Annotated in this window: 44 protein-coding genes, 1 tRNA gene and 2 rRNA genes (2 of these 47 only partly in view); 15 read left to right on the top strand and 32 right to left on the bottom strand. The window is 70.5% G+C overall.

Annotation, left to right across the window (positions count from 1 at the left end):
- Window positions 1-1,829, bottom strand: partial view of a TonB-dependent receptor gene (locus DJ021_RS00510; protein ID WP_111455667.1) — the 5' portion only. The gene continues 172 nt to the left of window position 1, outside the view; 1,829 of the gene's 2,001 nt are visible here — the first part of the coding sequence; the start codon lies at window positions 1,827-1,829; the stop codon falls past the left edge of the window.
- A gap of 180 nt (window positions 1,830-2,009) precedes the next feature.
- On the opposite strand from DJ021_RS00510, the gene DJ021_RS00515 reads away from it, so the two are divergent.
- Window positions 2,010-2,771 carry an SDR family oxidoreductase gene (locus tag DJ021_RS00515; protein WP_111455668.1) on the top strand — a complete coding sequence of 254 codons (762 nt, stop codon included), beginning with the start codon at window positions 2,010-2,012 and terminating at the stop codon, window positions 2,769-2,771.
- Between the two features lie 241 nt (window positions 2,772-3,012).
- A complete protein-coding gene (locus tag DJ021_RS00520; RefSeq protein WP_133254910.1) occupies window positions 3,013-3,273 on the top strand; it encodes a hypothetical protein in 261 nt (86 codons plus the stop codon).
- A gap of 11 nt (window positions 3,274-3,284) precedes the next feature.
- On the opposite strand, the gene DJ021_RS00525 is transcribed toward DJ021_RS00520, so the two are convergent.
- From DJ021_RS00525 to DJ021_RS00545, 6 genes are all read right to left on the bottom strand, one after another.
- On the bottom strand, window positions 3,285-4,103 hold the full coding sequence (locus DJ021_RS00525; protein WP_111455670.1) for a crotonase/enoyl-CoA hydratase family protein: 819 nt from the start codon (window positions 4,101-4,103) through the stop codon (window positions 3,285-3,287).
- A 12-nt stretch (window positions 4,104-4,115) separates the two neighbouring features.
- Window positions 4,116-5,033: a glutathione S-transferase family protein gene (locus tag DJ021_RS00530; RefSeq protein ID WP_111455671.1), complete on the bottom strand. Its 918-nt coding sequence runs from the start codon at window positions 5,031-5,033 to the stop codon at window positions 4,116-4,118.
- A gap of 28 nt (window positions 5,034-5,061) precedes the next feature.
- Window positions 5,062-6,033, bottom strand: a complete 972-nt coding sequence (locus tag DJ021_RS00535; RefSeq protein ID WP_111455672.1) for an alpha/beta fold hydrolase — start codon at window positions 6,031-6,033, stop codon at window positions 5,062-5,064.
- Window positions 6,034-6,120: 87 nt separating this feature from the next.
- Window positions 6,121-6,255: a hypothetical protein gene (locus DJ021_RS19245; protein ID WP_279386478.1), complete on the bottom strand. Its 135-nt coding sequence runs from the start codon at window positions 6,253-6,255 to the stop codon at window positions 6,121-6,123.
- Window positions 6,256-6,305: 50 nt separating this feature from the next.
- Entirely contained in the window at window positions 6,306-6,782 is a 477-nt protein-coding gene (locus DJ021_RS00540) for a hypothetical protein (RefSeq protein WP_133254911.1), read from the bottom strand.
- 94 nt (window positions 6,783-6,876) lie between these two features.
- A complete protein-coding gene (locus DJ021_RS00545) occupies window positions 6,877-8,148 on the bottom strand; it encodes a dicarboxylate/amino acid:cation symporter (protein ID WP_111455674.1) in 1,272 nt (423 codons plus the stop codon).
- A gap of 460 nt (window positions 8,149-8,608) precedes the next feature.
- Here DJ021_RS00545 and DJ021_RS00550 point away from each other — a divergent pair, with 460 nt between their 5' ends.
- The 3 genes from DJ021_RS00550 to DJ021_RS00560 all read left to right on the top strand — a co-directional run bounded on the left by DJ021_RS00550 (window position 8,609) and on the right by DJ021_RS00560 (window position 11,533).
- Window positions 8,609-9,823, top strand: coding sequence for an FAD-dependent oxidoreductase (locus DJ021_RS00550; RefSeq protein ID WP_207801738.1), 1,215 nt, complete (start codon window positions 8,609-8,611; stop codon window positions 9,821-9,823).
- 19 nt (window positions 9,824-9,842) lie between these two features.
- The gene (locus DJ021_RS00555; RefSeq protein ID WP_111455676.1) at window positions 9,843-10,205 is read left to right on the top strand and encodes a RidA family protein; all 363 of its coding nucleotides are present in this window, start codon (window positions 9,843-9,845) and stop codon (window positions 10,203-10,205) included.
- Window positions 10,206-10,639: 434 nt separating this feature from the next.
- On the top strand, window positions 10,640-11,533 hold the full coding sequence (locus tag DJ021_RS00560; RefSeq protein WP_111455677.1) for a LysR family transcriptional regulator: 894 nt from the start codon (window positions 10,640-10,642) through the stop codon (window positions 11,531-11,533).
- A 28-nt stretch (window positions 11,534-11,561) separates the two neighbouring features.
- On the opposite strand, the gene DJ021_RS00565 is transcribed toward DJ021_RS00560, so the two are convergent.
- Both DJ021_RS00565 and DJ021_RS00575 read right to left on the bottom strand, forming a co-directional pair.
- A complete protein-coding gene (locus tag DJ021_RS00565; RefSeq protein WP_243625870.1) occupies window positions 11,562-13,169 on the bottom strand; it encodes an amidohydrolase in 1,608 nt (535 codons plus the stop codon).
- A gap of 71 nt (window positions 13,170-13,240) precedes the next feature.
- Window positions 13,241-14,860, bottom strand: a complete 1,620-nt coding sequence (locus tag DJ021_RS00575) for an N-acyl-D-amino-acid deacylase family protein (protein ID WP_111458917.1) — start codon at window positions 14,858-14,860, stop codon at window positions 13,241-13,243.
- Window positions 14,861-15,644: 784 nt separating this feature from the next.
- On the opposite strand from DJ021_RS00575, the gene DJ021_RS00580 reads away from it, so the two are divergent.
- Window positions 15,645-18,341 carry a TonB-dependent receptor domain-containing protein gene (locus DJ021_RS00580; protein WP_243626098.1) on the top strand — a complete coding sequence of 899 codons (2,697 nt, stop codon included), beginning with the start codon at window positions 15,645-15,647 and terminating at the stop codon, window positions 18,339-18,341.
- A 66-nt stretch (window positions 18,342-18,407) separates the two neighbouring features.
- A complete protein-coding gene (locus tag DJ021_RS00585; RefSeq protein ID WP_111455679.1) occupies window positions 18,408-19,448 on the top strand; it encodes a serine hydrolase in 1,041 nt (346 codons plus the stop codon).
- Here DJ021_RS00585 and DJ021_RS00590 read toward each other — a convergent pair.
- The 8 genes from DJ021_RS00590 to DJ021_RS00625 form a co-directional block, all read right to left on the bottom strand.
- Window positions 19,427-21,394, bottom strand: a complete 1,968-nt coding sequence (locus tag DJ021_RS00590; protein WP_111455680.1) for an amidase — start codon at window positions 21,392-21,394, stop codon at window positions 19,427-19,429. The genes DJ021_RS00585 and DJ021_RS00590 overlap by 22 nt on opposite strands.
- 89 nt (window positions 21,395-21,483) lie before the next feature.
- Entirely contained in the window at window positions 21,484-24,567 is a 3,084-nt protein-coding gene (locus tag DJ021_RS00595; protein ID WP_111455681.1) for an efflux RND transporter permease subunit, read from the bottom strand.
- Window positions 24,564-25,622 carry an efflux RND transporter periplasmic adaptor subunit gene (locus DJ021_RS00600; protein ID WP_111455682.1) on the bottom strand — a complete coding sequence of 353 codons (1,059 nt, stop codon included), beginning with the start codon at window positions 25,620-25,622 and terminating at the stop codon, window positions 24,564-24,566. Before DJ021_RS00600 ends, DJ021_RS00595 begins: the two co-directional genes overlap by 4 nt.
- Window positions 25,619-27,001 (bottom strand): TolC family protein, encoded by a 1,383-nt coding sequence (locus DJ021_RS00605; protein WP_165837067.1) that lies wholly within the window; start codon window positions 26,999-27,001, stop codon window positions 25,619-25,621. Before DJ021_RS00605 ends, DJ021_RS00600 begins: the two co-directional genes overlap by 4 nt.
- A gap of 172 nt (window positions 27,002-27,173) precedes the next feature.
- Window positions 27,174-28,487: a sensor histidine kinase gene (locus tag DJ021_RS00610; protein WP_111455684.1), complete on the bottom strand. Its 1,314-nt coding sequence runs from the start codon at window positions 28,485-28,487 to the stop codon at window positions 27,174-27,176.
- Window positions 28,488-29,165, bottom strand: coding sequence for a response regulator (locus DJ021_RS00615; protein WP_111455685.1), 678 nt, complete (start codon window positions 29,163-29,165; stop codon window positions 28,488-28,490).
- A gap of 55 nt (window positions 29,166-29,220) precedes the next feature.
- A complete protein-coding gene (locus DJ021_RS00620; RefSeq protein ID WP_207801739.1) occupies window positions 29,221-29,571 on the bottom strand; it encodes a PepSY domain-containing protein in 351 nt (116 codons plus the stop codon).
- Between the two features lie 105 nt (window positions 29,572-29,676).
- Window positions 29,677-31,029 (bottom strand): 2-hydroxycarboxylate transporter family protein, encoded by a 1,353-nt coding sequence (locus DJ021_RS00625; RefSeq protein WP_207801740.1) that lies wholly within the window; start codon window positions 31,027-31,029, stop codon window positions 29,677-29,679.
- Window positions 31,030-31,173: 144 nt separating this feature from the next.
- On the opposite strand from DJ021_RS00625, the gene DJ021_RS00630 reads away from it, so the two are divergent.
- Genes DJ021_RS00630 through DJ021_RS00640 form a run of 3 tightly spaced genes read left to right on the top strand, consistent with a single transcriptional unit; the run spans window position 31,174 to window position 33,812 of the window.
- Window positions 31,174-31,884, top strand: a complete 711-nt coding sequence (locus DJ021_RS00630) for a hypothetical protein (RefSeq protein WP_207801741.1) — start codon at window positions 31,174-31,176, stop codon at window positions 31,882-31,884.
- Window positions 31,885-31,890: 6 nt separating this feature from the next.
- Complete coding sequence (locus tag DJ021_RS00635; RefSeq protein WP_111455686.1) at window positions 31,891-33,126, top strand: ATP-grasp domain-containing protein; 1,236 nt, start codon at window positions 31,891-31,893, stop codon at window positions 33,124-33,126.
- Window positions 33,127-33,176: 50 nt separating this feature from the next.
- A complete protein-coding gene (locus DJ021_RS00640; protein WP_165837068.1) occupies window positions 33,177-33,812 on the top strand; it encodes an exopolysaccharide biosynthesis protein in 636 nt (211 codons plus the stop codon).
- A 16-nt stretch (window positions 33,813-33,828) separates the two neighbouring features.
- Here the strand turns inward: DJ021_RS00640 and DJ021_RS00645 are convergent, their stop codons facing one another.
- Entirely contained in the window at window positions 33,829-34,071 is a 243-nt protein-coding gene (locus tag DJ021_RS00645; protein ID WP_111455688.1) for a hypothetical protein, read from the bottom strand.
- Window positions 34,072-34,579: 508 nt separating this feature from the next.
- Between DJ021_RS00645 and DJ021_RS00655 the strand changes: the two genes are divergently transcribed.
- Window positions 34,580-35,401, top strand: a complete 822-nt coding sequence (locus tag DJ021_RS00655; protein WP_111455690.1) for an MlaA family lipoprotein — start codon at window positions 34,580-34,582, stop codon at window positions 35,399-35,401.
- Window positions 35,398-38,010 carry an MMPL family transporter gene (locus tag DJ021_RS00660; protein ID WP_111455691.1) on the top strand — a complete coding sequence of 871 codons (2,613 nt, stop codon included), beginning with the start codon at window positions 35,398-35,400 and terminating at the stop codon, window positions 38,008-38,010. Before DJ021_RS00655 ends, DJ021_RS00660 begins: the two co-directional genes overlap by 4 nt.
- On the opposite strand, the gene DJ021_RS00665 is transcribed toward DJ021_RS00660, so the two are convergent.
- Window positions 38,007-38,600: an ABC transporter substrate-binding protein gene (locus DJ021_RS00665; protein WP_165837069.1), complete on the bottom strand. Its 594-nt coding sequence runs from the start codon at window positions 38,598-38,600 to the stop codon at window positions 38,007-38,009. The genes DJ021_RS00660 and DJ021_RS00665 overlap by 4 nt on opposite strands.
- A gap of 188 nt (window positions 38,601-38,788) precedes the next feature.
- Here DJ021_RS00665 and DJ021_RS00670 point away from each other — a divergent pair, with 188 nt between their 5' ends.
- Entirely contained in the window at window positions 38,789-39,313 is a 525-nt protein-coding gene (locus tag DJ021_RS00670) for an RNA polymerase sigma factor (protein WP_243625871.1), read from the top strand.
- Window positions 39,314-39,407: 94 nt separating this feature from the next.
- A complete protein-coding gene (locus tag DJ021_RS00675; protein WP_111455693.1) occupies window positions 39,408-40,403 on the top strand; it encodes a FecR family protein in 996 nt (331 codons plus the stop codon).
- A 20-nt stretch (window positions 40,404-40,423) separates the two neighbouring features.
- Here DJ021_RS00675 and DJ021_RS00680 read toward each other — a convergent pair whose 3' ends face one another.
- From DJ021_RS00680 to DJ021_RS00725, 10 genes are all read right to left on the bottom strand, one after another.
- Entirely contained in the window at window positions 40,424-41,338 is a 915-nt protein-coding gene (locus DJ021_RS00680) for a fatty acid desaturase family protein (protein ID WP_207801742.1), read from the bottom strand.
- A 14-nt stretch (window positions 41,339-41,352) separates the two neighbouring features.
- The gene (locus DJ021_RS00685; RefSeq protein ID WP_111455694.1) at window positions 41,353-42,588 is read right to left on the bottom strand and encodes a beta-ketoacyl-[acyl-carrier-protein] synthase family protein; all 1,236 of its coding nucleotides are present in this window, start codon (window positions 42,586-42,588) and stop codon (window positions 41,353-41,355) included.
- Entirely contained in the window at window positions 42,585-42,836 is a 252-nt protein-coding gene (locus DJ021_RS00690; protein WP_165837070.1) for an acyl carrier protein, read from the bottom strand. The genes DJ021_RS00685 and DJ021_RS00690 overlap by 4 nt, the downstream gene beginning before the upstream one ends.
- 94 nt (window positions 42,837-42,930) lie before the next feature.
- A complete protein-coding gene (locus DJ021_RS00695) occupies window positions 42,931-43,338 on the bottom strand; it encodes a DMT family transporter (protein ID WP_111455696.1) in 408 nt (135 codons plus the stop codon).
- Window positions 43,335-44,447 carry a GNAT family N-acetyltransferase gene (locus tag DJ021_RS00700; RefSeq protein WP_111455697.1) on the bottom strand — a complete coding sequence of 371 codons (1,113 nt, stop codon included), beginning with the start codon at window positions 44,445-44,447 and terminating at the stop codon, window positions 43,335-43,337. Before DJ021_RS00700 ends, DJ021_RS00695 begins: the two co-directional genes overlap by 4 nt.
- Window positions 44,440-45,309: an alpha/beta hydrolase gene (locus DJ021_RS00705; RefSeq protein WP_111455698.1), complete on the bottom strand. Its 870-nt coding sequence runs from the start codon at window positions 45,307-45,309 to the stop codon at window positions 44,440-44,442. The genes DJ021_RS00700 and DJ021_RS00705 overlap by 8 nt, the downstream gene beginning before the upstream one ends.
- On the bottom strand, window positions 45,306-45,677 hold the full coding sequence (locus tag DJ021_RS00710; protein WP_111455699.1) for a DMT family transporter: 372 nt from the start codon (window positions 45,675-45,677) through the stop codon (window positions 45,306-45,308). Before DJ021_RS00710 ends, DJ021_RS00705 begins: the two co-directional genes overlap by 4 nt.
- Window positions 45,677-46,591, bottom strand: coding sequence for an arginase family protein (locus tag DJ021_RS00715; RefSeq protein ID WP_111455700.1), 915 nt, complete (start codon window positions 46,589-46,591; stop codon window positions 45,677-45,679). Before DJ021_RS00715 ends, DJ021_RS00710 begins: the two co-directional genes overlap by 1 nt.
- A 4-nt stretch (window positions 46,592-46,595) precedes the next feature.
- Window positions 46,596-47,990, bottom strand: coding sequence for an aspartate aminotransferase family protein (locus DJ021_RS00720; RefSeq protein WP_111455701.1), 1,395 nt, complete (start codon window positions 47,988-47,990; stop codon window positions 46,596-46,598).
- Window positions 47,991-48,010: 20 nt separating this feature from the next.
- Window positions 48,011-48,688, bottom strand: coding sequence for an MtnX-like HAD-IB family phosphatase (locus DJ021_RS00725; protein WP_111458922.1), 678 nt, complete (start codon window positions 48,686-48,688; stop codon window positions 48,011-48,013).
- 346 nt (window positions 48,689-49,034) lie between these two features.
- On the opposite strand from DJ021_RS00725, the gene DJ021_RS00730 reads away from it, so the two are divergent.
- Complete coding sequence (locus tag DJ021_RS00730; RefSeq protein WP_165837071.1) at window positions 49,035-51,374, top strand: TonB-dependent receptor; 2,340 nt, start codon at window positions 49,035-49,037, stop codon at window positions 51,372-51,374.
- Window positions 51,375-51,785: 411 nt separating this feature from the next.
- On the opposite strand, the gene DJ021_RS00735 is transcribed toward DJ021_RS00730, so the two are convergent.
- The 3 genes from DJ021_RS00735 to DJ021_RS00745 form a co-directional block, all read right to left on the bottom strand.
- A tRNA-Met gene (locus tag DJ021_RS00735) sits at window positions 51,786-51,862 on the bottom strand.
- 61 nt (window positions 51,863-51,923) lie between these two features.
- Window positions 51,924-52,038 (bottom strand): 5S ribosomal RNA (gene rrf / locus DJ021_RS00740).
- A 74-nt stretch (window positions 52,039-52,112) separates the two neighbouring features.
- Window positions 52,113-53,296, bottom strand: a 23S ribosomal RNA gene (locus DJ021_RS00745); it runs 1,604 nt beyond the window's last position.

The following is a 53,296-nucleotide window of genomic DNA, read 5'->3' on the forward strand; positions in this document are numbered from 1 at the left end:
GGCGCGAGCCGCCGGGTGTTCTGGTCGTCGTCGTAGCGCACGCTCTCGTAGCGCGCGTCGGCCGACAGGGTCAGCCGCTCCAGCGGCCGCCAGTCGAGGCCGCCGGTGACGGTCAGGTCGGGCGCCTGCGCGGGCCGCAGGCCGGTGAGCTGCGGGGCGGTCGAACCGCCGTCGACCCGCGCGTGGGTCGCGGAGAAGGCCGCGCGCCAGGCCAGCGTCGCCGCGAACTCGCCGCTCGCCTCGCCCTCGAGGCCGTAGGCGTTGATCTTGCCGGCGTTCTGGCGCTGGCGCAGGGTGCCGCCGGCCGGGATGAAGCCGGCGGTCGGGAAGGTCGCCGGCCCGACGCCCACGGTCACGTTGGTGATCGGATCCTCGACGCGGTTGTAGAACAGGGTCGCGCTCCAGCGCACCGGGCCGTCGCCGCCGGCGCCCGCCTCGATCCCCTGCAGGGTCTCGGGCCGCAGCGTCGGGTTGGCCTCGGTGACGTCGTTGCCGACCCGGAACGGCCGGTACAGCTCGTTCAGCGTCGGCGGCCGGAAGCCGGCGTAGGCCGCGCCGCGCAGCCAGAGGTCGGGCGTGAAGGTGTAGCGGATGCCCGCCCGCGCCGTCGGCGTCGTGCCGGAGGCGTCGGGCGTCGACTGGTTCAGCGTCGTGGCGCCGGTCGCCAGCGTGTACTCGTGGCGGTTGGCGTTGCTGTTGCCCCAGGCGTCGACGCGCGCGCCGGCCGTCAGCAGCCACGGCCCCTGATCCAGCGAGGTGTCCAGGTAGACGCCGGCCACGGTGGTCTGGCCGCCGGCGTCCCGGCCCATGGTGTAGGCGCCGTTGATATACCGGAACCGCTCGTGCTCGACGCCGGTGGTCAGCCGCCCGTCAACGCCGGCTTCCCACTCGACCAGGCCCAGAACCCCTTGCAGGGCGGCGTTGACGCCATAGCCCTGGGCCGGCGTCGCGTACTGGTCGTTGGCGGGCGTGGTGGTGGCGCGGCCGGCGGCCACCGCGACGGAGCTGTTGGCCAGGTCGCTGGCCCGCGCCCAGGCCTGCAGGCGCCAGCCGCCGACGCCTTCGGCCGCCGGCTTCGCCAGGGTGAAGGTGGCCGACGCGCCGCTCGCGATGGAGCGCGCGCCGATCAGGCCGGCGCCGCGGCGCTCCTCATAGGCGCCCAGCCGCGCGGCGGCCTGGATGCCGTTGATCTCGTGCTGGACGCGGAAGGCGAAGGACTCGTCCTGGAGCGTGAGCGGCTGGTCGGCCGCGCCACGCTGGGCGCCGCGCACCGGCGTGTATCCGTCGGAAGTCTCGGCGCTGGCGGTGAGCAGCACACCCGGCCCGCCGCCGGAGACCGCGGCGCGATAGCTCCCGCGCTCGCCGGCCGAGACGTCCAGCGCCGCCAGGCCATCCACCGCGCCGCGCTCCTGCAGGGCCACGACCCCGGTCAGCGCCCCCGCGCCATACGGCCCCGCGCCGGCGCCGCGGACGATGGTGGCGCCGTCGAGGCCCTCGGCCGGCAGCGCGGTCCAGATCACCCAGCCGCCGAACGGATCGTTCACCGGCGCCCCGTCGAGCGTCACCAGGGCGCGGCCCGCGCCGGAGCCGGCGATGGAGCGCAGGGACAGGCCCTGGGTGGTCGGGTTGGCCGCGCCGCTGCCCGTGCGGCGGAACAGCGAAAGCCCGGGCGACTGCTTCAGCGCCTCGTCCAGCCGGGGATTGATCTTCAGGATCTCCGGCCCGATCTGCACCGCGTCGAACGCCGCCTCGCCGGCCAGCGGGGCCAGGCGCGGGGCGTAGACCACCACAGCTTCGACGTCGTGCGGAGGGGGCAGATCGACGGGCATCAGTATCTCCGGTCAGGCGTCGGGGGAGTCGGTACGCCTCATGGGGCGGTCCAATAGGCGGCTGACGACCGTTGCGCCATGGCAGAAGCAATCATCTTCGATCACCCCTCAGAGACCGACTGCGGAGCACCCCAGCCCTGGACGCTGGCTCGCCGTCCGCTTCACGGCTAGGAAGGCGGCATGGCCAAGGGTTCAGGCAAGGTCGCCATCGTCACCGGCGCCGGCAGCGGCATCGGCCGGGCCGTGGCGCTCGCGCTGCTCGACGCGGGCTGGTCGGTGGCCCTGGCCGGCCGCCGGCTCGAGGCGCTGGAGGAGACCGCCGCCCTGTCCGGCGAGGCGGCGGACTGGGCGCTGCCGGTCGCCGCCGACGTCAGCGATCCGGCTTCGGTCGAAAACCTCTTCCAGTCGACCCGCGCCCGCTTCGGCCGCCTCGACCTGCTGTTCAACAACGCCGGCAGCGGCGCGCCGCCCGTGCCGCTGGAGGACCTGCCGCTGGAAGCCTGGAAGCGCGTGGTCGACGTCAACCTGACCGGCGCCTTCCTCTGCACCCAGGCCGCCTTCCGGCTGATGAAGGCGCAGGACCCGCGCGGCGGGCGGATCATCAACAACGGCTCGATCTCGGCGCACGTCCCGCGCCCGCGCTCCGTGGCCTACACCGCCACCAAGCACGCGATCACCGGCCTGACGCGCTCCACCTCGCTGGACGGCCGCGTCTACGACATCGCCTGCGGCCAGATCGACATCGGCAACGCCGGCACCGAGATGACCCGGGCGATGAGCCGCGGCGTGCCGCAGGCGGACGGTTCGCTGGCGCCGGAGCCGGTAATGGACGTCTCCGCCGTGGCCGACGCCATCCTCTACATGGCCGGCCTGCCGTTGGAGGCCAATGTGCAGTTCATGACCGTGATGGCCACCAAGATGCCGTTCATCGGCCGCGGCTGATCAGGCCGCGCGGACAGGTTCCGACGGCGCCAGCCCAGGCGCCCAAAACGTGACCGTCGCGCCTAGTTCTGCCGCACCGCAGCAGGCGATTGTTGCAGAGCAGCATTTCGCGTTGCGGTGCAGCTTAAATCGTGAGATTTCCCGACTCGTCAGGCGCAAGGCCACGGTTAGTTACGGCCACCGCCCGACGGGGAACGCCGCGAAAGGGGTTGGCAGCAACCTCAATCCGGAACCGAACAACATGATCCGTATCGCAACTCTGGCGGCTGTGGCCGCCGCGCTCATCGCCGCTCCCGCCAGCGCCGAATCCATCCGCATTCCCCTCGCCGGCAAGACGCCGCACCAGGTGAACGTGGAAGTCTACAAGGCGGCCAACAAGCTGTGCCGCGAGATGAATGCCGGCGCGAGCTTCCCCATCGACGCCCAGCACGTCTGCGTCATGAACACGGTCCACGCGACCATGGCCCAGCTGAAGGCGCCGATGAAGGTCGCCGAGCGCTGAGGTCCGCGGGCTCAGTCGGCGAACGCCGGCGCCCGCTTCTCCAGGTTGGCCATGACGGCCTCCACCTGATGGGTTGAGCCGATCAGCGCCCCTTGCTCCTGGCTCTCGTGGAGCAGGATCTGGCGCTGGTCGGCCTCGGCCGCCAGGTTGAACAGCCGCTTGCCGGCGCGGATCGCGGTGGGGCTCTTGCCGGCGATCTCGCGGGCCAGCGCCAGCGCCTCGTCGCGCGGGTCAGCGCAGACCCGGGTCGCCAGGCCCATCGACAGCGCCTCCTCGCCGGAGAAGATCCGGCCGGTCCAGGTGAGCTCGCGGGCCACGTCGTCGCGGACCAGGCCGCGCATCAGCACCATGCCGCCCATGTCCGGCACCAGGCCCCACTTGATCTCCATCACCGCCATCCGCGCGTCGGCGGTGACGAAGCGCAGGTCGCAGCCCAGCGCGAGCTGGAAGCCCCCGCCGAACGCCACCCCGTGCACCGCCGCGATCACCGGCACAGGGACCTCGCGCCAGACCATCACCGCATGCTGCGCGCGGTTGGAGCCGCCCTCGGTGCGCTTGGGCGTGAGCAGCTCGCCGGCCGTTCCGCCGTCCGCGCCGCGCCGTTCCCCGGAGGCCATCGACTGGAAGCTGCCCATGTCGAGCCCCGCGCAGAACGCCCGCCCGTCGCCGGACAGCACCGCCGCGCGCACCCCAGGCTCGGCCTTCAGCCGCTCGCCGGCCTCGATCAGGGCGTCGAACATCGCGCCGTCCAGCGCATTCATCTTGTCCGCCCGCACCAGCCGCACGTCGGCGACGCCGTCCTGGATGTCCATGGTCACGCGATCGTTCATGGCGGATCTCCCTTAATCGCCGGCAGGCGTCAGGCTGTAGCCGACGCGCGGAAAATGGACGTGCAGCAGGTCGAGCTCGCCGCACTCGCGGGCAATGATCACCCGGTCGGGCGTGACGGTCACCAGCCGCCCCTCCACCGGATCGCGGCCGTAGTCGTCGGCCCGCACCACCACGGCGTCGCCGGGCCGCAGGCCCGAGGGGTCGGCCGGATCCCACTCCGGAACCGGCCCGGCGGCCGAGGTCATCGCCGCCTTGAGGGCGTCGGCGCCGCTCATCTCGCTGCGCTGGCCGTGGCCGAACCCGGCCATCCGCTCGCGCCAGCCGAGGGTGCGCGTCAGCCCTGAGAGCAGCCGCTCGGCCACCTCGGGCGCGGCCTTCGTCAGCCACCAGACGTTCATATAGGCCGCCACGTCGCCGAGGGCCGGCGTCGGTCCGCCCATGAAGTCGCCGGCCGCCGCGAGGCCCTGTTCGATCCAGGCCGCCTGGCCTCGCCATTGAGCCCGCATCGGCCCGGCGGCGGCCTTCATGGCGGCCATGTCGAAGGGCCGGCCCGATAGTTTCTCGCGGTCCTCGATGAACTCGCGCGGGACCTTGTCGCCGATCTCGCCGAACACCACCGCCACGGTGACCTGGAAGAACAGCCGGTCGGCCCAGAAGTTGACCGCCCAGCCGGGCCCCCGCAGCACCGGCGGCTGCGGCGCCCTGGCCTCGATCTCGGCCAGGATCACCTGGGTGTCGCAATAGATGTCCGCGCCGATCTGCATCACCGGGGCGCGGCGATAGCCCCCCGTCAGGCGGGTGAGATCAGGCTTGGGCATGATGGTCGGCTGGATGACCGAGCGCCACGCGAGCCCCTTCAGCCCCAGCATGACCCGCACCTTCTCCGAGAAGGGCGAGGCGTCGTAGTGGTGCAGGATGATCTCGGCCATGTCCTAGCCTACCACTCCCGGCGCCGGGTCACGGCTTCAACGCCTTCAGCCAGGGGATCAGGATGGCGTTGACCTCGTCCGGCCGCTCCTGCTGGGTCCAGTGGCCGCAGCCTTCCAGCATGTGGCCGGCCTGCAGCCCCGGCGCGTGCTGGCGCATCATGGCGATGGGGTCGGCGATCCGCCCGAAGCCGGTGCTCGCCGGGTCCTTGGTCCCGCCGATGAACAGCGACGGCTGCTCGATCAGCCGGCCCTTCAAGCCCTGCAGCCAGTCGAAATCCCGCTCGTGGTTGCGGTAGCGGTTGATCGGCCCGCGGAAGCCGCTCTCGCGGAACTCGCCGACGTAATAGTCCAGCTCCTGCTCGGTCAGCCAGGCCGGGAACGGCTGCGGATCGATGAGGCCGTCCAGCAGCTTCGCCCCCACCGGCTTCTGGGGCCAGCTGCCCTCCGGCGCATCCCCCGAGATCGCGTAGTAGAACTTCCGCAGGAAGCCGCGCACGTCGGCCTCGGCCTCCGCCTCGGGCGGCCCGACGTCCTGGAAATAGGCCTGGTAGAAGAACCGGCCCTTGCGGGTGAAGGCCGCGTCGAAGATCTCGGTGAACGGCCGGTTCGGCACGCCGGAATAGGGCACCGACAGCCCCGCCACCGCGGAGAACCGCTCCGGCCGGGTCAGCGCCGAGTTCCAGACGATCGGCGCGCCCCAGTCGTGGCCGACCAGGATCGCCGGGGCGTCGGGCTGCAGGGCGTCGGCCACCCCGGCCACGTCGCCGGTCAGCTGTTCCATGGAATAGGCTTCGACCGGGTGCGGCTTGTCCGATCCGCCGTAGCCGCGGACGTCGATGGCCGCGGCGGTGTAGCCGGCGTCGGCGATCGGCCCCAGCTGGTGGCGCCAGGAGAACCAGCTCTCCGGGAAGCCGTGCACCAGGATCACCAGCGGACCCTGACCCTCGACGGCGACGCGCAGCCGCGCCTGGCCGGCGTCGATGGTGCGGAACTCGGGCATCGCTCGCCTCCCCTTTTCCGCCATGCTTCGCCTTGTCGGCGCGGCTTTCAAGGGTGACCCGGCGTCAGCGGTCGCCGACGGCGGGCGTCAGTGGACGAAGGTCGCGACGATGTAGGCCAGCACCAGCACGCCGAAGCCGATCAGCATCACCCGCGTCCACAGCCGGTTGCGGGGATTGTCCTGGGGCGGCGGCGCGGGCGGCGGAGGGTTCGGTTCGGTCATCGGCGGGTTCTAACGCCTTGCCGGCGCAAACGGAAACGTCCGGCGCCAGCCTAGCCCAGCGGCGGCCGCTGCAGGCCGACGTCCCGATCGCAGCGCTCGTCGCGGTCCTTGGCCTCCAGGACGGTGGCGAGCAGGGTCGGGCCCTTGGCGCCGGGCTTGGCCGTGCTCACCAGCACGTTCAGGTTCCGCCGCCCGGGGGCGTTGCAGAAGGTCTCCTGCGACGCGTAGTCGACCGGGTCCCAGTGCGTCAGGGCCGGCGCGAACCGCTCCGGGCGCTTGGCGATCGCGGCCACGACCGAGTCGCGCACCTCGGAGGGAACCCCGGCGCTCGCCTCGACCGTACAGGCGTTGGGATTGGTCTCCCGGTGTATCGCCACGTCGTGGCCCTTGACGTCGACCACCGGCGCCCGGTCGATCACCGCGGCCAGGCAGGCGCCCATGGCCGACCCCGCCTCGTAAGCCGGCTCGGCGCGCGCCGCCACTCCGGCCGCCAGGGCGATCACTAGTCCGAGGGCTGCCGCGCGCATGGGATCCTTCCGCTGAAAGCTGAAGCCTCTTAGCCCGGCATGAAGGCGGCCTTGAGGCGCCCGCCGCGGATTGCCGACCGGCGGCGGCCCGCCCTCAGCCTTCGACCTCCAGGATCGGTTCGGCCGCCCGCTCCGCCGCCGGGATCGCCGCGACCCCTTCCCACTTGGCCACCGAGGCGGCGGCGATCGAGTTGCCGACTGTGTTGGTCGCCGTGCGGCCCATGTCGAGGAAGTGGTCGACGGCGAGGATCAGCAGCACGCCCGCGTCGGGGATCTTGAAGTAGGGCAGGCTCGAGGCCACCACCAGCAGCGAGGCGCGCGGCACGCTGGCGATCCCCTTGCTGGTCACGAACAGCAGCAGCATCAGCTGCGCGATCTGCGCCCCGCTCAGCTGGATGTCGTAGGCCTGCGCCACGAACAGGGCCGCGAAGGTGCAGTAGCACATCGACCCCACCAGGTTGAACGAGTAGCCGAGCGGCAGGACGAAGCTGGCGATCCGGTTGGGCACGCCGAACGCCTCCAGCTTCTCCAGCAGGACCGGATAGGCGGCTTCCGAGCTGGTGGTGGACAGCGCGATCAGCGCCGGCTGGCGGATCGTCTTGATGAGCTCCCACTGCCGCCGCGGCCCCAGCACCGCCGCGCCGGCGGCCATCATCACCGCCCAGAGCAGCGCCAGCGCCAGGTAGAAGCCGCCGACGTAGGAGGCGTAGGTGGCCACCACCTCCAGCCCCTGTTCGGCGAGCGCCCGCGCCACCGCCGCGAACACGGCGATGGGCGCCAGGTACATGACGTAGGTGGTCATCTTGAGCATGGCCGTGGACAGCGACTCGGCCATCCGCACGAGGTCGCGCCCGGCCGGCCCGATGTTGCCGATCGCCACCCCCGCCACCACGGCGAAGACGACGATCTGGAGCACCTCGTTGCGCGCCATGGCGTCGACGATCGAGGTCGGGATCAGGTGCTCGACGAAGCTGACGGCGGTCAGCGGCGGCGCCTTCAGGTCGGCCACGGCGCCGCTGGCGGCCTGCAGATGCAGTCCCGTCCCGGGATGCAGCAGCTCGACCGTCACCAGGCCGATGCCGAGCGAGACGAGCGAGGCGGCCAGGAACCACAGCATTGCGCGACCCGCCACCCGGCCGACCGCGCCGGAGTCGCCCATCCGCGCGACCCCCGTCACCAAGGTGGCGAACACCAGCGGCGAAATGATCATCTTGATCGTGCGCAGGAAGATCGTGGTGGCCAGTTCGAGGCCGCCGGTGATCACCTTCAGCGTCCCCGCGTCGTGGACGAACGCGTGGCAGGCGACCCCGAACACCAGGCCCAGGACCATCCCAAGCACCACAAGGCCGGTCAGTCCGTGCCGCATGAAGTTCCCCCAAGATCAGCCAGCGTCCGGCCGGCGCCGGCCGAGCGGGCACTCTGCGGGCGGCGTCACCCACAGCAAAGGCCTAGGGCCATTGCAAGATGTGGGTAGGTCATAACCGCCGCTAATGGCGCAGGGGCCGGAAGCGCCCGGCCCACGCTCCGTTCCGTTCTGCGGCGAGGCCCGGGCGGCGGCCTCATAGCCCCGATCTATAGCCTGCAAAAGCCTCCGCGCTTATGCGCGCGGGGGCCGCGGGCTAGGTCTCGCACATGATCTCGAACGCCCCCGATCCGAGGCTCGCAGACGGCCGTTTCCCGGCTCGTTGCGGCCGCGCGGCGCGGCGCGAGGACCATATCGGCGCACGCGCCTAGGCGACGGCGGCGCGCGAAGGCGGGCAAACAGTATGAATGGCGTGATCCAGGCTGAATCAAGCGCGGCTGCGCGGAGCCGGAGCGGCGGCGACGTGGTCGACGTGGTCGTGGCGGGCGCGGGCGTCGTCGGCGTCGCGACCGCCTACGCCATGGCGCGGCGGGGCTTGTCGGTGGCCCTGGTGGACCGCAATCGCGGCCCGGCGCTCGGCGCCTCCTACGCCAACGGCGCCCAGCTCAGCTATGCCTATTCCGACGCCCTCGGCAGCCCGTCGCTGATCAAGAAGTTGCCCTCGCTGGCGATGGGGGCCGATCCGCTCTTCCACCTGAAGGGCGCGCTCGACCCCGGCCTCATCGATTGGGGCCTCCGGTTCCTGGCCGCTTCGACCACTGCGGCGCACAACGCCAGCACCCTCGCCACCCTCAAGCTCGGGCTGGAATCCCAGCGCGCCATGCACGCCCTGCTGGAGCGCCATCCGATCGCCTTCGCCCACGCGGTGGCGGGCAAGATGCACCTGTACTTCGATCCGGAGTCGCTGGCCTCCGCCGCCAAGACAGTGGCGTTGAAGCGCCGCCACGGCGCGGTGCAGCAGGTGCTCACCGCCGCGGAGGCGATCGTCATCGAGCCCGCCCTCGGCGCCGCGAAGGGCCTGGTCGGCGTGGTCTATTCCCCCGAGGACGAGGTCGGCGATCCGCACCGGTTCAGCGAACAGCTCATCGAGGTCCTCAGGCGCGACTACGGCGTGCGCACGCTGTTCAACGTCGACGTGCAGGACGCCGAGTTCGCCGCCGACGCCGTGACCCTGGTCGGGACGGCCGGCGCCCGCGTCACGGGGCGCACCCTGGTGGTCGCGCTCGGAATCGAGGCCAAGGGCTTCCTCGCGCGGCAGGGCGTCCGTGTCCCGCTGCTTCCGATGAAGGGCTACTCCTTCACGGCCTCGGCGGGGCCGAGGGCGCCGCGGGTGAGCATCACCGACACGGCGCGCAAGCTGGTGTTCTGCCAGCTCGGCGGAAAGATCCGCGTGGCCGGCGTGGCGGAGCTCGGCTCCCGCGACCTGCGCGTCGACCCGCAGCGGCTGGCCGCCCTCGTCGCCACCGCCCGCGAGTCGCTGCCCGGCGCGGCGGACTATTCCGGTATCGCCGGCGGCTGGGCCGGGCTTCGTCCGATGACCCCCTCGTCCGTCCCCATTATCGCCCGTCCGCGCGAGCGGCTGATCGTCAACGTCGGCCACGGCATGCTCGGCTGGACCCTCGCCATGGGCTCGGCCGAGCGCGCAGCCGACCTGCTGCTCGGCGCGGGCCAATTCTGACCCAACCGAAGGACCCGCCATGTCGACACCTCCCGTCCAAGCCCCGCCGCTGAGCAAGTCCCGCCGCGCCGGCGACCTGCTGTTCCTCTCCGGCCAGTTGCCCCGCGGCGCCGACGGCCAGATCGTCGAAGGCGACGTGGCCGTGCAGACCCGCCAGGCGCTGTCCAACCTGGTGGCGGTCCTGGAGGCCAACGGCGGCACGACCGCCGACGTCGTCAAGGTCACCGCCTGGCTGACCGACCGGCGTCACTACAAGGCGTTCAACGACGTCTATTGCGAGATCTTCTCCGCGCCGTTCCCGGCCCGCTCGGTGGTGGTCTGCGACCTGGTCGCTGACGCCGACGTCGAGATCGAGGCCACGGCGTACATCGCCCGTTCCTAGGCCCCAGATGGCCGGCCCGGCGCCGGCTCCTCGCTAACGGAGAGAGAGCGGCCTGCGCCACTGGCGCAGGCCGCCTTTTGGTGGGCGTCCAACAAGGGGGGAGGAGCGGAGGCCACACCAAACCCGAGGCTATAGAAACGCGACCCCGCCCGCCGATCGGCGGGCGCACCCGGCGCCCATGCTTTGAGCACCGCACCTGAACGTGTTCGATCCCCTCGCCACGCGGGCTTGCGGATCGAATGTCGCTTTGCCTGTTGACCTGGAGCTTAGACCCGGCGAGTCAGCACGCGCATCTATCGTTCGTTGCCGAGCCCATAGCCTTTGGGCAATCGGCCCGCCCCGGCGGATGGGCGACCGATCTCAGATGACCGCCTCGCCGGACGTGAGAGCTCCGGTTGCGCCGTCGCAGCGGCGTTGTTTTGAGGCGGTAAGGAATGAATCTCCGACACATCGAGGTTTTCCGCGAAGTCTATCTGGCGGGCTCCGTCAGCGGCGCGGCGCGGGCGCTCTACGTCTCGCAGCCCTCGGTCAGCAAGGTCCTGCGGCACGCCGAAAGCCGGCTCGGCTTCGCCCTCTTCCGGCGCCTGAAAGGCCGCCTGGCGCCCACCGACGAGGCGCATGCGCTGTTCCGCGAGGTCGACGAGCTGTACGGCCGGATCGGCTCGCTCCGTCAAACCGCGCTCAACCTGAAGCGCATCGGCGAAGGCCACATCCGCCTGGCGGTGCTGCCGTCCCTGGGGCTCGGCATCGCGCCCCAGGCGATCGCGCAGTTCCGGCGCAAGTTCCCGCGCGTCAGCTTCGACGTCCGCACCCTGCACCACTCGGAGATCCTGCGGGCCCTCTACGAGCGGGAGAGCGACCTCGCCGTGGGCTTTGAGGTGCCCTCGCACCCGCGGCTGAGTTCGGTGGACCTGGCCACCAGCCAGGTCGGCCTGCTCTACCGCGAGGCGGACATGCCCGATGCGCCGGCCTCCCTCGACCTCGACGTGCTCAAGGACCGCACGGTGATCGGGATGGTCGGCAGCGGCCCGGTCGGCAGCCTTCTCGCCGCCGAGCTGGAGGGCCGCGGGATGCAGCTGACGGAGTCGATCTCGGTCCACACCTACTACGTGGCCGCGGCCCTGGTGCGGTTCGGGGCCGGCATCGCCGCGGTCGACGAGTACACCGCGCGCGAAGCCGTGAGCGACACGCTGAGCTTCCGGCCGCTGAGCCCGGCGGTGCGGTTCAGGGTCCAGTACGTCTTCCTCAACGACCGGCCGCCGTCAGGCATCACCAAGGCCTTCGTCCAGACCCTGACCGAGACCTTCCGGCAGAACGGCCACCAGTAGCCCGATCAGCCGGTAGCAGCTCACCCGATCAGAAGGTCGGCCACTTCACGCCCAGCTGGTCCAGGTAGGTCTTATATTTCTTGGGGTCGTAGTAGTATTTGCGCATCTCCGGCCGGTACTTGGCCATGATGTCGGCGTTCAGCTGGATCTGCGGCTTGTCGTCCGGGCCGATCATCGGGACGTAGTGTTCGTCCTTGGTCTGCACGTCGCGGAAGAAGCTCTTGGCGGCGTCCAGCGCCGCCGGGTTGGTCAGCATGTCCAGCACCGTCATCGCCACCACCTTGCCGCCGGCGACCACGCCGTCGTGGGCGATCGGGGTGGCCATCGACATGGCGTTGACCCAGTTGTGGCCCGGCAGGTTGGGGATGTTGGACGGGTAGACCAGCATCACCGTCGGCAGCGTCCAGGAGATGTCGCCGACGTCGTCGGAGCCGCCGCCGCCGGCGGGATCGACGTTCGGCCCGGCCAGCGGCGGCATCTGCGTGGCCAGCCCGTCCTCCTTGGCGTGGATGGTCCGCTGCACCGCCTTGGCGAACGCCTGCTCGTCGGCGGTCCAGGTGGGCAGCCCCACCTGGCGGATGTTGGCGTCCATCAACTCGGCCAGCGGCTTGTTGAAGTAGCGCGGCGCGGCCGAGCCGATCACCTGCCGGGTGACGGTGGTGTTGCTCATCTTCGCCGCGGCCTCGGCGATGGTGTTGGCGGTCGCGTAGTTCTGGGCGATGTGGCTGAAGTCGGTCTCGCGCACGAAGAACCAGATGGTGGCCTCGGGCGGCACCACGTTGGGCTGGTCGCCGCCGTCGGTGATCACGTAGTGCGAGCGCTGTTGCGGCCGCAGGTGCTCGCGCCGCATGTCCCAGCCCATGCCCATCAGCATCGCCCCATCGAGCGCGCTGCGGCCGAGCCAGGGCGCGCCGGCCGCATGCGCGGACTCGCCGTGGAAGGAGTATTTCACCGACACCAGGCCGCTGCCCTTATAGGGGCCCCAGGCGGTCTCCAGGTTGTCGCCCACATGGGTGAAGACCACCGCGTCGACGCCCTTGAAGACGCCGTCGCGGATCATGAACGCCTTGCCGGCGACCAGTTCCTCGGCGACCCCCGGCCACAGCACCAGGGTGCCGGGGATATGCTCCTTCTGCATCAGGTCCTTGAGGGCCAGCGCAGCCAGGATGTTCACCGCCTGGCCGGAGTTGTGACCCTCGCCGTGCCCGGGCGCGCCCGGCACCAGCGGCTCGCGATGCGCGACGCCCGGCTTCTGGGAGGCCTTCGGCAGGCCGTCGATGTCGCTGCCGAGCGCGATCACCGGCCCGCCGGATCCCCAGGTCGCGGTCCAGCCGGTGGGCAGGCCGCCGACCCCGCGCTTCACGGTGAAGCCGTTCTTCTCGAGCACGCCGGTCAGGTACTTGGAGGTCTCGACCTCCTGGAACCCGAGCTCGCCGAAGCTGAACACCGAGTCGACGATCTCCTGCCCCAGCTTGCGGCGCTGGTCGACGCTGGCGGCAAGCTCGGCCTTCATCGCCGGCAGGCGCTCGGCGGTCGCAGCGGGCGGCGCGGCCGGGGCGGCCGGCGCAGCCAGGGCGGCGGCGGGCAGCAGGGCCCCGGTCAGGGCGGCGGCGGCCAGTAGGGCAAGTCGGGACACGGAGAATCTCCTGGTCGGCGCGGGCCGAGCTGGCGGCAAGTCGATGTGGGCGGTGAAGGCGTTGGGCGGCGCTAGGCGCAGGTTCCGGCGGGCGGCTTGTGCAGCAGCACCCGGCCCGGCGCCTGGCCGGTCAGCTTGCCGCCGTCGAGGACGAGGCTGCCGTTGACCACCAGCTCGTCCACCCCCTCGGTCAGCACCCGCGGGTGGACGTAGTCCGCCTTCGGCGCATAGCGGTCGGGGTCGAACACCACGACATCGGCGAAATAGCCCGGCTTCAGATAACCGCGCGCCTGCAGCTTGAACATGTCGGCGGTGCGGCCGGTCGAGCTGCGGATGAATTCGCCGAGCGTGATGGTCTTCTCCGCCTTGACGTACTTCGCATACTTCATCGGGAAGGTGGCGTACTGGCGCGGGTGGCCGTTGGAGCCGTCGGAGCTGGTCACCACCCACGGCTGGACCATGAACAGCTTGATGTCGGGCTCGATCATGTTGAACGAGGCGACCGAGGTCGCGTGGCCGTCCTCGCGGATGATGCGCAGCGCGGCGTCGCGCGGGTCGAGGTTCCAGGTCTTGCCCATCTGCGCAAGCGTCTTGCCCGTCCAGGGCTTGTCGGCCGCGGTCAGCAGCAGCGAGTCCGGCCCGCCGCGGCGGCGCATGTTCTCCGCCATCTCCGTGCGGATCTTCTCCAGGGTCGCCGGATCGTCCAGGCGCTTCAGCAAGGCCGGGCGGCCGCCGTCGACCGACCAGCGCGGCAGCAGGGCGGCGTCGACGCTCGTGCCGGACGCTTCCCAGGGATATTCATCGGCGGTGACCACCTGGCCGGCGGCGCGGGCCTGGTTGATCAGCGCGATCACCTGCGGCGCCTCGCCCTGCACGTCCACGCCCAGGGCCTTGATGTGGGCGAAGTGGACCGGCAGGCCCGCCTCGCGCCCGATCTGGATCACCTCCTTCACCGATCCCAGCAGGCCGATGGTGTAGGAGGCCTCGTCACGCTGGTGGGTGTCGTAGAGCCCACCGCGCTTGGCCGCCTCCTTGGCCAGCTCGATCACCTCGTCGGTCTTGGCGAAGCTCTGCGGGGCGTAGAACAGGCCGGTGGAGAGGCCGATCGCGCCCTCGCACATGCCCTTGGCGACCAGCGCCCGCTCCTGGTCCAGCTCCGCCGGCGTCGGCGCCCGGGCGTCCTGGTTCAGCACCCGCGAGCGCACGGCCCCGAAGCCAACGTAGGGCACGAGGTTGGTGCCCACGCGCTTCTCGGTGAACCAGGCCGCGTCCTTGCCGACGTCCGGCGTGCCGTAGCCGTCGACGCCGATCAGGATGGTGGACACGCCCTGGAACACCCACGGGGCGTTCAGGCGCTCCTTGGGATCGGCCGAGCGGATGTAGGTGTCCGGATGGCTGTGGGCGTCGATCAGGCCGGGCGCGACGATCTTGCCCTTGGCCTGGATGACCCGCTTGGCGGCGTAACGCTTGGCGCCGCCCGGGCCCACGTAGGCGATCTTGTCGCCGACCACGACCACGTCGGCCACGGTCGCGGGCGTCTCGGCGCCGGTGTAGACCGTGCCGCCCTGGATCAGGAGGTCGGCCGGCGCGGCGGCGGGCGCCGCCGACGGCAGGGCGACCAGGGCAAGAGCGCTGACGCCAGCCAGCAGGCCGGCGGCCGCGACGGGCCGGTATTTCGATGACCACGCCATCAGGGACCCCACCACATGCAGTATTTGAAACGGCCCCACAGCAGAGCCGTCGTCACTGTTGGCGCCGCTATCACAAACGCCAAGCCCCCGCCGAGCGGACAGCCTGAACGACTGTTGCCTGGGGCATAACCCGGAGACATGGGTGTTCCTTCAGGCCTCGCGATGAGGTCCTGTCGAGCCCGGGCGGCGGACCCGGCGCGGCGCCATCAGCGAACCGCGGCCAGCCATTCGGTGCGAGTCCAATGGGTTGGCCGAGAGGGCCTCATTTCCAGGATGACACATCCGCCTCACATTTGGGCAGGGGCGCCACTCAAAACGGCGAATGCCGGCGGATTTTGGGCGGCCGTGGCGCCGCCGCCTCAGGCTTGGCAGCGGGCGTTTATGCCGCGGCGGTGGCCTTCCCGCCCCGCCGTCCGCCGACGGATGATGTCGCCCGCCGCGGGCCGATCAATACATTTATCCTTGTTTATCAATCGGTTCGTTGAGCTTCGAGCGGCCCGAAGGCGATTTTCGGCCCCGATCCGCCACCCCGCGCGGCCCTGCGTCCCCGACCGCCGCCGCCTGCAGCCAATTCCCTGAGGCTATAGGCTCGGCAACGATCGGAAGGCGTTGCCCCGGCGACCCCGTGCCTAGCTCCGGCGTCCGGCGTTCAGCGACGCCCTAGCCGCCGCAAGCCCCGGACGCTCACGTTATGGGGATCAGCCAGATGCAATCGTTCAACCGGCGGAGTGGCGCGAGCGCCCGGGTCCGTCTCCTCCAGACCACAAGCGCCGCCGTGGCGCTGATGTTGGCCCAGGGGGCCTTCGCCACCGCCCACGCCGCGGACGCTGCAGACGCTGCGGCGACGCAGCTCGACGAGGTCGTCGTCACCGCCACCCGGGTCGCACGGACGGGATTCACGGCCCCGACGCCCACCACCCAGGTCGGCTCCGAGGACCTGCAGAAGGCGGCGGTCACCAACGTCGCCGACCAACTCAACAAGGTCCCCGCGTTCCGCGGCAGCTCGACGCCGGCGAGCACCTCGCACATTACCCAGAACGCGGGCGGCAACTTCCTCGACCTGCGCGGCCTGGGCGCCACCCGCACCCTGGTGCTGGTCGACGGCCACCGCTACGTGCCCACCACCGCGAGCGGCCTGGTGGACATCAACGTGATCCCCACCGGCCTCATCGACCGCGTTGACGTGGTCACCGGGGGCGCCTCGGCGGCCTGGGGCTCCGACGCCGTGGCCGGCGTGGTCAACCTGATCCTCAAGCGTAACCTCACCGGCCTGCAGGGCGAGATCTCGACCGGCGCCACCGAGCGCGGCGACGGACAGGAATACCGGGTCAGCCTGGCGGGCGGGACCGGCTTCGCCGACGGCCGCGGGCACTTCGAGGCCGCCGCCGAATACGCCAGCAGCGCCGGCGTCGGCAGCAACCGCGACTGGTTCAAGGAGCACTGGGCGAACATCGCCAATCCCGCCTATGTCAAAGGCAACGGCCAGCCGCAGAACCTGATCCTGCCGAACGTCGGCGTGTCGGTGGCCACGCTCGGCGGCCTGATCACGTCGGGCCCGCTGAAGGGCCTGCAGTTCCTGCCCGGCGGCGCGACCTCGCAATTCCAGTACGGGACCAACGTCGGCGCCCAGTACATGACCGGCGGCCAGGGCATCTATCCGGGCGACCTGATCAGCCTGGTCACCCCGCTGGAACGGGCCAGCCTGTTCACCCGCGCCACCTTCGATTTCGACGACAAGACCCAAGGATTCTTCGAGGCGTCGACGGCCTATTCGCGCACCGACTTCAACCTCAGCGCCTCCTACGATCTCGGCTCGATCACCATCCGGAAGGACAACGCTTTCCTGCCCGCCAGCGTGCAGTCGCTGATGACGGCCAACAACATCAACAGCTTCCAGATGGGTCGGATCAATCCCGACATCGCCTATAACGTGGTCGACGACGTCAACCAGACGACCCGCCTGGCCACCGGGCTGAAGGGCGCGATCGGCGACTGGACCTGGGACGCCAGCGCCGAGTTCGGCGAGACCCGCTACAGCGCCCGCGTCTACAACAACCGGATCAACACCAACTTCAACCAGGCGGTGGATGCGGTCATCGGCCCGAACGGCCAGGCGATGTGCCGCTCGACCCTCACCAACCCCACCAACGGCTGCGTGCCGATCAACCTGTTCGGCGCCGGATCGCCGTCGGCGGCGGCCGACGCCTACGTCGTCGGCACCCAGAGCCTGCTCTCCCACATCAAGGAGCTGTCGGCGGCCGCCAACATCCAGGGCAAGCCGTTCTCCACCTGGGCCGGACCGGTGTCGATCGCCGCCGGCATCGAAGGCCGCCGCGAGTCGGTGAACCAGATCGTCGACCCGGGCTCCCAGGCCGGGATCTTCGCCATCGGCAACCCGAAGGCGATGCGGGGCAGCTACGACGTGAAGGAAGCCTACGGCGAGGCGGTCGTCCCGCTGGCCGCCGGCCTGCCGCTCGTCAAGAACCTCGACCTGGACGTCGCCGCACGCGTCACCAACTACAGCACCAGCGGCACCGTCTGGACCTGGAAGGCCGGGCTCAGCTACGCGATCAACGACGAATGGCGGGTGCGCGCCACCCGGTCGCGCGACATCCGCGCGCCCAACCTCAACGACCTCTATTCGCCCTACACCCTGACCTTCGCCACGGTCACCGACCCGCGCAACGGCACCCAGCTCACGGTTTCGCAGCCGCAGCTCGGCAATCCCAACCTGCAGCCGGAGAAGGGCGACACGATCACGGCCGGGGTGGTCTATGAGCCGGCGTGGCTCAGCGGCCTGCACATGTCGCTCGACTACTACGACATCAAGCTTCAGGGGGCGATCGCCACGCTCACCGCCCAGAACATGATCAACCGCTGCGAAAGCGGCAACACCGCCATGTGCCAGTACATCATCCGCGACTCCTCGGGGATGCTGACCACGGTCCTGCGGACCAACATCAACCTCAGCGAGCTGCACACCAGCGGGGTCGACGGCGAGATCAGCTACAACACCCCGCTCGACCGCTACTTCGAGAACCTGCCGGGCTCCATCGACCTGCGGCTGCTGACGTCCTACGTCGACAAGTTCATCACCAACGACGGCACGACCTCGATCAACACCGGCGGCGTGACCGGCGTCGGCGGTCCGCACTGGCGCGCCATGGCCAGCGCCAGCTACACCAACGGCCCGCTGTCGGTCTATACCGAGGTCCGCTACATCGGCCCCGGCCTCTACGACGTGAACCTGAGCTACAACAACAACCACGTCGACAGCCAGACGCTGGTCAACACCTCGGTCCAGTACACCCTGCTGGACCACGACAACCGGCAGCTGCAGGTGTTCGGGGCGATCAACAACCTGCTCGACTCCAACCCGCCGGTGGCGCCCTACAACTTCATCTTCGGCAGCCCGTCCTCGGCCAGCGTCTTCGACGTGATGGGTCGCCGCTATACGGTCGGCGTCCGCTTCAAGTATTGAACCTGACACCCCGTCCCGGTCGCCTGGCGGCCGGGACGGGCTTTCTCTTCCAGCTGGAGTTCGGACATGGGCCTGCGCGCTTTCGTCTTGGCCGTGGCGCTCCTGCTGGGGGCCGCACCGGCCCAGGCGGAGCCGCAGGGCCTCCCCTCGCCCGGACTCACCCGCCTGCTACAGGCCGAGCTCGCCCGGTTCCCCTCGAAGTCGGGGATCTACGTCAAGGACCTCGCCACCGGCGAGGAGGCCGCGGTGCGCGGCGACGAGCACTTCGAAAGCGCCAGCACCATCAAGATCGCGGTCATGGTCCTGGCCTTCCGGCTGGCCGACGCCGGCAAGCTCGACCTCAACGCCCGCTACACCCTGCGCCCAGAGGATTACCGGGGCGGCTCGGGCGTCCTGCGCTATGGCGATTTCGGCGCCACGCCGACCGTGCGCGACCTGATCACCCAGATGATCATCACCAGCGACAACACCGCCACCGACATCATGATCCGCAAGGTCGGCGGCCCTGCGGCGGTCAACGATTTCCTCCGCGGGTCCGGCTACGTGGCGCTGAAGCTGAACAAGACCCTGCTGGACCACTTCCGCTGGCGTTACGAGGTGCTCGACCCGAAGTATCGCGCCTTGTCGCCGCAGGACGTCTACGCCCTGCAGAGCAACGCCCCCTATTTCACCGCGCCCCGCGCCGCTCTCATCGCCGAGGTGCGCCGCGAGTCCGCCGCGCGTGATCTCGACACCCTGGTGGCGCGCCAGAACGACGTGGAGGACACCTGGCTCGGCGTCGTGACGCCGGTCGAGCTCGGCCGCATGCTGGAAGGGATCGAGCGGGAGACCGTCGCCTCGCCGGCCGCCTGCGAGGAGATGAAGCGGATGCTGCGCGCCCAGCAGTCGGGCGCCCGCAAGATCCCGCACTTCCTCACCGTCCCCGTCGCCCACAAGACCGGCGAGAACACCGGCGTCACCCACGACATGGGGATGATCTATGCCCGGTCGGGGACGATCGTCATGGTGTCGCTGAACACCGGCGCGACCGGTCTGATCGCCGACGCCGACGACCGCATCGGCGAGCTCGCCCGCCTGGTGGTCGACTACTTCGACGGCGCCCGGTAGGCGCCCGGAACGAGGTCGGCGCGGCCGACCCCGAGCGGGGCCGCGCGCGTATAGAGCTGGACGAACAGGCGCCCCGCCAGGAAATCCGCCCGGTCGCGGGCCCGCAGCGTCAGGCTCGACGCCGTCGCCGTCCGGCCGGTGGCCACCAGCTGGGCGATGACCGGTCCGGACCCCTCGCCTTCGCGGCGTTGCAGGGTCACCGCGGTCACCCGGTCGGCGCCCAGGCGCACCACCTTGGCGTCGAAGCCGAGCACGCCGGTGGTCTGATCGTAGCTGAACCTGACCTCGGCCGCCGGCCCGCGGCCATCGGGAGCCGTGGCGACCACGGTCGATCCGAGCGGGCCGGGCGCGTGGCCCTCGACCAGGCGCGGCGTGCTGAACGGCGCCCGCCGCGGCCGGGCCGTCTGCTCCCAGCCGTAGGCCAGCCGCAGCAGGGTCGGCTCCGCAAAGTCGCCGCCCAGCAGCTCGAGCCCGATCGGCAGCGCGCTGGCGGTGAAGCCGGCGGGGATGGCGATGGCCGGCAGACCGGTGGTGGCGCTCAGCTGGCAGCTCGCCCCGCCGCCCACGTCGTCGCCCCCGATCAGCGGCGGCTTGCGCAGGCTGGTGGGATAGGCGACGGCGTCCAGCCGTTGCTCGGCCATCACTTTGATCATCAGGTCGTGCAGCGCCCGCCGCTTGGCCAGGGCCGCCCGATAGCCGTCCGACTCCTTGCGCTCCACGGCGTCGCGCTGCCGCAGGCGTCCGTCGACCTCGTCGTGGTCGAGGCCGCCGGCGATGATCGCCGCCAGCGACTTCACCGGCGTCCCGGGGTGTCGGGCCAGGTAGTCGGCCAGCTCGAACTTGAACTCGTAGTTGATGACGCTGCTGTCCTTCAGCAGGTCGTCCATGCCCGGGACCTGGACCTCGACCACCTCGGCGCCCTGGGCCCGCATGGCGTCCAGCGCCCGATCGACGATCTGCAGGCCTTCCTTGTCCTCCGGCGCCGCGCCGAACATCGCCCGCAGCACGCCGATGCGGGCGCCCTTCAGCCCCTGCGGCCTGAGCGCCGCCAGATAGGACTTCGGGACATGGGCGCCGGCGCCCAGGGTCGACGGGTCGGCGGGATCGGGGCCGACGGTGGCGTCGAGCAGGACGGCCAGGTCGGTGACCGAGCGCGCCAGCGGCCCGCCGATGTCCTGGCTGGAGGACAGCGGGATCATGCCGGCGCGGCTGGAGAGCCCCTGGGTCTCGCGGATCCCGAACAGGTTCTGGTAGGCGGCCGGGATGCGGATCGAGCCGCAGGTGTCGCTGCCCATGCCGGCGACCGCGAAGTTCGCCGCCACCGCGGCGGCGGTCCCGCCGCTGGAGCCCCCCGGCGAGCGGGCCGGGTCATAGGGATTGCGCGTGATCCCGGTCAGCGAGGAGACGGTGGTCACGCCCGAGGCCAGCTCGTGCATGGCGGTCTTGCCGAGGATGATCGCGCCGGCCGCTCGAAGCCGCTGGATGGCGAAGGCGTCGTCGGACGGCTGCGAGTTCGCCAGCGCCAGGGTCCCGCCCGCCGTCGGCATCTCGGCGGTGTCGTAGTTGTCCTTCACCAGCAGCGGCACACCGTGCAGCGGACCGCGCGGGCCCTTGGTCCGGCGCTCCCGGTCCAGCGCGTCGGCCTCGGCCAGGGCGTGCGGGTTCAGGGTGACGATGGCGTTGAGCCTGGGCCCGGCCTGGTCATAGGCGGCGATGCGCGCCAGGTAGGCCTCCACCAGCTGGCGCGAGGTGACCTTGCCGGACGACAGCGCCGCCTGGAGGTCGGGGATCGAGGTCTCGAAGACGTCGAACGTTCCGGCGCTCGGCGCACCCGGTGTGTGGGCGGGGGCCAGCTGCGCCGGCGTGGCCGAGAGCGCCAGGCACAATGGCGCCAGGCAGATCGACCGCTTTAGCGCGCGCTTGAAACTGCCTGGACCGTAGCTCATCGACGATGGCTAGCGCGCCGCGCCCGCGACGTTAACCGCCGATGTTTCGCCAGGGCATAGTCACGGGCTATGGCGTCGCGTCCGCTGCGTCAGCTGGGGGCGCCGGCCGGCGCCGGACCCTCGATCGCCGCCGGACGTCGCCGCGTGCCGCCCAGCAGGCGGTAGATCGCCGGCATGGCCAGCAGCACCAGCGGTCCCTGGGCGATCAGCCCCGAGATGATGGCGATCGCCAGCGGCCGCTCCATCGACGAGCCGCCGCCCAGCGCCAGGGCCAGGGGCGCGAGCGCCAGGATGGCCGCCAGCGTGGTCATGGCGATCGGCCGCAGCCGGTTGACGCCGGCCTGCACCAGCGCGGCCTCCGGCTCCAGGCCTTCCGCCAGCAGCGCCTCGTACTCGGTGAAGTAGAAGATCGCCACCTCGGTGGCGATGCCGAGGATCATGGTGGTGCCCATCAGGGCCATGATGTTCAGCTCGACCCCGGTCACCCACAGGCCGATGGCCACGGCGGAGGCCGCCGTCAGCGGCATCAGCAGGATGCTGATCGCCACCCGGAAGCTCTCGTAGATCAGCAGCAGCAGCACGAACACCGCCGCCACAGCGGCCGCGAACACCAGCGCCATGCCCTGGAAGGCGGCCTGCTGCTCGGCGAACAATCCGCCCATCTCGAAGGTGACGCCGGCCGGCAGCACGCCGGAGGTGGCGACCACCTTCTGCACCTCCTTGGCCGCCGAGCCGGTGTCGCGGCCGACCACCCGGGCGGTGACCGCGTCCATGCGGCGCATGTCCTCGCGGGCGATCTCGGCCTGGCCGGTGACGACGTGGATCTCGGCGATGCGCGACACCGGGAAGATGTGGTTGTCGGCCGGTGACTTCAGCATCAGCGCGCCGATCTGGCTCACCCGCGCGCGGGTCTGGTCCGGCGTCCACACCCGCACGTCGGCGAGGTAGGCGCCCGACTGGATCTGGGTGGCGATCACCCCGGTGAGCAGGCCCTGGATCTGGTTGCTGGCCTCGCCGGCGTCGATGCCTTCGAGCTCGGCGCGCGCCGGATCGACCTGGATCTGCAGGCCGTCGCCGGCGATCACCACGCCGCTCTTCTGCTCGGTGACGCCGCGCACCTTGGAGATGGTCTCGGCCACGGCGACGCCGGTCTTCTGCAGCAAGGCGATGTTGTCGCTGTAGAGCTTGACCTCGATCGGCTGCGGCACGGCGGTGAGGTCGCCGATCAGGTCCTCCATGAGCTGGGCGGTTTCGATCTCGACGCCCGGGACGCTGGCCTGGACCTTGCCGGCCACCTCGGCCATCACCTCTTCGATCGGGCGCCGCCCCTTGGTCTTCAAGCGGATGAAGTAGTCGCCGGTGTTGGGCTCGGTCAGGCCGCCGCCGAGCTGCACCCCGGTGCGCCGCGAATAGGTGTCCACGTCGGGCGTGGCGCGGATGATGGTTTCGATCTGGCGCATGAGCCGATCGGTCTCGGTGAGCGACATCCCAGGCGGCGCGACGTAGTCGAGGATGAAGCCGCCCTCATCGATCTTCGGGATGAAGCCGGTGCCGACGCTGCGGAAGCAGAGCACGCCCAGGGCCGCCAGCGCCGCCACGCCGACGACCGCCAGGACCGGTCGGCCGACGGTGGTTTCCAGCGCCTGCCGGTAGCCGCGCATCATGCGGCCGTTGGGATCCAGCTCGGCGACCCTGCTGCGGGTCTTGACCAGCTGTTCCACCAGCACCGGCACCAGCCACCAGGCCACCAGGAACGAGAGCACCAGCGCCACGGCCATGGTGATGGAGAGGGCCTTGAAGAAGGCTCCGGTGACGCCGGTCAGGAAGGCCAGCGGGATGAAGATGACGATGGTGGCCGCCGACGAGGTGAACAGCGGCCGCAGGAACTCCGACACGGCCCGGGTGATCACGACGACGCCGTTGTCGCGGGCCTCGCTCAGGCGCCGCTCGATGTGTTCGATCATCACGATGGCGTCGTCGATGATCAGCCCGATCGCCGCGGCCATGCCGCCCAGGGTCATGATGTTGAAGCTCTGGCCGACGATCTTGAGGACCAGGGCCGTGGCCGCCAGCACCACCGGCACGGCGATCACCGCCGCCAGCGTAACCTTCCAGTCCCGCAGGAAGACCAGCAGGACCAGCGCGGCCAGGATCACGCCGATGATGATCGCGTTGCGCAGCGACGAGGCGGATTCCAGGATCAGGTCGCTCTGGTCGTACCAGGCCTTCACCTGCATGTCGGCGGGACCCTGGGCGCGCGCCTTCTGGAACACCCCCTGCACGCTCTTGGCGATCTGGACGGTGTTGCCGCCGGGCTGCTGGTAGACCAGCACCAGGACGGCGTCGCGGCCGTCGGCGGTCACCCGGATCCACTGCGGCGCCGGCGCGGCCTTCACCTCGGCGACGTCGCGCACCCGCAGCACCGTGCCGTTGGTGTTCCTGACGACCACGTTCTCGATCTGCCGCGGGTCCGTCAGCCGCGAGTCGGTCAGCACCAGCAGCAGCTTGCCCTGGTCCTCGATGCGCCCGGACGCCGCCAGCACGTTGGCGCCGGTAATGGCGGTGGCGACGTCGCTCACCGACAGGCCGTAGGCCCAGAGCTTGGCGGGATTGGTGTCGATCTGGTACTCGCCCGCCGCGCCGCCCTGGGAGGTGACCCGGGCGACGCCGTTGATGGTCGACAGCACCGGCGCGAGGTTGCGGTCGGCGAAGCGCCGCAGTTCGACGGGGGTCGCGGTCTTCGAGGTCAGGCTGTAGGCCGCGACCGGAAACACCGTGGGGTCCATGCGCCGCACGTCGAAGGCGACGCCCTGCGGCAGCCCGGCCTGGGTGCGCGTCAGCGCCGCCTCCACCCGCTGCAGCGCCAGGTCCATGTCGGACCCCCAGGCGAAGTTGATCGACATCTCCGCGGAGCCGCGGCTGGTGGTCGAGCGCAGGTTCTGCACCCCCGGGATGGCGCGGACCGCCTGTTCGACCGGGCGGGTGATCACCGCCTCCATCTGATCCGGCGGCCGGTCGCCCGCGTCCATGGTCACGGCGATGCGCGGGAAGAGCACGGTGGGGAACAGGCTCACCGGCATGATGAACGCCGCCACCACGCCGGCCGCCACCAGCATCGACAGCAGGGTCAGCAGCGAGCGCCGGCGGCGCGAAACGAACTCGGCGATGTTCATTTGCCGCGAACCTTCACCGGCATGCCGTCCTGCAGTTCGTAGGCGCCTTCGACAGCCACCGACGCGCCCGCGGGAATCGCTCCGAGGATCTCGATGTCCTCACCGCGGTCGAGCCCGACCTTGACGAAGACCCGGTGCGCCTTGCCGCCGGCCACGGTGAAGACGTGCGGGCCGGTCTCGTCGAACACCACGGAGGCGCGCGGGACCAGCAGTCCGGAATGCGTCCCGGTGACCACGTCGCCCTGCACGGCCGCTCCGATCGGCAGCACCGCGCCATTGAGCGGGGCGATCACGTCGAGGGTCTTGGTGGCCTGGTCGGCGGCGCGGCCGACCATGCTGACCCGCGAGGCGATCGGCGGCCCGCCGAACACCGGCCGGATGGTCACCGCCTGGCCAGGGGTCACGTGACCGGCCGCCGGCTCCATGCCGAGCTTCGCGGTCGCGGCGCCGGCGCGCGCCAGCACCAGCAGCGGCGCGTCCTGGGCGACGTGGTCGCCCGGAGCTCCGGTGACGCTGGTCACCACGCCGGCGTGCGGCGCGGCAATGGTCTGCAGTGCGCGGCCGGCGCCTTGCTTCTGCTGGGCGGTGAGCGCCGCCTGGGCGTCGGAGAGCGTCTTCCTGGCCGCGGTCAGCTGGTCGGACGCCGCGAGCCGCTCGTCATAAAGGCGCTGTACGCGGGCCATGTCGGTCTGGCCGAAGGTCACGGCGTCGGCGGCCTGCTTGTAGGCGAGCTCGGCCCCCGGGGCGTTGGCGACCTCCACCAGCCCCTGCCCGGCCCCCACCGTCTCGCCGGCGCGGACCAGGACGCGGGAGACGATCACCGCCTTGGGCGCGGCGATCGTCATGGCGCCGGCCGGATCGGCCTGCACCACGCCGTAGATGGAGACCACGTCCTGCACGGCCTGGCTGCGCACCGACGCCAGCGTCACCGTCGCGGTGGGATTGGCCTCGGCTCCCGCCTCGTCGCCGCCTCCGCGACGCACCACGATGAGCGCCACGACGGCGGCCACCAGCACGGCCGCGGCCGCGATCATCAACAGGCGATTTCGAGTCATTGAGCGGCTCTTGAATCGGCAGGGGGCAGGAACAGCGCCGTCTCCAGGGCGATCTCGGCGAGCCGGGCTGCCAGCTCCTTGTCGTCGAGGTCGGCGCGCCTGGAGAGCGCGGTCTGGGACAGGGTGAGGTAGGTCTGGCTGTCGATGTCGCCGCGGTCGTAGGCGGCGACCGCCGGCTTCACCAGCGCCTCCAGGCGCGGCACGTCCTGGCGCAACACCGCCGCCTGACTCCGCGCCGCAATCAATTCGGCCTGGGCGTTGCGCACCTCGGCGTCGGTCTGGTCGAGGCGGGCCTGGTACTCGGCATGCAGCTGTTCGCGGGTGGCCTTCTGGGTCCGCACCTCGCCGCGGCCGCCGTTGAAGATCGGCAGGGCGAAGGCCGCCTGCAGGCTGTCGGTCACCACGCCGGCGGTGTCCTTGGCGTAGGCCGCGCCGATGTTGTTGAGCGGGAACTGCGCCAGCACCGCCTTGCGCACATTGACGTCCTGAGCGGCGTAGCCGGCCTTCAGGGCCAGCAGGTCCGGCCGGCGCTGCGGCAGGTCGGCGAGCGCCTGGCGCATGGCGGCGTCGTCGTAGGCCGCGACCACCGGTGCGGTGACCAGCGGCAGCATCACCTCGGCGCGCAGGTTCAGGAGCGCGTTGAGGTCCCGCCGCGCCTTCTGGGCGTCATGCAGGGCGGTGGCCAGCTGAGCCTGGGCGTCGAGCTTCACGGCGAGGTCGGCCGCCGCGGTCTGCAGGTTCACGTCGCGGTGCTGGAGGGCCCGTTCGGAGCGGTCGGAGCGGTCCGTGGCCAGCGCCAGCACCTGGCGCAGGAACACCACCCGGGCCTCGGCGGCGAGCGCGGTCTCGGCGAACTGCCGGGCCTGCTGGGCCACGCCCCATTCCGCCCACAGGACGTTGAGGTCGGCTTCCCGGGCGGTGAAGCGGGCGGCCCGTCGCGTGTAGGTGCGTTGCAGGAGGCCCGCCAGGTCGACGCTGGCGGCGAGGCTGTAGGCGACCTGGTTGTCCGGCCCTGCGATGGGGTTGTCCACCGAGGCGGCGATCTGCGGGTCAGGCAGCAGGCCGGCCGCGAACACCTGGGCCTCGTTGACCCTGGTCGCCCGCCGCTTGGCTTCGAGGTCGGAGTTGTTGAGCACCGCCAGCACCGCCACCTCGGTGGGGGTCAGCCCGTCGCTCGGATCGATCCGGATGGTCTTCAGCGGGCCGACGCGCAGGCGCGCGAGGTCGGCCTTCAGCCGCTGCGGATTGTCGGCCAACGCCGGCGCCGTCGGCAGCGGACGAGAATTGTACATGGCGCAGCCGGACAGGCCCGCCGCGGCGGCGATGGCCAGGAGCGCGGCGGCCACGGCATGGGCGGGCCGCTGCCGGAGATCGGACACGGGCGGTCTCCGGCTCATGACGGCGACATCGAGTCCCCGGCGGCCGGAAGCCCCAGACAAACCACGCCAGCGCGCAGGACAGCCATGCTCAAGTTTCCTCCCGGTCCGCGTCTAACCATCGACGGCTTACCTGCCGATGACGGAAAGATTGCTAATCCCCAATGTCGAGCTGTCAGGCGAACGAAACGCGGACGAGCAGACCGGGATCGGAGTCGCACAACTGGATCTCCGCACCATGCAGCTTGGCCACGGCGGCCGCCAGAGCCAAGCCAAGGCCGCTGCCCGGCGTCGTCCGGCTGCGTTCGAGGCGGTAGAACCGGTCGAGCACGCGGCTGCGCTCCACCTCCGGCACGCCCGGGCCGTCGTCCTGCACCGACAGGAGCGCACCGCCCGGCTCGCGGCGGGCGACCACACCGATCCGCGCGCCGGCTCCGGTGTGGCGCAGCGCGTTTTCCACCAGGTTCACCAGCATCTGCGTCAGCAGCTCCGGATCGCCCTCCACCAGAACGGGGCCGTCGGCGGACAGGGTCAGGTGCTGACGGTCGTCTTCCGCCGACGGCGCGAAGGCCTCCACCACGGTCGCGGCGATCGCCGCCAGGTCGCAGGTGCGAAACGCCGCCCGGCGCGCCCCGCCCTCGATCTGGGCGATGCGCAGCAGGGCCGCGAAGGTCTCCAGGATCGAGTCGAGATCGGTCAGCGCCCCTTCGAGCGCCATCGCCGCCTCCTCCGGCGCGGCCTGGCCGGCCTCCAGCCGCTGCCGCAGCCGGGTGAGCGGGGTGCGCAGGTCATGGGCGACGTCGCTGGAGACCTGCTTCAGGCTGTCCATGAGCGTGGCGATCCGGTCCAGCATCCGATTGAAGGTGACCGCCAGGCGGTCGAGGTCGTCCTGCGATCCCCGCACCGGCACGCGCCGGTCGAGATCGCCGTCGATGATCGCCTCGGCGGTGCCGGAGATCGCCCCGATGCGCCGGTGCACGTCGCGGCTGAGCGCGAAGCCGCCGGCGACGCCGAGCACCACGACGCCCGCGAACGCCCAGGCGAAGCCGCGCAGCAGCAGGCCGTCGAGGACCTGGATCTGCTCCTCCTCGGCGCCCACGATAAGCCGGTGGCCGTCCGGCAACGCGACCGTCAGCCGGCGGATCGCCTCCGCCTCGTCGCCCGGCGGGCCGCTCAGGACCGACCAGCCCAGCGGCGCGCGGCCGGCGCCGAGGCGTCCGGCCACCGCCTCCCCGCCCGGCCCCTGCAGGCCGTAGTCGAGCGAGCCCGGGGTGCGGTCGCGCTCCTGCACCGCCTGCAGGACGCCATCGAAGCCCTCCGAGCGGTATTCCAGCACCAGGGCGGCGGATTCCGAGCGGACGCGGTCGTCGAACTGCGCCGAAAGCGCCTGGCGGGTCGTGTAGAGGGTGATGGCGCCCAGGGCGACCACCGACAGGGCGAAGACGGCGGTGTAGAGCGCCGCGAGCCGCAGGCTGGTGGAACGGAACATCTAGTCCGGCTCGCGCAGGACGTATCCGGCGCCGCGAACCGTGTGGATAAGCTCGTGGGCGAATCCGCGGTCGATCTTGCCGCGCAGCCGGCTCATGTGGGTTTCGACGATATTGGTCTTCGGATCGAAGTGAAACTCCCAGATGCTTTCGAGCAGCATGGTCCGGGTGACCACCCGGCCCGCGTGGCGCATCAGGTATTCGAGCAGTTGGTATTCGCGGGGCTGCAGCTCGATGCGGCGCCCGGCCCGGGTGACCGTGCGGCGCATGAGGTCGAGCCTCAGGTCGGCGACGCTCAGGTCGGTGAGCACGTCCTGCGACGGCGGGCGCCGCGCCAGGGCGTTCACCCGCGCCAGCAGCTCGGCGAACGCGAACGGCTTCACGAGGTAGTCGTCGGCCCCGGCTTCCAGGCCTTCCACGCGGTCATCGATGCCGCCCAGCGCGGTCAGCAGCAGCACGGGGACCTTCACGCCGGAGGCCCGGATCGTGCGCAGGATCGACAGGCCGTCCATGCCCGGCAACATCCGGTCGAGGACGATCACGTCGTAGGGCTCGCCGGCGGCCAGGAGCAATCCATCCCGGCCGCCGGCGGCATGATCGACCGTGTGTCCGGCTTCGGTCAGCGCCTTCTTAAGGTAGGCGGCGCCTTCCTTGTCGTCTTCGACGATCAATAGCTTCATGGCGCAACTGTGCCCGAGCTTCCCTGCGGCGGCGAGCCCATCCCGCCGCTTCCCTTTAGTCGGGGTTCTTTCCTTCGGCGGCGTTTTCGAGGACCTTGCCGCTCTTGGCGTCGACACCGACCTCGTAGGTCTTGCCGCCGCTCTTGATGTCGAAGGAGTAGCGCAGGCCGCTGCCGCCGGCTTCCTTCTCCAGCTCCTGGTCGGTGATCGCGCCCGGCCGGGCCTTCAAGGCGGTGGCCCGGGCCTGCGCCAGGGAGACCTGGGCGGCTGCGGCCAGCTCGTGGCCCGTGTAGGACGTGGAGGTCGCGCTGGCGTTCGCGGAAGGCGCCGGCTTCGCCATGGCTCCACCCGCGGCGATGCCGAGCGCGGCCACGGCCGCGGCGGTGATCATCAGATAATTCTTCATGGTACGCTCCTGGGTACGCCCCTTGCGCAAGGCTTTTGGCACGGCCGGCCTGCTCGCGGCGTGGACCCAGGATTACGAATTCCCAACCTGATCGCCTCGGCGGGGCTAGCGGACGCCGCCGAACTTCGCGAACGCGATCAACGCCAGCGTCACGGTGATAGCTCCGCCGATCCGCGTGGCGATCTGCGCGAAGGGCATCAGCTGCATGCGGTTGCCGGCGGAGAGGATGGCCACGTCGCCGGTGCCGCCCTGGCCGGAGTGGGTGCCGTTCACGATCGCGGCCTCGATCGGGTACATGTTGACGAACCGCGCCACCACGAAGCCCGTGCCCATCAGCGCCGCGACGGTGCACACGATGGTGGTGACGGTCGGCAGGTTGAAGGCTGCGATCAGCTTCTCCCAGGGTGTCTTGGCGACCCCGATGGCGAACAGCAGCGGATAGGTCACGCAGGCGGCGAAGAACTGGTAGTTGGCGTAGGCCCCCTGCTCCAGCTTCGGCGAGGCGACGCGGCCGAGCTTCATCAGCACCGCCAGGCCCAGCATCACCACCGGCCCGGGCCAGTTCCAGAGCTTCTGGGCCAGGCCGCCCAGCAGGAACAGGGTCACCACCATCACCACCGCCGCGCCGACCGTCTGCGGGCTGGGCGCCAGCTTGAGGGCCTCCTCGCCGGTGAGGTGGACGTCATGCTCGCCCGGCTGCAGCTGGCCCTCGCCGGTCAGGTGCGGGTAGCGCTTGCCGATGAAGTTGAGCGCGCCGGCGAAGATGATCGCCGTCAGGCTGCCCAGCATCACCGCCGGCAGCACCTCGGCGAACAGGTCGCCCTGCGGCTGGTGCGAGAACTGCGCGTAGCCGACCGACAGCGGAATGGCGCCCTCGCCGACCCCGCCGGCCATGATCGGCACGACGATCTTGAACAGGGTGTGCCGGAAGCCGAGGCCGAGCGCCGTGCCCACGCTGCAGCCCACCACGAAGGCGACCGCCGAGCCGACGATCAGCGGCGCGAAGATCTTCAGGAAGCCTGAGATCAGCACTCGCCGGTCCATGCCGAGAATGGAGCCGACGATGATCGAGGCGATGAACAGGTAGAGGAAGTTGGAGTTGTCGGTGAACTCGGTGACCGACTTCACCAGCGGCGCCGGCAGCAACCCGGCGTATTCCAGATAGGACGGCACGAACGTCGCCAGGATCGCGGCGAACCCCAGGTTCCGGAGGATCGGAACGCGCTTGCCGATCTCGCCGCAGAGGAAGCCGCCGGTCGCCAGCAGCGCGATGCCCATCAGGATGTCGGACGGCGCCTTGCCGATGCGGACGTAGACCGCGGCGATCGCCAGCACGACGATAGCCACCGGCAGCGGCACGATCCCGATGCGGAAATCCATGATGCTCCACCAGCGCCTGATGAAGGCGGGCTCGGCCGCAGGCGGAGCCGGCGTCTCGTCGACGGTGGTCTGGGTCATCAGCTTTCCTTCCTGGTCCCGCCGAGGCCGGCGAACTTAGCCTGTCGCCAAGCTGAATTCACGGTGGGGCGTATTCGCCGTGAGGTCCGGTCGCGGCTGCGACGTCATCGGGAGGAACAGTACCCGTCGCGAGTCCCCGCTTACATGTCACACAGTCCCCTGCCGCTGCGCCAATGCGCGACTGAGGTCAGTCAGGAGCAGGCGAGCGAAGCCTGCGGCCGGTGCTTTCTCGACAGCCTCGAGACGGCGCATCGGGAGGACGAGCCTTTCGTACACTGGAGCCTGCGCGGCGCGCTGCCGGCATCGGCGGTGGCGGCGCTTTGCCAGCTGCCCATGCCGGTCGCAGATCTCGGTAGCCTATCCGGCTCGCGGGAACTGCACAATCAGACGCGGTGCTATCTCGACGCTGACGCCGTGGCGCGGGACGGCGTCAGCCGTAGCTTCGCGGAGACCTTCCAGTCTCCCGTGACGGCCGCGGCGATCCAGGCCAGGACCGGCGCGCGCCTCGCCGGGACCTACCTGCGCATCGAGTACGCCCAGGATACCGACGGGTTCTGGCTGAAACCGCATACCGACCTGGGCGTGAAGGCCTTCACCTTGCTCGTCGGCCTCGCGCCGGAGGGCCGGCCCGACCTTGGCACCGACCTCTACGCAGACCCGGCGCGGTGGTCGGTCCGCGCCACGTTCCGCCCCGGAGACGGGCTCGCCTTCGTCCCGTCGGACCGCACCTGGCACGGCTTCGAGCCGCGCCGGATCGGCGCGGTCCGCAAGTCGCTCATCGTCAACTACGTCACCGACGAATGGCGCGCCCGCGAACAGCTCGCCTTCCCCGATCGCCCCGTGCAGCTCTCCTAGGCCGGCATGGCGGGGGAAACGGAAAGTCCATCGGCGGATGGCCCGCTTCCGCAGGTCATCGGCCTGGCCGCCCTGGCCAGGGCGGCGACCGATCAAGCCAGCGTCCAGGAGGTGCTGGAGGCGCTGATCGGCCGCGTCGCCGAGGATTCCGCCGACGCCGGCGCCCTCCTTGATCTCTCCACCCTGCTGCTCGCCACGGGCAATCGCGACAAGGGACTGGAGTTGCAGGGCTCGGCCATCGGTCTCCAGCGCTGCTATCGGGTGGGGGCTCCGCTTCCGGAGCCGGGCCTGCGGCTGCTGGTCTTCATGACAGCCGGAGACTTCACCGCCAACACGCCCCTGGAATTCCTGCTCGAAGGCTCCGACGTCGAGCTCATCGCCTGCTTCGTGGACGGGCCTCCCGTCGCGCACGGCCTGCCGGACCACGACCTCGCCTTCCTCGCGGTGGGCGAGTCCGAGACGGCCGGACCGCTGCTCGCAAGCCTGGACGGCGCGTTCGCCCAGTGGCCCAGGCCGGTGTTCAACGCACGTGCGGACGTGATCGCGGGTCTGACCCGCGATGGCGTGGCCGCGAAGTTCCCGAACCACCCGCACGTGCTTTGTCCGGCCACCGCGCGAACGTCCCGCCGGCGCCTGGCGGACGTCGCCGCCGGTCGCGAGCCGCTGGCGGCGCTGGCGGAGACCCTGGCCTTCCCGATCATCGCCCGGCCGGTGGGCAGCCATGCCGGCGTCGGGCTCGAGAAGCTCGGCGGTCCGCAGGCGCTGGGGGACTACCTCGCTGCGCACCCGGATGCGGAGTTCTTCGTGGCCGGCTTTGTGGACTACAGCGCGCCGGACGGCCGCTTCCGCAAGCTGCGCGTTGTGTTCATCGACGGGCGCCCGTTCCTGAGCCACCTGGCGGTGTCGGAGCGCTGGATGGTCCACTACCTGAACGCCGACATGGCGCAGAGCTCCGCCAATCGCGACGAAGAGGCCGAGGCGATGGCGACGTTCGACGACGGCTTCGCCGCGCGTCACGCGGCCGCGTTCCGCGCCCTGACCACCGCGTTCCCGCTGGACTACTTCGGCATCGACTGCGCGGAAACGCCGGACGGCAGGCTGCTGGTGTTCGAGGTCGACGTGGCGATGATCGTGCACGCCACGGATCCCGAAGACCTGTATCCCTACAAGAAGCCGGCGATGTCCCGGCTGTTCGCCGCCTTCGTCTCGGCCCTGAAGGCCCGGGCGGCGCCGGCCCGATGAGCCTGGGGGCGGAGCCTGATGCCGGCGCTGATGCTGACCGCACCGCTCACATGACCGGCCCCGCCGCCGGCGAGCTGATCCTGGGCCTGGACGAGGACGCCCCTGAACCGCAACGGCTGTCGGACGCGCTCGACGCCCTGGCGCAGGGTCAGTCTGATCGGCTCAGTCTCGAGGACGCCCTGGAGGCCCTGGGCGCGCGATCCTTCGGCAGCCTGATGCTGGCCATGGCGCTGCCGGCCATGTTCCTCCCACCCGGAGCCGCGGCCCTGCTGGGCGCGCCGCTGGTGGTCATCTCCGCGCAGCTGATGATCGGGCGACCGCGGCCGTGGCTGCCTCGGCGGATGCGCGGCCTGAGCCTCAGCCGGGAACGCGCGCGCAGGGTGCTGGGCGCCACGGCGGCGAAGGTCCGGTGGCTCGAACAGGCCCTGCGGCCCCGGCTCGCCAGCCTGTGCCGGCCCTGGCACGCGCGCGCGGTCGCTGCGGCCTGCGTCTGCCTGTCGGTCGTGCTGATGCTGCCCGCCCCCTTCGCCCACACGGCCGCGGCGCTGGGCGTCGTCGCGTTCGCGGCCGGCCTGATGGAGGCCGATGGCCTGGCCCTGCTCGCCGGCTGGGGTTTCGCGCTCGGCTGCGGGGCGCTGATGGCCCTGCTGATCGGCGGCGCGGCGCGCGGCATCGGGCTTCTCTGAAGGCTCGCCGGAGCGCCTACTGGTCCGGCTCGCAGACGTAGGTCGCGCTACCCTGGGTCGACGTGACCATTCGCGGGGTCGCGCCGCGGTTTGCGCAGTAGCGCGCCGCGGTCGGGTAGAGATCGTCACCCGGCCATTTGGCCCAGACCTTGATCCGGTCGCCGTCCGTCCGAGAGAGCTGCTCCGGCTCGGTCAATCCGGCCGCCAGCCGGGCGCAGGCCGAAAGGCCGCCGAGCACCACCAGGCCGGTGAGGAACACGGCGACCCTTGACCACCGTCTCCGATCGCAGGCGCTCGGCCCAACCGGGCTTCCACCACTCATCCGACCATCCCCCAACACGCGGTCGCCACCCGAACATCAGACGCCGCGCGAGGACCCGCCCCGCATACCGACGTCGCCGCAGTATGCCGACATTTCACTCCCAGGCACGTGATGATCCACGCTGAGGGAGGCCTCGTCCGCCGGCGTCATAGGAGGGGGGTGTGGGCGCCAGAGGGCGCCAAAGCCATCTCTCCGGCGCAGTGTCGTGATTGCGAAGGACATGAGCATGCCATGGAGGATCATTGCAGCCTTGGCCGCCATCGGGTGCATAGCGATCGCCTGCCATCCGCGACGTTCGATCTACATGGACACCCGCAAGGTTGCGTTGCCCGCGGAGCCCGCGGCCGCACACGACGAGGCGGAAGACGGGTCCGGGAAGTCTCGGGAGCCTGCCGGGCCGCCGCCTGCGCCCTCGGTCGCCCAAGCCCGACCGCCGGGCTGATCGATGCAGGCAGCCCTTCTCGCCGTGGTGGCCGGCCTGCTCCTGGCCGGCTGCGCGACAGTCGCGGGGCCCCAAAACCAGGTCGCGGGCGTCGCGCGGGCCGCGCCCAACCCAGACCCCTTCGAACCGCTCAACCGGGCCCTCTTCAGCCTCGGGCTCGGCCTCGACCGGGCGGTGGCGCGCCCTGTGGCCACCGCCTACCGCAGGATCCTTCCCCGGCCGGTGCGGCATGGCGTGCACAACGCGCTCCAGAACGCCGATGAGCCGATGGTCGCCATCAACGACGTGCTCCAGGGCCGGTTCGGCGCCGGCGCGCGCACGCTCGTGCGCTTCGCGACCAACACCACCGTCGGCGTCGTCGGCGTGTTCGATCCGGCTGCCAAGGCCGGCCTGTCGCATCACGACAACAGCTTCGCCTCGACACTTGGCCGGTATGGCGCGCCGCCCGGTCCCTATCTGTACATGCCGCTCCTGGGACCGCTGAACGTGCGCGGCGCCATCGGCGGCGCCGTCGACTACGTGGCCGATCCAGTGGCCCTTGCCAACTACTCCGGCGCCGCGACAGTCAATGTCGCGCGCACCTCGCTCTCGCTGGTCGATGAGCGGGCGGAGGCTGAGCGCGAGATCAATGCGCTGTTCGTGTCCGCCACGGATCCTTACGCCACGGTCCGTTCCGTGTTCCTGCAGTCCGAGGCCGCGTCGGGCGCGGAGCCGGTGCTGGAGGCCCTGCCCGACATGCCGGCCGCGCCGACCGAAACACCCGCTCCGCCCACCACCCCGAAAGTGGAGCCGTCCCCGCCCCCGTCGTCCGCACCGCCGTCGTGACCGGCCAGGACGCTGTCACCCGACTGGTCGCCGGCGTGGTGGCGCGCGCCTGCCGGCATGCGTCCGCAGTGGTCGCGATCGTGCTGCTGCTCAGCGTGGCGGCCACCGCCTACGGGTTCGCCCATTTCTCGGTCCACACCGAAGTCGCGGCCCTGATCCCGGCGGAAACCCCATGGCGCCGCGACGCCGCGGCCTTCGAACGCGCCTTCGCCGAAGAGGGTGACGACATCACCGTGGTGATCGACGCGCGAACGCCGGAGCTGGCCGAGGCTGCGGCGGCGCGGCTGGCCGCGGCGCTGCGCACGCGCCAGGACCTCTTCCGCTCCGTGAAACGCAGTGGCGCGGGACCGTTCTTCGCCCATGAAGGCCTGCTCTTCCTGCCCGCGGCCGAGGTCAGCCAGACGGCCGAGGCCCTGATCGCGGCTCAGCCTCTGGTCGCCCCGCTGGCGGCGGATCCGAGCCTGCGCGGCGTGATGACCAGCCTCACCACCGGCGCGTCGGCGGCGGCGGCAGGCCAGGCCGACCCCCACCGCCTCGCGGGGCCCGTCGCCGCCATCGCCGCCGCCGCCGCCGCCGTCGAGCAGGGACGGCCGGCCTTCTTCTCCTGGCGGCCGCTGATCACCGGCCAGGCTCCGGACCCTTCCGACGTGCGGCAGTTCATCGAGATCCTGCCGAACCTCGACGAGAGCAGGGCCTCGCCGGGCGAGGAGTCGGTTCAGGCGGTGCGGTCATTCGCCGACGCGCTGCGGCTCGATCCCGCCCACGGGGTGCAGGTGCGGATCACCGGCACGGTGCCGATGGAAGTGGACGAGCTCGCCGCCTTGAAGGAGGCGACGGGCCCGCTGGCGGCCATCAGCCTTGTGCTGATGCTGGGCGTCCTCTACCTCGCCGTCCGCTCGACCCGCATCGTCGGCGCGATCCTGGCCACGGTCCTGGCGGGCCTGGCGATCACCGCGGCGGCAGGGCTGGCGCTTGAACACCGGTTCAACCTGATCTCGGTCGCCTTCATGCCGCTGTTCGTCGGCCTCGGCATCGATTTCGCCATCCAGTTCTGCGTCCGTTACCGGGCCGAGCTGATCGGCGAGCCGGACGTGGAGCGCGCGTTGGACGGCGCAGCGGCCGGGGTGGGGCGCGGCCTGGCGCTGGCCTCCGCCGCCACGGCGATCGGCTTCTTCGCCTTCCTCCCGACACCCTACAAAGGGGTTTCGGAACTGGGCCTGATCGCCGGCCTGGGGATGATCGTGGCCGTGGTGCTGGCGGTGACCTTCCTGCCGGCGATGCTGGTTCTGCTGAAGGCGCAGAGCGCGGCGGCCGAGGCCGGTCTACCGGCGCTGCGGCGGGCCGACGCCTTCGTCGCGCGGAGATGGCGGTGGATCCTGGGGCTGGGCGCCGGCCTGGCCGTGGTGGCGCTGGTGCTGGCGCCCCTGCTGCGGTTCAACTTCGATCCCCTGCGCCTGCGCGATCCGCATTCGGAGTCGGTCGCCACCTTCCTCGACCTGGCGCGCGATCCGGACACCAACCCGAACGCCCTGGACGGCCTCAGCCCCGACCTGCCGGGCGCGCAACGCCTCGCCGCCAGGCTGTCGGCCCATCCGCAGGTGCGCCAGGTGATCACCCTGGCGAGCTTCGTTCCCGCCGATCAACAAGCGAAGATCGCGACGCTGCAGGACGCCGCCACGCTCCTGGATCCGACGTTGAACCCCTTCGACAGCGCAGCGCCCCCGACCGACGCAGACCAGGTCGCGAGCCTGCGCGGCGCCGCCCAGGCCTTGCGGGCGCTGGGCGCGAAGCCTGACGGTTCGGCGGGCGGCGACACCGCGCGGCTGGCCGGTCTGCTGGAGAGGGCCGCGGCCGGCCCCCCGGCCCTGCGGGCCCGGCTGCAGGACACCCTGGTCGCGGGGCTGCCGGTGGCGCTGGAACAGGTGCGGGCGGCGCTGAGTCCCGAGCCGGTGACCTTGGCCAGCCTGCCGCAGGAGATCCGGGAGGACTGGGTCGCCCGCGACGGCCGCGCCCGGGTGCAGGCCTATCCCGCCGCAAGCCCGGGCGACACCGCCGGCCTAAGCCGCTTCGTGGCGACGGTGCGGGAGGTCATGCCGCACGCCGTGGGAACCCCGATCGCGACGCTGGAGACCAGGCGCCTGATCCTGGGCGCCTTCGCGGAGGCCGGTGCGCTCGCCCTGGCGGCGATCACGGCGCTTCTCTACCTCGCCCTCCGCAACGTCCGGGACGTCCTTTTGACCCTGGCGCCGATGCTGTTGAGCGCCCTTCTGACCGTCGGCCTGTGTGTCGTGCTGGGACAGGACATCAACCTCGAGAACCTGATCGCCCTGCCACTGCTGCTGGCGGTGGGCGTATCTTTCAACATCTACTTCGTGGTGGCGCATCGGGAGGGCCGCCACGCCCTGCTCGCGTCCAGCCTGACGCGGGCCATCCTCTACAGCGCGGTGGCGACCGGCGTCGCCTTCGGGGCGCTCAGCCTTTCCGGCCATCCGGGCACCGCCAGCATGGGCCGGCTGCTGCTGATCGCGCTTGGCTGCACCCTGGTGGCCACCCTGGTCTTCCAGCCGGCGCTGCTGCGCGCGGTCGGTCGAGCTCCGGCGGGCCGCTAGCGCAGGCTGGCGGTCAGGTCGTTCAGGCGCTTCACCAGCCCTGCCGCGCCGCCCGAATGCAGCACGCCGGCGAAGTCCGCGCGCTGCGTGGCCAACTGGCTGACGCCTTCATAGTAGATGTCGACGATCTTCCACCCGCCACCGTACTCGCGCAGACGGTAGTTGAGCGCGGTGGGCTGTTCACCTGGCAGAGCGATGCGGGACTTCACCAGCTTGTCGGCGCCGCGCGTCTGGACGGCGGGATCGACGACGCAGGTCTGGCCGCTGTAGCTGTCGAACTCCTGGGCGAGACGCCCGGCGCTGTAGCGGGTGAGCGCGGCCACCACCGCGGACTTCTCGGCCTCGGTCATGGCGTCCCAGGCTGGGCCGGTGGCGAACTGCCCCATGATCCGCGTGTTGAACGATTCCTCCACCAGGGGCTGGAGCTTCTTAATCCGGGCCTGCGCGCCCTGGCCCTTGGATTGGCGGACCGTATCGACGAGCGCGCTGCAGAAGGACTCTGCCCTGCCCGCGGCCGGGTCGCCCGCCGCCAGCGCCGGTGCGACCGAGAGGCAGGTGAGGATGGCGGCTCCGAGAACGCTGCGAAACATCGATGATCCAATCCGATAGGCGCCCAAATCCATGACGCCGCGCCCCGGGCTCAACCTGACCTGCGTCTCCACGGGACCGGCCGACACCACGGCTGAAGCCGCACCATCGGCACTACGCGCCTTGTGGGACCGGCGGCGGGGGATATATCACTCCGGGGGCGGGCGGCAGGCCAGGGGTGAATGGGCCAGTGTTAGCGAAGGACGCGCCGAACGCCCTGCTGCAGGCGTTCTTCGAGCGCCGCGACAGCCTCAGGCGTTTCTACGTCGCACGCCTGGGCTCGGTCTCGGAGGCGGAGGACCTCCTGCAGGACCTCTATCTGAAGGTGGCCGCCGCGGAGGCGGACCAGGTCGAGAACCCCGCCGCCTATGTCTATCGTCTGGCCTCGAACGCGATGCTGGACCGCCTGCGGAGCCAGAGGCGCACGGCCATGCGGGAGCGCGACTGGCGCGACAGCCACCATGTCGTCCTCGCCGGCGAGGACGTCGCCGACCTGCCAGACGCCGAGCAGGTGGTCGCCGCGCGCGACCGCCTCGCCAGGGTGGTGCGGGCGCTCGACGAGCTGGGACCGCAGACCCAGAAGGTCTTCCGGCTGCACAAGTTCGACGGCCTCAGTCATCTGGAGGTGGCGCAGAGGCTGGGCATTTCCCGCAGCGCGGTGGAAAAACACGTTATGGCGGCGCTGAAGCACCTGCTGATCAAGGTTGGACGTTAGCCGCCATGAGACTGACGGGATTTGGGCGAGGGACTTGGCTCGCGGTGACGTCATCCCTGCGAGCGCCGATCCGGCGCGCCCCGAGCGACGCATCATGACCCTCGCGCCGACCGACGACCCGATCGCCACCGAAGCCTCGCAGTGGTTTGCGAAGGTGCGCGGCGCGGAGCTGTCCGACGCGGACTGGCTGGCGCTCACGGCGTGGCTGGAGAGCGATCCGCGCCATTCCGCCGCCTTCGACGCGTTGGAACGGCTCTGGGTCGACCTCGACGACGCGCCGGCCCGGAACCCAGCGACCGCGACCTCGACTGTGACCCCTCTCCGCCCCCGAGCATCCCAGGCGCCGCGGCGGGCGCAGCGCTGGCCCTGGGCCGCAGGCCTGGCCGCCGCGGCGGCCCTGGCGCTGTTCTTCGCCCTGCCCGACCTGCGATCCCACACCGACGCGCAGACCTTCGCGACCGGCCGCGGGCAGACGCGTGAGATCACCCTGGCGGACGGCAGCCACATCGCCCTCAACGCCGCCTCGCGGATTTCGGTGCGCCTGGAGCCCCGCAGCCGCCGCGTGACCCTCGCCGACGGCGAGGCCTCGTTCCAGGTGGCGCATGATCTCGACCGGCCGTTCTTCATCCACGCCGGCGACCGCGAGATCCGCGTCGTCGGGACGGAGTTCAACGTCGAACACCGCGGCCAGCAGCTCGCCGTCACCGTCCGTCGTGGGATCGTGGCGGTCGGCCCGGCGCAGGGAACGGGTCTGAAGGAGGAATACCGGCTGACCGCCAGGCAGCGCCTCGAGCACCGTGAAGGCGCGGCGTTCTCCACCGTCTCCTGGGTCGATCCGGAAGACGCCTTCGCCTGGCGCGACGGACGCCTGGTCTATCGCCATGCGCCGCTGGCCAAGGTCGCCGCCGACCTCTCCCGGCGCTTCCCCAAGACGATACGCGTGGCGCCCGACGCCGCGGAGCTGCCGTTCACGGGGGTCCTGCGGCTCGACAACGAGGAGGCCGTGGTCCGGCGGCTGGAGACCTTCCTGCCGGTGACCGCCAGCCACACCGCGGCGGAAATCAGCTTGAGCGCCCGCCCCAGCAGCTGAGGCGGTCCGGCGCAGCGCCGCTAGCGCGCGGTGGGAACGCTGCGCGCAGCCTTGTCCAGGAAGCCCAGGAAGTGGGCGGGGCCGATCACCCGCACCCCGGCGGCCTGCTGCTCGGCGAGGATCTCGGAGCGAAGCGCCTTCATCCGCGTCCAGTGCTGCTTGGGCCGGAAATGGTGCTCGGCGTGGTAGCCGTTGTTGAGGAAGGCCAGGTTGTAGAGCGGGCCGTAGGCGGAGACGCCGGCGGCGATGGGGACCTCGGGCTGCGCGCCCAGGTGCTCGTAGTAGGCGATCAGGAACGAGAGGCTCTGTCCGAGGTAGTAGAACGGGGCGAGCACCGCCACGAACTCCCAGCGGATCAGCGCCAGGACGCCGTAGACCGCCACCATCACCCAGAATTCCTGCAGCGCCCGGCGCGCTTCGTCCGGGCGCTTTCGACCGATCTCGCGGGCGACGGTGAACGGGCCGTCGTCTCGCCAGAAGCCCATGAAGACATAGGAGAGCATCGGCTCGGCCTTGCCGTCCGCGCCGTGGCGGTAGAGCGAGATCGGATCGACGGTCTGGCCCTGGGCGTCCGGCCGGTCGGAATTGCCGGCGTGGTGCCGCATGTGGACGTAGCGGTACATGGTCTGCGGGACGCCGTTCTCCAGCGTCAGGGCGAGTTCGGTGAGCCGGTTGAGGGTCTTGGAGACGAAGAACGGATTGTGGATGAAGTTGTGCGAGACCGAGTCCTGGTTCCAGCCGATCGCCGCGGCATAGAGCACCCCGCCCAGCAGCCGCGCCGGCCAGCCCAACGCCGGCCAGGCCAGGAAGAAGGCCAGCAGCAGCGCCAGGTGCAGGTAGACGAGAACGGCGGGGACGGCGTCCCAGGCGCTGTACCGGAACAGCCGGCCTCCCGCCCTGCGCCGCGGGATTTCAGAGGCCATCAGCTCGCGCATCGTCGCCTGCCTTCCTAGGCCGCCCCGAAAGCCATCGACACGTTGAGCCCGCCGAAGGCGAAGGCGTTGAGCAGCAACCGCCGCGCCTTGATCGGCCGCACCTGGCCGACCACCACATCCACGTCGCAGGCGGGATCGGCCTCCAGGTAGTTGAGCACCGGCGGCGCCAGCTGCGCCTTGAGCGCCATCAGCCCGATGACCGCCTGCAGGGCGGCCGAGCCGCCGATCAGGTGGCCGTGGGCGCTCTTGGTGGCGATCACCGGATGCCGGCGCGCGCGGTCGCCGAACACCGCGCTGATCGACGCCGCCTCGTTCTCGTCGTTGAGCGGCGTGCCGGTGCCGTGCGCGGAGATCAGCACCTCGTCGGCCTCCAGCAGCCCGCCGGCCGCACAGGCCTGACGGATGGCGGCGCAGGTCCCCTCGAGCGAAGGCTGGGTGATGTGGAAGGCGTCCGAGGTCATGCCGCCCCCGAGATATTCGCCCAGCACCTCGGCGCCGCGGGCGCGGGCATGCTCCCAGTCCTCCAGCACCAGGACGGCCCCGCCCTCGCCCATCACCATGCCGTCACGGCCCTGGCTGAAGGGCCGGCAGGTGGTCTCGGCCAGGGCGTGGATGGCCTGCCATCCGACCATCGAACCGGGGGTGGCGATCGCCTCCGAGCCGCCGACCACCGCCACGTCCGCCAGCCCCGACTGGATCAGGCCGGCCCCCTGCACGATCGCGTGGGCGGACGAGGCGCAGGCGCTGGAGGTGGCGAACACCGGGCCGTGGATCCCGAACTGCATGGCGACGGCGCTGGCGGCGCCGGAGACCATCACCTTCGGCACCGTGGCCGGATGCATGCGGGCGGCCTTCTGGCCGAAGAACCGCTCGTAGCATTTCTCCAGCGTCGCCAGCCCGCCCTGGCCGTGGCCGAACACCACCGCCGTGCGCTGGTCGAGGGCCGCATGGCCGAGCAGTCCCGCCTGGGCCAGGCCTTCATGGGCGGCGCTGAGCGCCATCAGGGCGAAGCGGTCGACCGTGCCCGAGACCTTGCGGCCGTAGCCCGCCTCCAGCGCCGCCTCGAAGCCCCCGGGGACCAGGGCGGCCGGCAAGGTGACGGGCGCGGGCGCATTTTCGCCGGCGTCGAAGACGTGGGGCGCGATCCCGCCGCGGCCGCTGCGGACGGCGTCCCAGTTCTGCTGTGCGTCGTGGCCCAGAGCGGAGACCGCCCCAAGGCCGGTGACGGCGATGCGTCGCGCGCTGCTCATGACGTCGCGGGCTCCGCATTGATGCGTTGCATCAGGTAGTCGACCATCTCGCCGAGGGTGGTCATCTGAGGCATGTCGCCCTCCTCGATGACGACGCCGTAGCGCTCCTCCAGCTCGAACAGCATGGTGATGACGTCGAGGGAGGAGATCCCCAGATCGGCGAGCGTCGCCTCGCGGACGAGCTTCTCGCGATCGATGATCGCCTCCTCGGCGATCAGGTCGAGCAGCTGGGTTTCAGTGGCTTTCATCGGGTCCCTCCTAGGGATCGCAGTCGGGGACGAGCGCATCGCGCGTCGGCGGCGGTTGAATAGGGCGATGGGTTCCGGCCGGTCGTCAGGGGCGTCATGACCGCGCCTCCGGCTCGCCGAGCAGCCAGACGCCGGCGAGGATGGCGGCGCCTCCGACCACCTGCGGGAGGCTCACCGGCTCGCCGAACACGGTCCAGCCGAGGCCGACCACCAGCATGTAGCCCAGGGCGGTCATCGGGAACGCCGCGCTCAGCTTCAGCTGCGAGAGCACCACCATCCAGACCGCCAGGGTGAGGAGTTCGCAGGCCACCCAGGCCTGGGTCCAAGGGGTCCTGGCCGCCGCCGCCAGCCAGCCCAGGCCGAACCGTTCGCCGGTCAGCGCGTGGGCGGTCTCGACCGCCAGGTACTGGTTGACGACGCCGAGCACCGGCATGCCCAGCCAGACCAACGGACGCGCCGCGCGCGCGAAGCCCTGGTGGGCCACGGGTGGGGCCGCGGTCATGCCGCGCCTCGCATCGGGACCGGATCTTCCGCCAGCAGCGGCGCGGCCCACTTCAGCGCCCGGTTCACCAGCGGGCGGCGATGCCGGAAGTACATGTCCGCGCCACGCAGCCGGCTGCCCAGGCGCAGCTTGGTGGCGTACCCCGCCTGGCCGCTCTGGTAGCGCCTCAGGCCGCGCTCCAGGCAGAGCCGGACGTTGGTGATCCAGCTGACGAAGTAGAGGTTGTGGGCGGGGCCGCGGTCGCCCTCCATGCAGAAGAACTTGTCCAGCAGCACCTCGTCGTCCTGCAGCAGCAGGTTGCAGCCGATCAGGTCGTCGCCGACGAAATAGAGGACGCAGAACGCGCGGTCGGCCAGGGCGGCGAGCACGCCGCTGAAATAGGCCGCCGTCAGCTCCTCGAACTGCAGGTTCGAGCGCGCGCGGGTCTGCTGGTAGAGTTCGAGAACCCGCGTCTCCAGGCCCGCGATGTCGCTGCGGACCTCGACCCGCACCGCGTCCAGCGCCTTCAGCTTGCGCCGCAGGTCCTTGCGCGTCGCCGCGCTCAGGCGGGCGAAGTAGCCTTCCAGGTCGGGAAAATCGATGTCGAGCTCGGCCACCGGCATGCCGGGCGCCAGCTGGTACGAGGGCGAGCCCAAGGCCGCCCAGAGCCCGCGATCGGCGGCCGGCGCGTCCTTGATCGCCAGCAGCCCGCAGCCCTCCCTGGCCGCGGCCGCCTCGAAAGCGGTGAGCAGGGCGCGGAGCAGCTCCGGCTTGCGATCCGCGGCGATCCCTGGCGCGAACCCCAGGCCCACGTCCTCGGCGCACGGCGAGCCCAGCGCCGCCAGCCGCACGGTGAAGGCGCGCGGGGCCAGCCGGCGGGCGGCGGCCACCAGCCGCCGGCCGCCCTCGGTCAGGGTGGTGTCCAGGGAATAGTCGGTGAAGAATCCCGGCGCGGCGGCGACCACCTTGCCGCCGGCCTCCGCCACCACGTAGCGCCAGCTGAAGCCCGGCAGGCCGGCCGCCTCCACCGCAGCGAGGTAGTCGAACCCCTCCAGGCGATCGGCGAAGCAGCCGTCCCAGGCGGCGCGGCCGACCTCGTGGATCGAGCTGACCACCCGCGTCTCAAGCATCGGCGCTCGCTCCAGCTCGCGCCTCGCCGGCCCGTGGCGGCGCGCCGAAGAAGTCGGCGGTGATGTCGCCAACCAGGTCCCGCTGCTTGTCCACGTGGATCATGTGGTAGCAGTCGTCGAGCAGCCTAAGGTCGACCGGCCCGCCCAGCACCTTGCCCAGCCGCTCGGCGTTGCGCGGATGGCTCATGTCGTCGTCGCGGGCATGCAGGATCAGCGCCGGCTGGGTCACGTCGCGACCGACCCGGTCGATGTGGTCGGCAAGCCGGTGCATCTCGTGCATCGCGCCCAGCGGGACGCGGTCCAGCGCGCCGGGGATCACGGCGCCCTGGGTCGCCGCCATGCCCTCGCGCAGCCGCTCGTCCTTCAGGCCGAAGGGATAGGGTTCGACAAAGCTGATCCGCCGCAGCAGTGGCAGGCCGGCGAACGGCTTGGCCAGCGGCGTGACGGCGCTGTACCAGCGCCGCATGTTCCAGCCGTCGTAACGGTAGGTCATCGAATAGACCGCCGCGCCCGCCACCGCGGGCTCCTCCGCCGCCAGCGCCAGGCCCAGCGCGCCGCCGACGCAGATGCCGGCCACGTAGACCTCGTCGTGATCGGCCTGCAGCGCGGCGAAGGCCTCGCGGGCCGAGCCCAGCCAGTCGCGCCAGTCGCTGGCCAGCAGGGCTTTCTCGTCGGTCCCATGACCCGCCAGCAGCGGCGCCGCCACCGAGAAGCCGCGGCGGTGCAGGCGCTTGGCGAGGAACTTCATCTCGCCGGGCGCCCCGGTCATCCCGTGAAGCAGCAGCACCGCCTTGCCCAGCGAGCCCTTGAGCCGGAAGCTGAGCGCGCGCGCGGCGGCCGTGGGGGTCAGCAGGCCGCTCATGCTCCTGACGCTCCGATGCAGACGACGCCCGCGAAGATCAGGGCGGCGCCCAGCTTCTGTCGGGCCGACATGGACTCGCGCAGCATCACCAGACCGGCGAGGGGCACGCAGGCGTAGGTCAGGGTCATCACCGGATAGGCCAGGCTGAGCGGCGCGCGCTGGAGCACCAGCACCCAGGCGACGCTTTCCACCACCCAGAGCGCCGCGCCCGCCCAGATCAGCGGCTCCAGGGCCACTCCACGGACGAAGCCGGCGGATCGGCCGGCCCGATCGGCGCCCAGCTTGAAGCTGATCTGCTGCACCGTTTCGGCGGCGACGCAGAAGGCCAGCAGGCCAAGCGCCAGGGGCGCAAGTCGGGCCGGGCCCATCACGACAGCTCCGCGAACAGGTCGAGCAGGCGCAGGTTGGCCGCCTCGTTCACCGCCCGCGCCGCCTCGGGCTCCGGCCGACCCCAGGGCTGGTCGAGCAGCGCCTCGCCGCGCTTCAGCAGCCAGGCCGCCGGGCCCGCGCCATAGGCGGCCTGCGACCAGTCGCCGACCACGTCGGCCCCGATCACGCGTCGGCCCGCACTCGCCCGCCGGATAGCCGCGATGACGAAATCGAGGCTCGCCTGACCCTGGTCCCAGTTGGTCACCGCGTCCTGCGGGCGCAGCACGTCCTTGTCCACGGTGACGTAGACGCCCGACGTGGTGATGGCGGCGTCGAGACGGTCGAGGAACGTCGCCTCGCCCATGCTGGCGATCGTCGGCCAGGCGCGGCCTTCCAGCACCACCGCCTCGCCGCCGTCGGGCGCCGCCCAGGCGTAGAGCTCTAGCTTGTCCTCGGCCAGCAGGGCGAGGTCGCCTTGCCGCGCCCGGCCGCGGCCGACGTCGGGGCTGCAGACGCCGATGGTGATCACCCGGGCCACGCCTTCCATGCGCGCGGCGCGACCCACCCAGGAGCCGCAGTGGCGGCCTTGGGCCTGCCGCACCCAGTCCGGGTGGTTGTCGAAGTGCAGCACGGTGATCGGGCCGCCGTACGCCGCGACCGCGCGCTCGATCAGCAGCGGTGTCACGTGATGGAAATCGCCCGACCCGGCGAACACGACTTCCGCCTGTGGCTCCGGCGGGCAGGTCTTGAGGCGCTGACGCAGGTCCGCCAGCGTCTGCGCGGTGCTCCATAGCCGCAGGGCGGGCCCAAGGTCGCGCGCCGCGAGGATCCTGCCGCCGCCCTGCAGCGCGGCCCGCTGCAGCTCGGTCTGCCGCTCCAGAGACCCGTCAAGTTGCAGGATCATGCTGCGCATGTGGCTATCCGCGCGTGCAGCGGGTCAGCAGCGCGTCCAGCAACTTCAGCGCCAGGTCGATCTCCTCGCGGGTGATGTCCAGCGAGGGGGCGAGGGTGATGACGTTCTTGTAGTAGCCGCCGACGTCGAGGATCAGGCCTAACGTGCGGCCATCGACCTCCAGATCGCCCTTCATGGCCTCGGCCTCCATGCGATCGAGCAGGGGCTTGTTGGGGGTGTAGCCGTCAGCCTCGCAGATCTCGGCGCGAAGGGCGAGGCCGAGCCCGTCGACGTCGCCGATCTGCGGCCAGCGCGACTGCAGCTCCCTCAGCCCAGCGAGGAAGTAGGCGCCCTTCTCCGCGACCTGGCGCTCGTAGTCGCCCTCCGCGGCCATCCTCAGGGTCTCCAGGGCGATGGCGGTCCCCATCGGATTGGCGTTGAAGGTGGAGTGGGTGGACCCCGGCGGGAAGACGCCCGGGTTGATCAGAGCCTCCTTGGCCCAGACCCCGGACAGCGGATTGAGGCCGTTGGTCAGCGCCTTGCCGAACACCAGGACGTCCGGCTGCACCCCGAAGTGCTCGATCGACCACAGCTTGCCGGTCCGGTAGAGGCCCATCTGGATCTCGTCGACCACCAGCAGGATGCCGTAGCGGTCGAGCACCTTCTTCAGCTCGATGAAGAAGTTCTTCGGCGGAATGACGTAGCCGCCGGTGCCCTGGATCGGCTCGACGTAGAAGGCGGCGAACTCGGCCTGCCCTGTCTTGGTGTCGAGCACGCCGTTGTACTCGGTCTCGAACAGCCGCTCGAACTTCTGCACGCAGTAGGAGCCGTACTCCTCCTTGCTCATCCCCTTGGGGCCGCGGAAATGGTAGGGGAACTCGATGAACTGGGCCCGGTCGCCGAAGTGGCCGTAGCGCCGGCGGTAGCGGTAGGACGAGGTGATCGCGGAGGCCCCGAGGGTGCGGCCGTGGTAGCCGCCCTCGAAGGCGAACATCAGGCTCTTGCCGCCGCTGGCGTTGCGCACCAGCTTGAGCGAGTCCTCCACCGCCTGGGCGCCGCCGACGTTGAAATGGACGCGGCCCTTGGCGCCGAACTTGGCCTCCGCATCGCGGGCGATCAGGGCGGCGAGCTCCACCTTCTCGCGGTGCAGGTACTGGGAGGCGACCTGCGGCAGGCGGTCGAGCTGGCGATGCGCCGCGGCGTTCAGGCGCGGGTTGCGGTAGCCGAAGTTGACCGCCGAATACCACATCTGGAGGTCGAGGAAGGCGCGCCCCTCCGCGTCGTACATGTAGGAGCCTTCGCAGCTCTCGAAGAACTTCGGGTGGTCCAGGTAATGGACGGTGTCGCCCCAGGAGCAGTAGGCGGCCTCCAGGCTGCGCAGTTCGGACTCACTCAGATCGGCGACGGGGGCGTCGTACATGCAGAACTCCGGGGATCAGGTCAGATGGCCAGGACCTGCCGCTGCGCGGCGGGCGCATCGCCCACCAGCAGGGCCAGCGCGCTGGTCACGTCGTGGAAGGTCTCGAAAGGAATGAAGGCCTGGTCGCGCGAGGCGGCGTAGTCGGCCAGCGCGCCCTTGGCGAACAGGAGGTCGGCCCGGGCGGAGACGCAGAAGTCCGACCGCCCGTCGCCGACGAACACCGTGGTCGCCACTCCAGCCGGTGCGGCGCCCGCGGCGTCGCATTTGCAGACCCCGGATCGGGCCGCGCAGCCGGGTCGCGACCACGGCTGCTCCAGCCGCCACGCGCCGGGCTGGCCGCTCAGCTGGTTGGCCACCACGGCCTGGATCTCCGAAATCCCGTGGCGGGCGAGGATCCGGTCGATGAAATAGTCCACCCCGTCGCTGACGATGCTGACCGGGAAGCGGTGAGCGCCGGCCCAGGCCAGGAAGTCGACGAATCCGGGATCCAGCTGCACGGTGTCCAACGCCCCGTGCAGGTCCTCCTGCGAGCCGCCGATCAGGGCGACCTGCCTGCGCATGCACTGAGCCGCCGAAATCCCGCCGGCGACCCACTCGCTCTCCAGGTCCCGCCAGGCCGGATCGGCCAGCGCTTCCAGAACCCAGTCCGTCGTGTCCTGCTGCGTGATGGTCCCATCGAAATCGCAGATGATGCGCATAGAGCTTTCGCAGACCTCCACGTCGGCGCTCGCGCGCCCGTCCCACAAAGGTCTCGACGTCACGCCCGGCGCGCATCCTCAAAAAACGGGCGCGCGCGTGCGAAGGTGGGCGAACGGCCGCAGCGTGGGGTTGATAAGGGCGACAACCATGCGGGGCGACGCTAGAGCCCTGTTCGACCAAGCCGGGCCACGCCGCCAAGGGGGCGCTGAGCCGAGCACATGTGGAGGGCCTACAATCTCGCTGTGTAACCGAGGGGTCGGCGGCTTTGCGCAGGCGCTAGGCGTCGCGGGCGCGTTGTGCCTGGCGTCAGGATCGGCGCATGCGGCGCCGCTTATCCGTTTTCACGTGCCTGCCCAGGCCACCTCGGAGGCCCTGCTGCAGGTGGCGCTGCAGGCCGGGGCCTCGCTCGGCGGCGAGCTCGACGCCTGCCGCGGCGCGTCGCGCGCGCTCAATGGGCGTCTGACGCTGGAGGCGGCGCTGAACCAGTTGCTGGCCGGCCAGCCGTGCCGCTTCCGGCTGGATTCGCGCGGCGCGATCCTAATCGTCGCCGCGCCCCCGGGCCGGCCCCAGCCGCACACGCCGCCGCCCCTCGCACCCCGCCCACCCGTGGCGGCGGCCGCCGCCCCCGCGCCCACGACCGTCGCCGTGGGCGAGCTGGTGGTGACCGCGGGCCGGCGCGCAGAGCTTCCCGGACGGACCCCGTACGCCATCAGCGCGCTGCGCGGTTCGGACCTGCCGAGGCTTGGGGTGACCGACATTCCCGCCCTGGCCTCGCTGGTCGCCGGCATGACCGTGACCAACCTGGGGCCCGGACGCGACAAGGTGCTGCTGCGAGGGCTTTCGGACGGGGCCTACACCGGGGTCACCCAGTCGACCGTCAGTCTCTATCTGGACGATGTGCCGGTCACCTATAACGCCCCTGACCCGGACCTGCGGCTGATCGACGTGGACCGAGTCGAGGTGATGCGGGGCCCCCAGGGCACGCTCTACGGCGGGGGAACGATGGGGGGCATCGTGCGCGTCGTCACCAACAGGCCCGACCTGGACACCTATTCCGGCGAAGCGACCGCGGGCCTCTCCTACACGCTGTCCGGGGGGATCAACACCAGCCTGGAAGCCGTCGCCAACATGCCCGTGCTGCCGGGTCGTGTCGCCCTCAGGGCCGCCGCCTACCAGGAGCACTGGAGCGGCTTTATCGACGACGTCAACCTGGGCCTGAAGCACGTCAACAGCGGCGGTCGCGACGGGGCGCGGCTGGCGGTCCGTGCGCAGGTCACCGACGACTGGTCTGTGACCCTCGGCGGCATCCATCAGTCGATCAACACCGACGACACGCAGTACGTCCTGGCCGGCCTGGGCCGGCTGCAACGGGCGAACAGCGTCCGCGAGCCGCACGACAACGATTTCGACGAGGTCTCCGCCACCGTCGAGGGCGGCGGCCGTTGGGGACGCGTGGTCTTCTCGCTGGCGCGGTTGCTGCACCACTACGACAGCCGGTACGACGCGACCCCGGCGGTCGGCGCCTTCACAGACCAGCCTGGCGCGGCGGCGTTCGACGACTCGCGGCGGGTCGACCTGCTGGTCAGCGAACTGACGCTGTCGTCGTCGCCCGACGAGCGCTGGCGCTGGCTGGCAGGCGCCTTCGCCTCCAGCGGCAGGGTCGACGCGCAATCGACCCTGGATCAGCTCAGCCCCGCGCCAGCGCAGCTCTATGCGGAGACCCGCGTCGACCACATCCGGGAAGTGGCCGTCTATGGAGAGACCGCCTACGACCTGACCTCACGGCTCAACGCGGTCGTCGGCCTGCGCTGGTTCAGCTTCGCCTTCTCCACCGACTCGCTGGTGACGCAGGGACCCGGCAGCCGGACGTTCAGCGACAGCGGCGAGGCCAACGGCTTCTCGCCCAAGTTCTCGCTGCGCTACCAGCCCAACGGGCGGACGACCTACTACGTCCAGGCGGCGGAAGGATATCGCCCCGCCGGCTTCAACACCGCCGGCCCCGTCGGCGAGACCTTCGACGGTTCCTCCGGCGGCCTGCGGCGGCAGTTCGACGCCGATGAGCTGTGGAACTACGAGGTGGGCGCCAAGCTGCAGCTCATGGATGGCCGGGTCCAGCTGCGCCTGGCGGCCTTCTATGCGGTCTGGGGCGCGATCCAGAGCGACCAGTATCTGCCCTCCGGGCTGCCCTACGCCGTGAACGTCGGCGACGGCGCCAATCGCGGGCTGGAAGCCGAGATCGACTGGCGACTGTCGCCGGCCTGGCGGCTGCGCGCCGCGGCCCTGGTGGACGATCCCCAGCTCACGCGCGTCAACCCGAACTTCCAATCAAAGCCCGACGCGGGCCTGCCCGGGGTGACCAGCGGCTCGGTGAGCGCGGCGCTCTCCTATCGTCGGCCGCTGACCGGAAGCCTGGAGTTTCGGGCGGACGCCGAGGCCGCCTACCTCGGGCATTCGAACGTCGCCTTCGCGCCGCAAAGCTCCTCGCAAAGCGGTGGCTACGCCACCGCCCGGATCTCGGTCGCCCTGGAGGCGCCCCATTGGGCGGTGAGCGCCTTCGTCGACAATCCGGCCAACAGCAGCGCCAACACCTTCGCCTTCGGCAATCCCTTCAGGATCGGCCGCCAGAAGGTCATCACCCCGCTGCGGCCGCTGACCGCCGGGGTGAACCTGACGATGCGCTTCTAGCGCTGCGCATCGCCAGGCTGTCCAGGCGACGATCTAGCGACGTGGCAGTCAACCTGCCGCCGCCCGGCGCCCTAGCGCGCGGCGCGGTTCGCAGCCTTGCGCCGCGTCCTGCTCGGCAGGCTGGGGGTCGTCGAGGCCGCGACCTAGCGCGCGATGGCCGCCGCGGCGTGGAAGGCGCCGCTCTCGTAAAGCGCCTTGGCTCGCGCCTCCGGACCTTGCCGCTGGTGGTGCTCGCAGTTGCGGGGGAACTTGCGCAAGGCCCGTCCGGGGCGGCCCAGGAACGTGTCGCGGCTTGCCTCGGGCGTTCCAGTAGCTCCCCGTGACGCTGTCAGACCGAACTGGCGGCGCTGATGACCGCTGGAAACGCAAAAGGCCCCCTTGCGGGGGCCTCAGGCGATACGACGCCAGTAGTGGGTGCGGGGACAGGATTTGAACCTGTGACCTTCAGGTTATGAGCCTGACGAGCTACCGGGCTGCTCCACCCCGCGGCAAAGCTGGTAAGAAGTATCGTGATTTGAAGGGTGATGGGCGAACACATCCGTTTGGTAGACCTGGCGGCGACCTACTCTCCCGCGCCTTAAGACGAAGTACCATCGGCCCAGAGGGGCTTAACGACCGAGTTCGGAATGGGATCGGGTGGGGACCCCCCGGCAAAACCACCAGGTCAACGAAACGGATGTGAAGAAGACATCATCATCTGAGCTGCTCAAACCAGAGCGCGCATGAATTTTGATAAGAACGATCAAGCCGATCGAGCGATTAGTACCAGTAAGCTACATGCCTCGCGGCACTTCCACACCTGGCCTATCAACGTGGTGGTCTACCACGGCTCTCGGCGAAGCCTTGTTTTGAGGTAAGTTTCCCGCTTAGATGCTTTCAGCGGTTATCTTGTCCACACTTAGCTACCCTGCTGCGCGGCTGGCGCCACGACAGGTCCACCAGAGGTGTGTCCATCCCGGTCCTCTCGTACTAGGGACAGATCCTCTCAAGCTTCGTACACCCACGGCAGATAGGGACCAAACTGTCTCACGACGTTCTGAACCCAGCTCACGTACCACTTTAATCGGCGAACAGCCGAACCCTTGGGACCTGCTCCAGCCCCAGGATGTGATGAGCCGACATCGAGGTGCCAAACTTTGCCGTCGCTGTGGACGCTTGGGCAAAATCAGCCTGTTATCCCTAGAGTACCTTTTATTCGTTGAGCGATGGCCCTTCCATACAGAACCACCGGATCACTATGGCCGACTTTCGTCTCTGCTCGACTTGTCAGTCTCGCAGTCAGGCGGGCTTATGCCATTGCACTCGACGAGCGATTTCCGACCGCTCTGAGCCCACCATCGCGCGCCTCCGTTACACTTTGGGAGGCGACCGCCCCAGTCAAACTACCCGCCACGTCATGTCCCGGATCCGGCTTACGGACCGCGGTTAGACGTCAGTAACAACAAGGGTGGTATTTCAAGGTTGGCTCCACCGAAGCTGGCGCCCCGGTTTCATAGCCTCCCACCTATCCTACACATGTTGTCACTAACGCCAAGGCGAAGCTGTAGTAAAGGTTCATAGGGTCTTTCCGTCTGACCGCGGGAACCCCGCATCTTCACGGGGAATTCAATTTCGCTGAGCCTATGCTGGAGACAGTGGGGAAGTCGTTACGCCATTCGTGCAGGTCGGAACTTACCCGACAAGGAATTTCGCTACCTTAGGACCGTTATAGTTACGGCCGCCGTTTACCGGGGCTTCAATTCGGAGCTTGCACCCCTCCTTTTAACCTTCCGGCACCGGGCAGGCGTCAGACCCTATACGTCGCCTTACGGCTTCGCAGAGCCCTGTGTTTTTGATAAACAGTCGCTACCCCCTGGCCTGTGCCACTCATTCTTGCTTGCGCAAGGTGAGTCACGCTTATCCCGAAGTTACGCGTGCAATTT

The organism is Phenylobacterium hankyongense (assembly GCF_003254505.1).
Lineage (GTDB): Bacteria > Pseudomonadota > Alphaproteobacteria > Caulobacterales > Caulobacteraceae > Phenylobacterium > Phenylobacterium hankyongense.

Excerpts from the sequence above, each read along its gene's own strand:
- DJ021_RS00515 (WP_111455668.1), top strand. The coding sequence starts at position 2,010 with ATGGCCAAGGGTTCAGGCAAGGTCGCCATCGTCACCGGCGCCGGCAGC.
- DJ021_RS00520 (WP_133254910.1), top strand. The coding sequence starts at position 3,013 with ATGATCCGTATCGCAACTCTGGCGGCTGTGGCCGCCGCGCTCATCGCC.
- DJ021_RS00525 (WP_111455670.1), bottom strand. The coding sequence starts at position 4,103 with ATGAACGATCGCGTGACCATGGACATCCAGGACGGCGTCGCCGACGTG.
- DJ021_RS00530 (WP_111455671.1), bottom strand. The coding sequence starts at position 5,033 with ATGGCCGAGATCATCCTGCACCACTACGACGCCTCGCCCTTCTCGGAG.
- DJ021_RS00535 (WP_111455672.1), bottom strand. The coding sequence starts at position 6,033 with ATGCCCGAGTTCCGCACCATCGACGCCGGCCAGGCGCGGCTGCGCGTC.
- DJ021_RS19245 (WP_279386478.1), bottom strand. The coding sequence starts at position 6,255 with ATGACCGAACCGAACCCTCCGCCGCCCGCGCCGCCGCCCCAGGACAAT.
- DJ021_RS00540 (WP_133254911.1), bottom strand. The coding sequence starts at position 6,782 with ATGCGCGCGGCAGCCCTCGGACTAGTGATCGCCCTGGCGGCCGGAGTG.
- DJ021_RS00545 (WP_111455674.1), bottom strand. The coding sequence starts at position 8,148 with ATGCGGCACGGACTGACCGGCCTTGTGGTGCTTGGGATGGTCCTGGGC.
- DJ021_RS00555 (WP_111455676.1), top strand. The coding sequence starts at position 9,843 with ATGTCGACACCTCCCGTCCAAGCCCCGCCGCTGAGCAAGTCCCGCCGC.
- DJ021_RS00560 (WP_111455677.1), top strand. The coding sequence starts at position 10,640 with ATGAATCTCCGACACATCGAGGTTTTCCGCGAAGTCTATCTGGCGGGC.
- DJ021_RS00575 (WP_111458917.1), bottom strand. The coding sequence starts at position 14,860 with ATGGCGTGGTCATCGAAATACCGGCCCGTCGCGGCCGCCGGCCTGCTG.
- DJ021_RS00580 (WP_243626098.1), top strand. The coding sequence starts at position 15,645 with ATGTTGGCCCAGGGGGCCTTCGCCACCGCCCACGCCGCGGACGCTGCA.
- DJ021_RS00585 (WP_111455679.1), top strand. The coding sequence starts at position 18,408 with ATGGGCCTGCGCGCTTTCGTCTTGGCCGTGGCGCTCCTGCTGGGGGCC.
- DJ021_RS00590 (WP_111455680.1), bottom strand. The coding sequence starts at position 21,394 with ATGAGCTACGGTCCAGGCAGTTTCAAGCGCGCGCTAAAGCGGTCGATC.
- DJ021_RS00595 (WP_111455681.1), bottom strand. The coding sequence starts at position 24,567 with ATGAACATCGCCGAGTTCGTTTCGCGCCGCCGGCGCTCGCTGCTGACC.
- DJ021_RS00600 (WP_111455682.1), bottom strand. The coding sequence starts at position 25,622 with ATGACTCGAAATCGCCTGTTGATGATCGCGGCCGCGGCCGTGCTGGTG.
- DJ021_RS00610 (WP_111455684.1), bottom strand. The coding sequence starts at position 28,487 with ATGTTCCGTTCCACCAGCCTGCGGCTCGCGGCGCTCTACACCGCCGTC.
- DJ021_RS00615 (WP_111455685.1), bottom strand. The coding sequence starts at position 29,165 with ATGAAGCTATTGATCGTCGAAGACGACAAGGAAGGCGCCGCCTACCTT.
- DJ021_RS00620 (WP_207801739.1), bottom strand. The coding sequence starts at position 29,571 with ATGAAGAATTATCTGATGATCACCGCCGCGGCCGTGGCCGCGCTCGGC.
- DJ021_RS00625 (WP_207801740.1), bottom strand. The coding sequence starts at position 31,029 with ATGACCCAGACCACCGTCGACGAGACGCCGGCTCCGCCTGCGGCCGAG.
- DJ021_RS00630 (WP_207801741.1), top strand. The coding sequence starts at position 31,174 with ATGTCACACAGTCCCCTGCCGCTGCGCCAATGCGCGACTGAGGTCAGT.
- DJ021_RS00635 (WP_111455686.1), top strand. The coding sequence starts at position 31,891 with ATGGCGGGGGAAACGGAAAGTCCATCGGCGGATGGCCCGCTTCCGCAG.
- DJ021_RS00640 (WP_165837068.1), top strand. The coding sequence starts at position 33,177 with ATGACCGGCCCCGCCGCCGGCGAGCTGATCCTGGGCCTGGACGAGGAC.
- DJ021_RS00655 (WP_111455690.1), top strand. The coding sequence starts at position 34,580 with ATGCAGGCAGCCCTTCTCGCCGTGGTGGCCGGCCTGCTCCTGGCCGGC.
- DJ021_RS00665 (WP_165837069.1), bottom strand. The coding sequence starts at position 38,600 with ATGTTTCGCAGCGTTCTCGGAGCCGCCATCCTCACCTGCCTCTCGGTC.
- DJ021_RS00675 (WP_111455693.1), top strand. The coding sequence starts at position 39,408 with ATGACCCTCGCGCCGACCGACGACCCGATCGCCACCGAAGCCTCGCAG.
- DJ021_RS00680 (WP_207801742.1), bottom strand. The coding sequence starts at position 41,338 with ATGCGCGAGCTGATGGCCTCTGAAATCCCGCGGCGCAGGGCGGGAGGC.
- DJ021_RS00685 (WP_111455694.1), bottom strand. The coding sequence starts at position 42,588 with ATGAGCAGCGCGCGACGCATCGCCGTCACCGGCCTTGGGGCGGTCTCC.
- DJ021_RS00690 (WP_165837070.1), bottom strand. The coding sequence starts at position 42,836 with ATGAAAGCCACTGAAACCCAGCTGCTCGACCTGATCGCCGAGGAGGCG.
- DJ021_RS00695 (WP_111455696.1), bottom strand. The coding sequence starts at position 43,338 with ATGACCGCGGCCCCACCCGTGGCCCACCAGGGCTTCGCGCGCGCGGCG.
- DJ021_RS00700 (WP_111455697.1), bottom strand. The coding sequence starts at position 44,447 with ATGCTTGAGACGCGGGTGGTCAGCTCGATCCACGAGGTCGGCCGCGCC.
- DJ021_RS00705 (WP_111455698.1), bottom strand. The coding sequence starts at position 45,309 with ATGAGCGGCCTGCTGACCCCCACGGCCGCCGCGCGCGCGCTCAGCTTC.
- DJ021_RS00710 (WP_111455699.1), bottom strand. The coding sequence starts at position 45,677 with ATGGGCCCGGCCCGACTTGCGCCCCTGGCGCTTGGCCTGCTGGCCTTC.
- DJ021_RS00715 (WP_111455700.1), bottom strand. The coding sequence starts at position 46,591 with ATGCGCAGCATGATCCTGCAACTTGACGGGTCTCTGGAGCGGCAGACC.
- DJ021_RS00720 (WP_111455701.1), bottom strand. The coding sequence starts at position 47,990 with ATGTACGACGCCCCCGTCGCCGATCTGAGTGAGTCCGAACTGCGCAGC.
- DJ021_RS00725 (WP_111458922.1), bottom strand. The coding sequence starts at position 48,688 with ATGCGCATCATCTGCGATTTCGATGGGACCATCACGCAGCAGGACACG.